The sequence below is a fragment of the uncultured Shewanella sp. genome, assembly GCF_947495455.1.
In the GTDB taxonomy this organism is placed as follows: domain Bacteria; phylum Pseudomonadota; class Gammaproteobacteria; order Enterobacterales; family Shewanellaceae; genus Shewanella.
Genome location: NZ_CANLZC010000012.1, coordinates 1 through 57,671, shown reverse-complemented (window position 1 = coordinate 57,671; position 57,671 = coordinate 1). Strand labels below are relative to the sequence as shown.

Sequence of the window (57,671 nt, the reverse complement as noted above, 5' to 3'; positions counted from 1 at the left end):
GCCATTAGACGGCGGCTAAATGCATGTTTACGCATACGACGCATTCTACGTTGCGGGTAGGCACTGGTCATTAGATTCACAATTCACTCCAAATTTAACCAAGATTTAATTAAGCATGGGAGCCTCACAGTACAGTTGTACTTGATTACGCCCTTCATTTTTTGCGTGATATAAGGCTTTATCGGCTTGATCTAATAAAGCACTTCTATCGATATCTTTGCCAATTATTTGGCTACTAATACCGATACTGATGGTCAATTTTATTAATCGATTGTCCCAAAGTATATTCAGTTGACTGACGCTTTGGCGAAGTTGCTCGGCGACTGTGATGGCGCCTTCTTTATCTGTGTTAGGAAGGATAATAGCAAATTCTTCGCCGCCAAAACGTGATACAAGATCCATTGGCCGTTTTAAATTGATTGTGAGTGCATTAGCGATAAGCCTTAATGCATGATCGCCTGCTAAGTGGCCAAAGCTGTCATTAATGGATTTAAAGTGATCGATATCCAACATGAGGATGGATAAGAAACTTTGTTGTCGACGACTCATTTTGATTTCAGCCAATAAACGTTTATCAAAAGCATTACGGTTTTTTACGCCAGTTAAACTGTCTACTGTGGTTTGCTCTTTGAGTTTGGCATTGGCTTTATTCAGCTCTCTAAGGGCGATTTCAAGTTCAAGGGTTCGCTCTTGTACCATCAACTCAAGCTTCTCATTATGTTTGGCTTCTGCGAGTAATGCTTGTTCTTTAGTTTGTTGAATGAGTTCAGCTTGAGCTAATGCTTTTTGCTGAATATTCAATTTTTCTTGGCGTTCATCGTTATAGCGGATCGCGAGCACTGCTGCCATAAAGATAATTTCAAAACTTAAGCCTAACATAAAGGGGAGTTGAGGCTGAAACGGTAAATCGAGCAGATCTAGATACATTAACCCTGATATAACGCTGCCAATTAATACTGTCGACCAGCCAAGGGTATAGAGTTTTGCCAGTTTATGCCCTTTAATGCCTTGAATAATGGCCATGAACATGAGTAAGGAGCTATTGGCCAATAAGGAGATAATATTAATCACTATGGCTAATTCGTAGGAGAGGAATGGGCCGAGGAGCAATAGAATAACCGCATAAGTGATGCCGTAGCGACACAGCTTGAGCATGCAAGGACTTTGGTGTTTTAGCTGCAGGATCTTCTCAGTAAATAATAAACCAAAAATCATGGATAAAGGCAGTAATATTGGCACCATAAATTGTTGTAAAATAGGCCATTGAGGCCAAATAAATCGAAAAGCAATGCCATACAAAGTGGCGACAAATAAGGTGATTGAAAAAACGTAGCCAGCATAATAGCTGTAACTGAAAGAGCCAGATGTGATGGCAATAAATAAACTAAAAAGACCAATTGACGCTAATGCACCCAATTGAAATCCATGTAACAGGGAGAGGTGATCGGAATATTCGGTAAAATCATCAATAGGCCATAAGGTGAGCGGAATACTGGCTTGACCTTTAGTATCAATTTCTAAGAAAAATTGATGCAGTTCATTGGGCTTCATATTAAATGAATAGACGAAATTATTGTTGATTATGGGCCTTTGAGTAAAAGGAAACTTGTCACCCATAGTTAATCCTGCGACCAAATGGTTTTGATTAAAATGATACAAATTCACCTTATCTAAATGAGGGTTATCTAAAGATAAAATACGGTGTATATTATCTTTTCCTTTATTATAAAGGTTAAATTTTATCCAGATTTTTTGGCTGTCAATGTGCTTAATCATATGAGCGGGTAATGCTCGCCAACTCTGCTCTGGTTGATTTTTGATATGGCCGATATTGCTTGTGGTTTTAATCGTGTAGTTTAACCAAGTGGAGAGTGAAATTGGGCCTGTAGTTTGTTGATCAATACAGATCACAGAATTGGCTTGAACCGCTTTAAAGGGTGTAAAAAAAAAGACCGCCAACAGCAGAAAAAAGCGATGCGTCATACTCGCCCATCCAAATTAAAAAAACGTAGACTGTTCTGGTAAACATGATGAGTAAACTCAACACTATCCTGCCCTCTTAGTGTGGCGATATACTGAGCGATATGAGGCAAATACTCAGGTTTGTTTTGACTGGATTTAGGCTTAGGTCTTAATGTGCGGGGCAGTAAATAGGGGCTGTCTGTTTCGATCAGAATACGATCATTAGGAATATCCACGACGAGTTCAGCAAGCTCTTTTCCGCGTCTTTCATCACACACCCAGCCAGTGATCCCAAGATGTAAATCCAATTTAAGATATGCGTCTAAACTTTTCCTATTTCCTGTAAAGCAATGCAGTAGTGCGCCATTGAGATCGGTGCGATAGGCTTTTAGTATGGCTAAAAAATCATCATGAGCATCCCGTTCATGCATGAGCACGGGAAGCTTAAGACTCGCTGCCAGTGCCAGCTGTGCTTCAAAAGCTTGACGCTGTTTATTCCGTGGCGAAAAATCTCGGTTGTAATCTAAGCCACACTCACCTATGGCCACGACAGGGGAATGTGCACTCAGTGCTGAAAGTTGCTCAAGGCTGCCTATTTGCCATTGTGAGGCTTGATGAGGGTGAACACCTGCCGTGCAAAAAAGTTGTTTAGGGTAGTCTTGGCATAGAGAAATGGCTTTGTGACTTTCTGTTAAATCACTGCCAATGATAATTAGGGGGGAAACATGCTGTTCAATGGCTGTTTGAATAATGTGTTGGCTGTCTTTTTCTAAGCTGCTGCCAATGAGATTGACAGCAATATCTATGTATTTTGGCATTAGTAGAGACGTTTCACTCGAATAGTTGTGTTTTGATCATCGCGCCCAAGGATAAAGGAGCCTAGTGCGCCTGTTTTAATAAATAGGGTTTCATTGACTTTGACTTTAAAGTAACGAGAATCTGTTTGCTTCCAGATTTGGCCATTATTAAAGGTAATTTTTAAGGCACCATAAGGATTTTTTTCAACTTGGGTAACCTGAGCATAAATTTTCTCTATTTGTTCTTCCTTTGGCTTTTCTTTTAGGCCAAAGCTGTCTTCAGCCGTCATAATTTGAGGCGTAGCGTCTTTTGGTGAAAGGTGAGCCGAGGTGACACTTTTTCCGTCTTTTACCGCGCTGGCAAGCTTATCAAAGCAAATGAGGCGGTCAAGCTTATCGAATACGCTCGAACATTGCATTAGTGCATGTTCCATATCGGCGAAGACATTATTGCTGAGTAATAAACTTGTTAATAGTAATGTAATACGCATGAGTAAGGGCCTTTTATTTTATTATTATGTATTAAGATTGCTCGGTTTTTCTTGTTCGTTATTTGTAGACGAACAGAAATAGAAATGTAATTTATTCAGTCAGAATATCATCTGATACTGGAATTGCAATTGTCTTATACTAAAGTAGTCAAACCATTGAACGACAAAGGTCAATGAAGGTGAAGACATGCTTACATTTAAAGTTGATTCAACTATCACGAGTATAAAACGATATTCATCGTGCAGCTTTTAATCTCGACTGCGGTATATTGCGGTAAAAGTATCGCAGTCGAGTGTTTGGGAAAGGCGTATTTAGGTTTCTTTTGTCTCGTTCTGAATATCCTCTGCCTCTTCGTCTTCATCGGTCGATTTAGGCTTATAGAAACGCGCGCCTAACAGGCCTAATTCAAATAAAATAAGCATAGGCACCGCAAGCATAGTCTGTGAAATGACATCAGGAGGGGTTAATAGCATGCCTATAACAAAAGCGCCGACAATAATATAGGGGCGTTTACTTTTTAAGGACTCAGGGGTGGTGATCCCCGCCCAGCAAAGTAGTACGACAGCAATGGGGATTTCAAAGGCTAACCCAAAGGCAAAAAACAGTTTTAAAATGAAGCTTAAATAGCTGCTGATATCCGTTGCGATTTGCACACCTTCGGGAGCAACACTGGTAAAAAAGGCAAAAACCACAGGGAATACGACATAATAGGAGAAAGCAATCCCTAAATAAAATAATAATGTGCTGCTAAAGAGTAATGGCACGACTAAGCGTTTTTCATGCTTGTAGAGCCCTGGTGCGACAAAAGCCCAAATTTGATAGAGCACATAAGGGACGGCAATAAAAAAAGACAGCACTAAGGTTAACTTAAAAGGGGTAAAAAAGGGCGCGGTGACATCGGTTGCAATCATACTACTGGATGCAGGCATGGCTTTCATTAATGGAATGGCGATATAGTGATATATATCATTAGACCAGTAAGCTAAGCAGATAAAAACGAGAAGAATACTGCCGATGGCATGGAGTAATCGTTGACGTAATTCAAGTAAGTGCGAAATGAGAGGTTGTTGTTGATGTGACATGCATTATCCGTCAGAGTGGTCTAACTGGTTACTTTTTTTAATTCTGGAATCTTTATCTGTATTGTTATCTTTAACGGCAGGCTCTTTGTTCGTGGGAGCAGGATCGCCGTCTATTTGATAAGGGCGATGAACGGAGTCGGCCGCTTCTTTCAGTTTGTCAACTGACTCTTGTAATTCTGGCGCAAGTTCTTTTAAACCTTGTTGCTCTGCTTTTTTTAAATCGGCATGCAGTTGTTCAATTTTTAATTCTTGCTCGAGCTCATCTTTGACTGCATTGGCCATTTTTTTCATTGTACGGATCCAAGTAGAAATGGTGCGTACAGCGACAGGTAGCCTTTCGGGGCCAAGTACCACTAGGCCCAAAACGCCAATCAATAGCAACTCCATAAAGCCGATACCATCGAACATAAATCATGACACCTATTGTTTATCTTTTGATTCAGCTTTCTCAGCCGCGGTATTCGCTTTTGCAGCTGTGGTATCCGTTTTATTGACTGTATTGTCGGTGGTGTCTTCTTTAATGGCTTTTTTCTCTTCTTCGCTAGACATGGCGTTTTTAAACCCTTTTACTGCGCCACCGAGATCGCCGCCTAAAGAGCGTAATTTTTTTGTACCAAATAATAGAACGACAATTAATGCAATGATCAGCAATTGCCAAATACTAATGTTACCCATGGAAGGATGCCTCAAAATATAGATATACAGCTATTATACCTGAATACATAAAGATTGCAGCTGCCGTCATAACCGGATTTAACAATCATTTACCATTTTGTGAGCAAGGTGGGCTAAGTGTGCGTATGAAGGCTGTGATACTTGATGGTAAGTACAAAGAAAAATAATATGTTATAGAGCATTTTTGTTAGCTCAATAGTGGAACATGAGCTAACAATATTTCATTATCTATTCATATTAAGCGACGGTCAAATCCTAAAGCTTTCCGCTTTTAGGCCGAGTGAGCCAACCCACCACCCAAGTAATAATGCCACCGCCAATAAAGGTGTGTGTGATCCAAGGGGTAATGCCATTATTAAACAACATGACACCACTTAAGACTAAAACCGCTGCGGTGATCAATAAAAAGTGGCTCTTATGAGCCTTTCTTTGTTGTTGTAGATAACGGTCAAGCAGCTGATTTTGCGAGTTAACAAAATTCCGTCCCACTTTAAGGTTATCATAGATAAGTTCGGGAAGCTCAGGCAGCTTATCGGCCCAATAGGGCAGTTTTTCTTTGGTTTTTTGGTACAAAGCTTTGGGACCGACTTGCTCTGCGACCCAATCTTCTAAAAAGGGTTTTGCCGTTTGCCACAAATCAAGTTGTGGATAGAGTTGACGGCCTAAACCTTCGATATAGAGCAAGGTTTTTTCAAGTAATACTAGCTGAGGCTGCACCACCATATCAAAGCGTCTGGCAATTCTAAAGAGTTCAAGGAGTACATGACCGAAAGAAATTTCATTCAGAGGTTTATTAAACATAGGTTCACACACAACTTTAACCGCTTGTTCAAACGCGCTGATATCGGTATCTGGTGATACCCAACCTGATTCAATATACAATTGGGCAATGCGGCGATAATCTCGATTAAAGAAAGCCAAAAAGTTTTCAGCTAAATAGCGTTTATCTTCGTTAGTGAGCGTGCCCATAATGCCAAAGTCGAGACCAATATATTTTGGATTGCTTGGATCCTCGCGGCTCACAAAGATATTACCTGGGTGCATATCCGCATGAAAAAAATTGTCTCTAAACACTTGAGTAAAAAACAGTTCGACACCCCGTTCAGCCAAGAGTTTGAAGTTGGTGCCTTGTGCTTTTAATCCTGTGATATCAGAAACTGAAACCGCATCGATGCGCTCCATGACAATTAAACGGGTAAAGCAGAGCTCTTCATACATATAAGGGATGTATAAGGCATTGGAATTTAGGAAGTTGTTTCTTAATTTTATGGCATTTAAGGCTTCTAACTTAAGATTTAGCTCACCTTCGATGGTGGTGCGATAATCCTCTATCACCTCGACGGGGCGAAGGCGATTGTTGGGACCAAGCAGAGTGTCCAGTAAGCTCGCCACTCGCTTCATTAAATGTAAATCAGCACTGACTTTATCTTCGACATCGGGACGCAATACTTTTAGAACGACCGCTTTGCCATTGGATTTGAGTGTGGCGGTATGGACTTGTGAAATGGATGCCGATGCCAGCGGTGTGTCATCAAAATCATCAAATAAAGTATCAATGGGCGCATTGAGCTCAGCTTCAATGGCGGCGCGAGCGAGAGCCGTTGAAAAAGGTGGAACCCTATCTTGTAACATAGACAGCTCTTTAGCCCATTCATCGGTTAACAAGTCTCGCCGTGTGGATAGCATTTGTCCAAATTTAATATAAACAGGTCCAAGTTCTTGCATAGCCAGTTTTAAGCGCTCACCGCCCGCACTGGTTTTATGTTGATTTTTAAGCCAAAACAAACACCGCCTGAGTAAGCGAAAATACCAAGGGGTTAACTTGGCGGGTAATAGCTCATCGAGCCCAAAATGCAGTGTGGTTTTAATGACCTGATAAGCGCGGCGAAAACTACTGGTACTCATGGTGTTTGGGTTACCTTGTGGCTGAGACACTCAATTCTTTGGCTAAGTTGATCCAGCTCTTTGACTAAGCTATCGACTTGATCGCTAAACTGTATATATTCTAATTTATGAGGCGCAATTCGGTACTCTTCAGTGGCCAATTGACCGAGATGGGAGCGTGTTTTTTGATATAAATTGAGCAGCGATTGTTGAGTGTGTTTCACATGGCGAGTGAGCACGTGGGTCGGCGCATCCCCTATATAGCGTGACAAAGGTTCGGCTAAATCAAATTTTAAGGCTTGAATAAAGCGACTAAAGGCTTGAAGAATGCTTAAGTTACCTTCCAGACTCAATTTATCCTGTTTGATCAGCTCAGTTAAATTAGCCCCTTCTCTTAGTTGATACAGTGTTGTTAAATCCACATTGACTCGTGTGGCAACATCGCCTTCATAATGGGTCAATACCAGTATTTCATCGGCAAAAATAAAATACAGTGTCCAAGGTAATTGGGTCAACTTAATACCTATGACTTGGTGATGTAGCTCATGGCACTGAGCATAATCTTCAGGAGATTGTGCGATGAGTTGTTTAAAGCTTGTTTCTATTGCGCTGCAAAGCAGTAAGCTGAGTTCACGTTTCATAAATTGACCCAAGTGGCAATGATTAAAACTTATAGCCTTTATGTAAAGCGACGATACCATCTGTCATATTGGTATAGGTCACTTGCTCAAAGCCCGCATTCGTCATCATTTGTTTTAAGGTTTCTTGATCTGGGTGCATGCGAATTGATTCAGCTAAATACTCATAGCTGTCAGCATCTTGGGTAATGACTTTGCCCATTTTAGGTAATACCTTGAAACTATATAGATCATAGATTTTTCGCATGACCTCATGCTGAGGCTTAGAAAACTCAAGAACCAATAACTTTCCGCCGGGTTTTAGTACTCTCAGCATTGAAGCGATGGCTGTTTCTTTATTCGTGACGTTACGCAGCCCAAAAGCAATGGTGATGATATCAAAATGGTTATCGGGAAAAGGCAAGGCTTCGGCATTGGCTTGAACGTAATTGACGTTACCGACAATGCCTTTATCTCTGAGCTTGTCACGACCGACTTTTAGCATTGAATCATTAATGTCGGCGAGGATCACTTGCCCCGTCGGGCCAACTATGCGAGAAAACTTGGCGGTTAAATCACCTGTTCCGCCAGCTAAATCAAGGACTTTCATTCCGCTTCTTGGCGCTGCACTTTCAATGGTGAAGCGTTTCCACATACGATGAATACCAAAAGACATGACATCATTCATAATGTCATATTTGGCAGCAACAGAGTGAAACACACCAGCAACCATATCTTCTTTTTTATCAATGTCGATGGTCTTATAACCAAAATGGGTACTGTTAGAGTTATCTTCTGGCATGTTTTTTTCCTATAAACGGGCAAGTTAAGACAGGTACGTATGAGCTAAATGAATGCTTTAGTACTCGTGATATCAAAAAGTGAATAATTTTTGCCGCGCAAAGCCTTTCAAATTTAGCTGCGCATTACACCATAATATTAGTCAATATTGAATAGATAAGTGACCACTGGAACTCAATTTGTGCCTTGAGTCTCAACTTGAAGCATGATGGGAATGTACCTTAACTTGTCACAAAAAAATCAGCGCTCTATTACAGCGCTTGCTCTAACTCGTTTTTGTGAGGTTTTCTATGGTGATTATCACGAAATGCAGTGAAAAAGTGTTGCTATTTGCATCAAAATTAGGTTAGTTATTAATAGCTGTAATGAAATTGAGTGGGCTGTGAGTGAGCTTTGAGGTATAGTACGCGGCTGAATATGTGCAACGTAGTTAGTTTATTTTAAAGGTTAGCTTAGTTTGAATAAAGAATATCGTGTTGATTTAAAATGCGTTCCGTCATTACTTTCCCTTTATCGCAAGATCTTTTTCGTGCGAAAACCTGGGTGGGATGAACAGCCTCTGCCTCATATCTCGGTAGCGACAAAGCAAGTTAAATTAGCAAAAAGCAAAGTAGCGCGTTACGCTAAAGTCTGCGGCTTTGAGTTCGATGGAAAGACGTTGCCGTTAACCTATTTGTATGTGGTGTCTTTTCGTTTACACGCGAGTATTTTTACCCATGAAGGCATTACCTTTCCTTTATTAGGTATTATTCATTTAAAAAACAGTATCACACAATATCGCGCTCTGAGCATTGATGAAGGTTATGACATTGAATGTGCAGTGGTGAGCAGCAAAGTCACCGATGCGGGTTTAGAGTTTGACTTTTTGTCAAAAGCGAAAGTGGATGGTGAGCTGGTTTGGGAGTCTTTGTCGACGTATTTGTACCGAATAGAAGGGCCTAAGCGCCGAGTTCGACCGCCAAAAGCCAATGATATGAATTGGGCACAACCTGTTAATTGGAGCTTACCAGAAGATATTGGTCGCCGTTATGCTAAAGCCTCTGGCGATTATAATTTGATCCATTTACACCCTTTTTTCTCAAAACGTTTTGGTTTTGAGCGAGGACTGGTTCATGGTATGTGGTCTAAAGGGCGCTGTATAGCGCAAATGATGCCGAAGATTGGCGATCGTGCCTGTAAGGTCGAAGTGGAGTTTAAGCTACCTTTGTTTATGCCCTCGGAAGTCAGTTTTGATGTGGAAAAAAACGATGATAACTTGGTTTTTGAGCTGCGAGATCATAAAGGTCGCCGTCCACATTTATCCGGTGAAATTCATTTCATTGAATAAAAACATTCGCTGGTTAGCATCGAATAAAAAGGAGCCAATATTGCTCCTTTTTTCGTTTTTTTATTCTGCTTTTGGTAAAGGGCTAGCGTTGTCGGTATATATATGCACATCCCGTTGCGGGTAAGGAATACTGATCCCTGCTTTGTCAAAGGCGAGTTTGACTTCGCGAGTCACATCCCAGTACACATCCCAATAATCACCACTGTTTGCCCAAGGTCTCACAATAAAATCAATGGATGAGTCACTTAATGTGTGCAGTTTTATAGTGGGCTCAGGCTCTGCTAAAACTTTTGAGTGGGCCTCAATGATTTGATGAAGTAATGCTTCAGCTTTGGCAATATCATCGCGATAGCCAATACCAAAAGTCATATCCACTCTTCTGTGTGTCTCAACACTGATGTTATGTATGATATCCCCCCAAATTTTATTGTTGGGAATGATGAGTCGCTGATTATCAAAGGTGTTGATCGTCGTTGATACTAAGCTCATATGGCTGACTTTGCCTGACACACCTGCGGTTCGAACCGCATTACCGAGATCAAAAGGTCGATAAATGAGGATCATCATGCCTGAGGCGAAATTAGATAAGGTATCTTGCAGGGCAAAACCTATGATAATGCCAGCAATTCCAAAACCGGCCAGTAAGGGGGCCATTTGGATCCCCAGCTGGGATAAGGCAAACAATAAACCAAAGAGAAAAATCAGCTTACCCGATAAATTAATAAAAAATTCCTGCAATAATTGGCTGAAGTTTAAACTTGAATTACTTACGGTTTTTTTAACTAAGCGACGGATCATTTTTCCTAAGGCATAAAAAAACAATAAGATTAGAATGAACACCACTAATTTAAAGCTGATACTGGGCCCATGCTCCACTAATTGGTTTTTACTGGACAGTATCCATTCCTCCAGTAAATGACTGGCCACATCTAAGTTTAGAATATCTTGGGTGATGTTCCCTGAGACCTCAAATAAGGTTTGTTTCAGCTCGGTGGTATCTTGTTTTAGTTCGTCAAGCAATACAATTAAATCAGCAAGGCGAGTTGAATATTGGTTTAAGGCTTTATTTAACATTAATAGCTTGGCAGTATTTGGAGTGTCATTGGCTGTGCTCTTGTTGTTTGAAGTCTCATTATTCAGTGCAATGGCTAACTTATCTTGGGTATAACGAATAACACTATTGAGCTCATCTGCGCGAAGGGTTAACTGAGTCATTAAATCTTGTTGCTGTTGCTCGACATTCAGGTTTAAGGCTTTCGCCCAGCCAAGGGCTTCCCATTTAAAGCGGTATAATCTGTCTCTTTGCTTATCGATTTGGGCAAGTTCAGCCATCAGGGCTGCATCACTGCTTCCGCCTAAGGCTTGATTAATGCGCGTATGTTCTCGCTTAAAAAAATTATCAATGCGATTAATAAAGCTCACATGCTCTTTGACATAAGGCACGAGGCGAGTGTTATCAAAGGTATCAGTGTTCATGAGTTGTTGAATTTGCTCATGCATTAATATGGAGTACTCTTTAATACGGTATTGAATAATGGCTTTCATTTCGCCTTTGGCATGGGCTAAGCGGCGAATATCTCTGTCAATGACACTTTGAATGTTATCGAGGCTGGCAATAAGGTGTTTAGTATCTACTGAAGGCGTGGATGCATTCTTGGGGGCTGCCGATACAGGAAGGCCAGCAACACTAGCAACACAGAAAGTCATTAGACAAAAGAGGCAAAAATGAGTGAGAAAAAATGCGTGATTTCCTTGCATAAAATGGTTCCTATGTCGATGCCTAAGCATCTTGAAGCATCACTTAGTGAGTAGAGTGGGTACAATCATTTTAGACGTAAATAGTAGAATGAAGTGAAAGCGAGAGTGAAGGCGATAATAGCAGTAACCCTTTAGTGTCATTTTTGCTATACTCATGGGTCATTTTTTATGGCTGAGTTTGATGCAAAAGTGCATTCAATGCCATTCAATCCCTTTCAATCCCTTTCAATCTCTAAATAAAGAGAGATAAAGAGAGATAAAGAGACAAAGAGATAAAGAGAGAGTCGCTGCCGTGTTATGCACCCATTGTCATCAAGCTTTTAATGTCGCTAAAGTTGAAAACCATAGAGGCAAGGGCCTCAAGGCGCAAATTCAGTGCCCGCTTTGTGAAGCATGGCTAGGTCGCAATCCCATATTAACGCGGTTAAAAATCATGGGGTTTTATGTCGGCGCATCAGCGCTGGCCACTTATTACTGGGCACCTGAATATAAGGCCATTGCTATTCCCGTGTCGATTTTATCTATCATCACTCTATTGGTGTCACATCTAATGGATCACTTAAAAGTCATTGAGGCACCCATGGCGCCTGAAGTAAATAACGACGAGCATTTAAGAAAGTATCGTTAAGACCAGATCTTGAGAGATAGATAGTCCATTTCGTTTAAGCGCTTCTCCTTGAAGTGCTTTTTTCATTTTTGATGATCAGTATTGCGCTAATTCAATTGCTTGAGCAAAAACGCTTTGCGGATTGCGGATAAAACTCTTCGTTGATTTTATATAAGCGCCTTTCTTGTAATACCAATTCCATCACTCATTTCCAAAATAGCCAAAATCTAACCCGCTCAAAGTATCTATTCGTTCAAATAAAACCTTAAAATTGTATTTTTTAGGTTTTATTGTTTTCATTTTGTTATGAGGGTGTTGATTTTATTTTGGTTTATATGTAGATTGTGCCGCTCAAAAAATGAATTTAAATGGATATTTGAGTGGGTTGTTATGGCTAAACAATGGATTTGTACTTTTTTTGTACTTTTTTTAAGTGTCAGTGCTCATGCTGAAATCTTTGAGCAAGCCTATGCCCCCATTGGCGTGGGTGACATCACTGTCATGATCCCTATCGATAGGCAGCCCGCCGCTCCTATTACATTGTCAATGATGCAAACCGAATCCAATTATTTATTAGCTTGGGATCCCAGTAGTGGCCAACGTTTTAAGTTAGAGCATTGGGTCGATGGGGAGTGGGTTTTACTTTCTGATAATATTCTAACTCATCAATATCAAACTTCACAGAATAATGGCCCTCAATTTAGAGTCAGTGCCTGTGATCAATACGGTTGCTCTGACTGGCAAACTGTCAATAATACTGTAGATGGTGATGTGATGATAAGCCGTTTTAGCAGCTCCTATCATGCTGTAGAACGTGGCCAAAGGATCAGCCTTGCTTGGAATGTGTCATCAGCCACTGAGCTTAAGATCACGAGCAATCAAGGCCATCGCTTTAAAAGTTACTTAAACAAAGGTCAGCAAAATTTTTATATCAACCAAATAACAGAATTCACTTTAACGGCGACAGGCTTTGAAAATACTTATCAACAAACCCTCACAGTATCGCCAGCCGCTGTTATGCCTGATTTTCAAGCCCAAGCTCAGCCAGACACTTATACTCAACCTTTACTGGCGCTGGTGCTGAATAACAATGAAACTATGTTGCCCATTGAGCGAGCACTCTTATCAATGACCCTAACCGACGGCGATAATTTACATATCGTCCCTCAGCATGACAATAAACTGTCTCGCGTCAGTGACTCTGGCGAGTTGATATGGACCCAAGCGCTTAATGGTATGGTGGCGAATCAGCCCATATTGCAACTGACTGATGCGCATCAAACAGAATATTTATATTTTGGTGTGGCGAGCCTTGATGGCAGTGGGGAAATTTGCCGTATTCATATCGATGGCACTGACATGCAGTGCCTCACCAAAGAGCCCGATAGTCCAAATGCGTTAAATAGTATGGTTGCCGGGCCTGTAATAGTTAATGGGCGTCTCTTTAGTTTTGATATTCAGGGTCACTTATATGAAGTGAGTACAGACTTGAATGTTAATTGGAATAACAGTGGGCAGTCCGATATAAACGGTTACCGTTACCACGCCAAAGTGCCTTTAACAGAAGGGGATACTATACTCACGCCTCCTGTGGCTGATAAAGTAAAAAACAGTCTGATCTTACGCACTCAACTCGATAATGTGATGGCTATAGAGATCCCATCATCTCAATCTAGCATTAGTAATTTACTGCAAAAAGCGACGGCATTTTTTAGCTTGATGAGCACTAATGAGACAGACAAGGCATCCGCTACAAATATCAACACCAATACCAATATCAATACCAATACTAGCAATAAAACCAATAATACATTAGCCATTAAATGGACTAAAGCTCTAGCTCAGGATGAGGCACGCTAATATGAAATATCAGGCATTAATTCAACACATCTTGAGTGCAGGGATTAACACTGCGATGGTATCTATCAATTCGATGATGGTTAAAATAATGGGTCTTATTTGCTTATTATTGTCATCAAATGCTTTTGCTGTGAACAGCTGTAATGATGTAGGTGCTCCCGGCTTAGAGTCTGAATATGCGTTTAATCAAGATGAGACAGTTAATGTACTAGAAGGAAAAGATAAAACTACGAAATTTTGGAATCTTGAGCTTAGTGAATTAGAGTCATCTCATGCAGGAGGGGATATTAAAACAACAATAAAGAATATTGTTGTGACATTATGCAAACCAAATGGAACACTAATAAAAGCGACTTCTATTTCAAAGAGCGCACCAAATAAAGATATATTAAAGTTAGATGGTACATTATTTAATAATACCTTTGGTGAGTATCAAATACTTTACAGTATGATTAAAAAGGTTGAATATAATATTAATGATGGGCCTTATCAAGTAAGGAATACATTTCATTTTTCAAGAAAAAATATTAATTTTTATAAAGATAAGGATCCTGTTGTCACTCTTTCACCCTCATCACTTTCTGTCAAGTTAGGTGACACTGCGACGGTTACTGTCACTGTGGATGATAATGAAGGCAAGCTTGATGGCGACTTAAAAGTCACTGTGCCTAGTGGCTGGAGTGCGAGGCGTCAATCCTGTTCAAGTAATAATACAAAGAAACAAAAATGTATCTTTAAGATCACCCATCCAGAGAAAGTGGCGAGTCTCGGCTCTCATAGCATAAAGGCTATTGCGACCGATAAAATGAACTTAAAGGCAGAGAAGTCTGCCACTATCAAAGTGACTGAGTCCAATGTGGCGCCAACCTTTACTGAGACGAATATAAGCCAATCCATTATTGGTCTTAATCAAAGTGTAACATTAAGCGCCAAAGCAAAAGACAATAATATACAAGAGGATAAGCGAATAGATAGCATCAAATGGTGTTATTCAACGAATGGCTCCACATCCAATTGTAAGGGTATTATTGATGACGCTTCAAATAGCAAAGATCAGTGTAAATTAATCAATAAGGGCAGTACTGCCTCTTGTGAATATACGAAAAAGTTTACTCAATCGGGTGTATATACCTTATGGGCAGAAGTCTCCGATGGTATCGCTACGACGGTTAAGTCTCAGGCGCATTCACTGACCGTCGATGCGCCGCCAGTGGTCACTTTTATTACTCCGGAGAGTTTTCACTTAGGCGGCAAGGTAACTTTTACGGCCACAGCGGTTGATAGCAACCTTAAATACCTGAAGTTGTGTTATGCACCTAAAGGGACTGTTATCAATGAATCGGGCTGCGTTAATAAAATTAAGCACTGTGAACCAAGCTCGTCAGATGAAACCTTATGTGAAGTTAAAGACTTTTTATTAGACAGCGATGTCTTTAAGGCCGAAGAAAAGCTGTTTTATGCTTTAGCATTCGATGGTGTTAATACCAAATATGAAAGTTATAAAGCTAATCTTTTTGGTCATTATACGCTTGAACCGCCTGAGATCACCGCTACCCCGAATATTCCGGGCGTCATGGCCACAGTGTCGGGAAAGTATAACAAACTGAACACGGCTAATATCACCATTAGCAGCATTGCCTTGTATGTTAATGAGGATGAAAAGCAAATCATCACAGATGTGAATAATAGCGAAGAATTTTCATTTGAATACGCCTTACCAGATGTCAGTAAGCCGATTTTTCAATTTAAGCTTATCGATAGTGAGGGATTGGAAGTCTGGTCGCAACCTATTGCTTATCCGGTTGATTTAACTCATCCACCTAGAGTGGCGCCCATTGTCAGTCATAGTGCAGGCAGCACCAATATCGATGGCCGCATAGCACTTTCGGCCACCCCCGTTGCGCATAGTACAGCATATCTCTGGCATGAGTACCGAACCTGTCCCACTCAAGCGCAAACTGGCAGCCACTTAGGCACGACCTCAGTTCCTAGCTACACTGTAATGAAAAGCTATGAGGATAATGGCCAATATTGTTATTGCGCCCAAGCAAAAAATACCAATGGCCCAGGCCCGATTGGTTTTGGTCCTCAATGCGCTCAAGTCACGTTAGCCGTGCCCGATTATGTGCCAGGACTAACCCGCTTTTCGCCCAATTTGTCACTGACTCAAAATAATCCTTATCAATTGCAGTGGATTAATAATAATAAAGGGGCCAGAAGCTTTAAACTAGAGCGCCAAAGTGGTCAAGTCGATACCAGTAAACCTTGGCAAACCTTATATTCTGGCACCAATACTCAGCTGCTTATTTCAAATATCACGGTGCCTAATGTCAGCGTGGAAGGCCTTGAGGCGGGCGATGTCAGTTACCGCGTGACTGCCTGTAATAGTGACAATGTCTGTGAAGCAGGGCAAATCATTACTGTGAATCATCAAGTGCCTTATTTGCATAAGGCTGAGTTTGTTGCAGCCATTAATAATACTTCCCATGGTGAAATTATCTTTGAAGGCTTAGGTCTACAAGGCATAGAGACTGCAAATGTTCAACTGCGTAATACGGGCGAAACCCTTAGTCTACCTGTTTATCAACAAACGGGGGATGGCAAGCATAAGTACCGATTACGGGCCACGTCACGCCTTGTTAAAGGCCTTGAAAATGGTGGATTACGCCTAGAAGTTAACACGCTTATTGGCAATGCTACCATTGAGTTTACCGCGCAAGGCAGTAGCGATAGAGCCAGTATTGACTTAATTCATGCCAGTCCTACCGTTAGCAGTGATGGTGTGGTGTATGTGAGTTCAGGGCAATCGGTACACGCATTAAAAGACGGGCAAAACTTAAATCGTTGGCCGTTTACTTTGCCTGTTGGCACACCTGAAAATGTCAGTATTACTGCCGCCCCCACATTAGACAAAGATGTGAATGCTAATGATGTGGTTTATATCGGCGCCACTAACCGATACCTGTATAAGTTAGATTACTTGACCAATATACTCTGGCAAACACGACTGCGCGGTGAAATCCATGCCAAGGCCACCTTATTTACTGAGGCGAATCCTTATCAAAATAATACGCTGCAGCAGCTACTCTATGTGGGCGTAGTGGCAAACAATACTGTGATTGATGCCAATCATAGCGGCAATGATGTCAGCGGCTTGTATGCCCTCGATGCCGATACAGGTGAAGAGCATTTCATGTATCCACTGCTTGAAGGTGTCAAGCAAGCGCCGCAAATTTTCAGTAATGGTGATTTGCATGTCACCACCCAAGACGATCAATTACACATTATCAATCGTCATCAAATCGGGCCATTTGCACTGCGCTGGCAAGACATTGACAGCTCTCTGCTGCAAATGAATCTATCAAATGTACCCGATTGGCAAATACCACAAGATGCTAACGTGCCGCTGCGAAGCTTTGCAGGTCTTTTCTATGGACTATTAGGCCGTGCGCCCACTCGCGCCGAGCTGACTTTTTTTGCTTATGCTTATGATTCAGGTATCGATACCAACGAAATAACCGCCGCATTTTTAACCTCAAATAAAGGCATTGAGCGTTTTGCACTATCGCAAACGCCAGCGGAATTTGTGGACAGTCTATTTGCCTTTTTATTTCCATCAGAACCGGATAAAGACCAAGCGGGCGATTTGAGCCGCAGTCAGTGGACGGATTTATTATTAACCGGTGTGCCCCGCAGTGAAGTGGCCTATGCATTAGTGCAAAGTCATGAGTATGTAGCTTACAGTGAAAATGTGGTTTCACTAGTCACAAGCGTATTTTACGATCAATGTAACTGCAATCAAAACAGTGATTCCGACGGCGATGGCATTATTGATAGTGTGGAAATTGAATTAGGCTTTAATCCACTCGATCCTGAAGATCTATTATTAGGCAGGCCGCTACTGAGTGCATCTGAGCCTACACTAGGCGACTTTACCTTAGACTGGCAAGCGATTGCACCGACAAGAGCCGGTGAAACGATTTTTTACCGCATCACGCAAAGCGTTAATGGTCAACCAGCCACCTTAGTCTCAAATAATCATGCCAATACGCAATTGGGTTTAGTCAAAGCATCCGGGCGCTATGAATATCAAGTACAAGCTTGTATGCACGCGCAAATTTGTAGCCAATGGTCAAATGAAGTGGCTGTTGAAGTGGGCGATAGCATTGTCGAAGCGTCTATTCAGCCCTTGGCCGCCCCTGAGTCTGTGGCGGAGTTTTTAGTGCCGACGCAAGATGAAATTAATAGGTCGGCAGAATTGGGTTTAACCTCAGGGGCGTTTAGAGTCAACGAGTCAGGTGCTGCCACTTATAGTCTGCCTTTGAGTTTGCCAACGGGTATAGCCGGAGTGAAACCGTCATTAGGTTTAGCCTATAACAGTCAAGGCCGTGAAGGCATTGCGGGCATGGGCTGGGATCTACAAGGTGTGTCGGCGATCAGCCGTTGTGGTAGTACCCGCTTGCTTGATGGCGTTGTCAGGCCCGTTGAGTTTGATGAGCAAGACAATTTTTGTCTCGACGGTCAACGTTTATTACTTAAATCTGGTGAGCAAGGCCAGCCGGGTTCCACTTATGTGACAGAGATAGACAGTCAGAGAGTGATCACTTACCAAAGTGATGATTCCTTTGAGGTGGAAGCAAAAGATAATAGCTTGTCTGTATACGGTGCCAGTTCAAACAGTAAAGTGGCACTAACCTTAGCGGCAAAAAACAATCAAATTTTGACCCACTCTTGGTTGATTGCCTATTCCCAAGATAATTTACGTCAAAGCAGTAATCAAATTGATTATACCTATGACGAGCAAGGGAAAAATGAAAAGGTGCTCTCTCAAATAAGCTACAGCGGCAATCGTGTTGAGCTCGATTACACCGAATGGGGCGCAATCAGAAGCAGTGCCTACATTAAAGGAGAGCGCTTAGAACAAAAAGCGCAGTTATCCAAAGTGAAGGTGTACTCTCATGAGAATACCCTTATTCGAAGTTATCAATTGAGCTTTAATAACAATGATATCGGTCAAAGACAATTAACCAGTATCACAGAATGCGGTCTAGCGAATGTTTGTAAGCAGCCGGTGGAATTTAATTACCGTGATGTGTTTACCCAAGACGAATTTGACACATCTTGGCGAAATGCTGTACCTACATCTGAGGGGGATCATTTACGCTTAGCGTTAGTGCTGGATGCGAACAACGATGGGATCACTGAGCTTGTCACTTTAACTCACGTAACATCCACTCAGGCCAAACTGTGTTTGGGCAGCACAGAGGATCCTGAGATCTCGTGCCGCACATTTGACATTTATGATGATGTAAAAACCAGTGCCCGCTTGGTGCCCACAGATCCTGATGGCGACGGCCTGATAAACTTTTTAGTCAATACCGATAACGATAAACCCGATGGCATTTGGCGCCAGTTTAATACCTTAGCCAATGGCACGCTCGCAGCCCAGTCTTTGCCTCCATTGCAAGGGGATACGAGCATGGGCGTCAACATTAAACCCATGGACTTTAATGGGGACGGCTATAACGATCTTATCGAAACTAATGATAAAGACGACATAACTGGCGCAGAAATATTTGTGCGAGTATGGGACAAGGCGCAGCAGGCTTATTTAGCCCCTATGGGGATTGCCCTTGAAAATCAGTCTGGTTTTTCGCCGCATATCGAGTCGGGCTGGCAAAGCAGTGATGTGAACCAAGACGGTTTGGCGGATATTTTGGTGTGGGGCAAAGAAAACAAGAACTTGTATTTCTTTACCACCAATACTGACATCATGGTATCGACAGATCCAGTTTGTAAAAGGTATTCAGGGCGTTATGGTAGTGAGGAGCTGGATTGTGGCTACCAACATTACACCGCCAAAGCCTATGACAAGATTAGTATCAAAGGTAAGCATGCTCTTCCAATGGATGTTAATGGCGATGGTTTGACCGACATTGTGGTGTACAACAAAGACACTAAGCGTTGGCAATACCACTTAAATACTGGAAAAGAGTTTGTTAAAGGCGATGACTTTGAAAATAATGCCAATTTATCCTCATCCATTGCGCCTATGGTGGTTGATATTGACGGTGATGGGCAAATAGAGCTGATATTTCATGATGAATCTGACAAAAAATGGTATCGCTATGAGTGGAGTCATAATGAGTCGATTTTAGAGATGCTGACATTACGCCTTGTTAGTGGAGGCTTTAAGCGTATTGCACAGCCTCTCAGTGATTGGACCTTCTCGCCACCTGAGGAGACATCGGGCAAAGTGGAGTACGGTTTCTTTACCGATGCCGACAACGATGGTTTGCTGGATTTTCTGTATATGCACAGCAAGAATAAGGGGCAGGCGAACCAATCCTTAAAACTCTACCACGGTGGTAGCCGCGTCAAGCATTCGGGTCTTTTGTCATCTGTGGTAACAGGGACGGGCATAGAGACGCATATCGAATATGCTTCTATGGCAGAGCCTGCACTTTATTCTAAAGCCAGTGGTTTACCCGAGGGAATGTCAACCCAAGATGACGCCTTTAGAGTGATGAATATTGCAGGGGCTGGGACGTTAGTGAAATCCGTCACCACAGATGCACCCACTCAAACTGACAATGGTACGGTAAAGGTTGATTACAGCTATCATGGCGCACGCGCCCAATTTGGCCGCGGTAATCTAGGCTTTGCATCCATTGAAACTGAAATGGAAAAAGACGGCATCAGCTTTACCACTGAAACGCAATATGCTCAAGTTTTCCCCTTTATGGGCATGCCGTTAAAAACCACTAAAAAATCGGCGGGTACTGTGATCTCAATGGCGGAGAATCGCTATGTCAGTCAAACCCAAGCTTTAGAGCAAGGTTATACTCAATATCAGGTATACCAGCAAGAAAGCCGAGACTGCCAAGCCAATGTGGATACCATAACGGGCTTGAGTGTGAATGTGAGTAGTTATAATTGCCAGCAAATGCTCACAATACAAGATGAGTATGCCAATGTGCTCAGCAGTAAAACAGGACACTATGAAGCCAGTGATGCAGATTTATTTGTCGAAATGGATGAAAACTTAAGCCATGCAGGTGACATAGGCAGTCGTCATACCGCCATTAATGACACGCTTAAGTCAAACAGTTTGTCACGTCTTGAAAACAGCAATATTTATGGCAGCAGTGATTTTGAACAGCGTTTTGGTCGTTTAAGTGTGGCGAACGTCACCCATAGCCGAGGTGATAAAAGCGCCCTTCGCACCAGTCGCTTTGAGTATGATGATAACGGCATGCTTAAGCGAGAAGTGATTGAGCCCGAGGGTAACTGCAGCACTAAACTCATCACAGATTACCTTTACGATGCTTATGGTAATGCCACTCAAAAAACGGTGCATAACGATGCCATGTGTGAAAAGGCGCTGTCTCGTACCAGCAGCACAACATTCGATAATGAGGGTCGTTATATTACTGAAACCCATCAAAATGGCATTCTTGAGTTTAAAGTACTTACACGAAATGCACTTGGGCAAGCAACAAAGGCAAGTAATGTCGATGGTGTAGAATCACTTGCGGTTTTCGATGCTTTTGGTGCCGAGGTCGCCAGTTACAGTCCGTCTGGCGCTCAGCAAACTAAGCTCAATAAAGCCTGTGATGAAGCCGTGGGTTATTGCTATAGCATGGTGGAAACCGCTATTAATGGTACTGTGCTTAAAAAGCAATATATGGATCAAACAGGCAGAGGCTATAAAGAATCTAGCCTCAATGTACTAGGTAGCTGGCACAGCAAAGAGCAAACCCATGATAAATATGGTCGAGTAATCTCGGTTACTGAACCCGGCTTAGAGGCGGTTACTAGTACTTATGATGCACTGGATAGAGTGGTCTCTAGCGTGGATGATAATACGGGCATCACCACTAGCCAAAGTACCTATGGCCGCGTGCAAACCAATACCTTATCCGGTGACATTCCAGGGGGCGTGCAAACCAAAACTACCACTTATAATGCCCTTGGTGAAGAGTATCAAGTGACCGACGAGCAAGGTAATACTCTAACTTATACCTATGATGTCTTTGGCGCCCTGGAAACCGTGCATTCCGATGTCGATGACATTATTTTAAGCCGTATTACCTACGATAACTTAGGCCGCAAGGTGTCGATGCAAGATGAAAATAGGGGTCATTGGACTTATGAGTACAACGCCTTAGGTCAGCTAACACAGCAAACCGATGCTCGCGGCGTCGTGACCGACATTTATTACGATAATCTTGGCCGTAAAGTGGAGCAAAAAATCACAGGTACTCGGAATGTGGCCTCAGAGCAGATGTTTTGGATCTATGGTACAGGCAACAATAAACACAGGTTACTCAGTGAGCGCACCGGCAGTTGGCAACGGCATTTTTATTATGATCATTTAGGCCGCAGTGTCGCCAGTTTGACTAACTTAGATGGCACCAATGATTGCGCCGCTAATGTCAGTTTTAATACCGCAAGCAATGATCTGCGTATCACAGGCGATGCCCTTTTTGATCCCATTGCCAGTCGCTGTGTCATTCAACATACCCAGTTCGATGAATTTGGCCGAGTATTCCAACAATTTGATGATTATCGCCGTAAAAATGATGGCAGCTTTGTTGAAGCTCGTGGTTTGCGTAAAATTTATCAACACAACCAAGTGTTAAAGCAGCAAGAAGCCCGTGAGGGTAGTGCAGGGCGCATCTATCATGAAATTGTCAATATTAATGAAAAGGGTTCATTGACCGAATACCTTAAAGGTCATCGAACCATGACATTAAGCTATGATGATGCCAAGCGTTTAAATGGCATTAGCAGTGGTAATCATATTCAAACTGACAGCTACAGCTTTGACAGTCTTAATAATTTAACCTCAAGGCTGCTGGCGGCATCGAGTAAGCAAGATTTTCAGTACGATGAGCTTAACCGCATTACCCATGTCAATGGTGTGGAGCAGTATCGCTATAATAACAATGGCAATTTGATCGAAAAAGACGGCTGGGAGTTAGGTTATAACAGTCCTAACAGTAATCATCCCTTGCATGCCGTGTTTAGTCGCTCAAAAGCAGGTGAGGCTACGGAAACCTTTGGTTACGATGCTAACGGTAATCAAATCTGGGGTAAAAAAGACGGCAGTGCATGGCGTGAATTCACTTACAGTGGTCGTAATAAAGCCACCCACATTCGTGTGGGCGATAAGAACACTTATTTTAGCTATGATGCTAACAATAAGCGTTTTAAGCGGGTCGACAGTACAGGCACTATTTTTTATGTGGGTAACTTAGAGCTCACCATTAAAGCCGCTGATCCCAATGCCAGCAGCATGAATGCAAGTAATATAAGTGCTAGCGAACCGCAAACTTACATTAAGCGCTACTTAGGCGATGCCATGCAAACCTATTACAGCAATGGCAATGCAATGCTGCGCTGGTTGTATAAAGATCATCTAGGATCCATCATTGCCATCACCAATGACAGCGGCGAGTTAGTCAAGCGCTTCAGTTATGACGTCTTTGGTCAGCAAACTGAAATTGTCCCTACTGAGAGTGAGCGCATCGCCCATTATGAGCGCAGCGCATTATCCTCCCTATTACTGGCAGAAATATCCGCCAATACGCGGGGCTATACTGGCCACGAGCCCGTGGATATCGATGGCGACAAGCGCATCATTCACATGAATGGCCGCATGTATGACGCCGCGCTCGGGCGTATGCTGCAAGCCGATCCTGTGGTGCAGTCTCCCGGTAATTTGCAAAACTATAATGCTTATAGTTATGTACTCAATAACCCGCTCAATGCCACCGATCCTAGTGGGTACTTTTTTAAGAAGTTGCTCAAAGGCGTGATGAAAATCACAGGTATGTGGGCGGTGCATGAATTTATGAACAGTATCCCGTATCTTAATATGGTGGTCAGCACAGTATTAAATTTTGTGCCTGGCTGTCAGGTGTGGTGCGCGGCCCTTCATAATGGCATGAGTACCTTTGTGGCCACAGGCAGCTTAACAGCGGGATTTAAAGTGGGGGCGATCAGTGCCGCCGCAGGCTATGCCTTGCAAGGGATTGGTGAGCAATTTGGCACTGCATCGGATTTGAATATTGCTGATATTGTTGATGCTGGAAATGCTGCCGCTGAACAAGCGATGATCGATTCTATGGTCAGTTTTGGTGGTAACATGTTAACCTCAGGGCAAGTGGTGGCGCAAATCGGCGCTCATGCTATGGTCGGCGGCATTTCTGCCGAGCTCATGGGAGGTAAGTTTGGCCATGGTTTCATCTCAGCAGGGGTCACCAAAGGCGCGGGCGGTGCCTTTTTACCCGGCGGTGCCAACTTAAAAACCCGTGAAATTGTCCGTGGCACTATCATTTCAGCCGCCATTGGCGGTACCGCCTCCGCGCTCAGTGGAGGGAAGTTTTCCAATGGTGCAAGAATGGCTGCCATGCAGTATTTGTTGAATCAGACTGGGGAAAGTGTGCGAAAGGGAGATGGATTCTTTAAAGGATTGTGGAAAAAGGCAACTAGCTGGCATTTTGAAGGACGCGATGCACGTAACGGTAACTTACCCAATTATGAACAAGCGACAGGTCAAGGCTCAGAGTGGACTTTGCTGTCCACGGATCAATCTATTTTTCACGATAACGGTGTAGGTAAACCGGAATTGAAGTTTATTCACCCTGATGGTCGTGAAGCAGTTTTCAACGGTGATACGCTAAGCCTAGTGACTGATCCCAAATATGTTGGTACGTATAATTATGTTAATCCTGCACCTGTCCCTGATAAGTGGTATGACGTAGGTGGATGGGGTGTATATGCAGGCAAAGGTTTTGGGCACATGGTTTTAGATGTTGCTCCATATGGGGTGGGTGGTAACGTAAGAGGAGCAAATTAGTGTATATCCGTGTAAAAATAGTATTTGGATTAGTTTTGTTTGTACTGACTGTTTTTGGGTTGTCAGCTTGTAAGACAGCAAAAATTATTAAGTACGAACATGAGCAGTCAGCAGAGTTTTATAAGAACTTTGACTTTAGAGCCAGTGCTCTAAATAATTTCAAAGTGGATGATGTTTTACTTGTCGTTGATATAAATAAGGTGACCCACACCAGCTATGTGGTCTGGCTAGGTTTATATTCTGATAAAGCTGGAAAATCTATAAATATTAAGCGCGCCGTGGTCGTTGGCGATGGTTGGGAAAAGAATCAAAGCTTTAATCGCGAATTGGTTTTGGATACTCGTATTCCAGAGCATGAATTGTTTGAATTTGATAAAGGTTTGAAGCTTTTTGAAGAGGGCGAAGATGACTTGAAGTCAATTGTAAACACTGACGGAGAGTTGTCTTTAACTATTTATTATGATGTTGGTAGAGGTATAGAAAGTACAACTTTTATTCTCAAGCAAAAAGTTGAAAAGCAGACAATCTTTTCAACTTAAGAAAAATCATAAAGATTAATTAAGAAAGATTAATTAAATAAACGGTAAACCCCCGGCTCTGCCGAGGTGACTCGCATAGGTTTCACCTATACAGCGGTATAGGTACGCGCAAGTCTCGACCAAAAAAGAGCTATATGGACAGGTATTGTAAAAGTTAAGTCGCGTTTGTGGTGCAGCCATCTCACCACTAATAAAATCTGCAAAACTACAATGCTTATAGTTATGTACTCAATAACCCGCTCAATGCCACCGATCCTAGTGGGTACTTTTTTAAGAAGTTGCTCAAAGGCGTGATGAAAATCACAGGCATGTGGGCGGTGCATGAATTTATGAACAGTATCCCGTATCTTAATATGGTGGTCAGCACAGTATTAAATTTTGTGCCGGGTTGTCAGGTGTGGTGCGCTGCCTTACATAATGGTATGAGTACCTTTGTGGCTACAGGCAGCTTAACGGCAGGTATTAAGGTAGGGGTGATCAGTGCCGCCGCAGGCTATGCCTTGCAAGGGATTGGTGAGCAATTTAGCACGGCATCGGATTTGAATATTGCTGCCATTGCCGATGCAGGAAATGCAGCCGCTGAACAGGCGATGATCGATTCTATGGTCAGTTTTGGTGGTAACTTGTTAACCTCAGGGCAAGTGGTGGCGCAAATCGGCGCTCATGCTATGGTCGGCGGCATTTCTGCAGAGCTCATGGGAGGTAAGTTTGGTCACGGCTTCATCTCAGCAGGGGTCACCAAAGGCGCGGGCGGTGCCTTTTTACCCGGCGGTGCCAACTTAAAAACCCGTGAAATTGTCCGTGGCACCATCATTTCAGCCGCCATTGGCGGTACCGCCTCCGCGCTCAGTGGAGGGAAGTTTGTTAACGGTGCGAGAATGGCAGCTATGCAGTATTTGTTGAATCAGACTGGGGAGAGTGCGAAGAGGAACGCACAAAGAAAAAGAATTATGGTGAAACTTTTACAAAAAAATAGACAAGGTGCGGTTTATGAGGCTGGAAAATATTTAGGAATAACAGAAGAGCATATGATTGAACATGAGTTCAAGTATGTAAATAAAACATTCTATGGGGATACTTCTCAAACGGGTAAAGTAAGGATTGGTGCTGATGCTTTTAAATCAATAGAAGCATTGATCTCAACAGTTGGACATGAAAATATACATACTATTCAATATCAAGAAGGGAAATTAGGTTATCCTGGCACCAGTTTATACTACCAAAATCAAATTGAAGCTCATCAATGGGAAATCAATAATGTTGATTTAACAGGTTTTACAAGGGGCATTCAAGAAAATTTGAATTTTATTGAATATTATAATGATCAATTAAATAAGTGAGTAATATTCACTTTGCCTTATGTAGGGGCTGTTTATGAAGAAATATTATTTTTTTATACTATTTTTGTTGTTTGTACCATTACAAGCAGTATCAAAAATTGAATTTAAATTAGAACAATTAGAAAATAAAGATAAGTTAGGTGTGTCAATTTATAATTACTCAAAATCTAAAATCAATTTAGATTATATTATGTGCGTTGAACCTCATTCAGGGATCAGTTTTTTGATTGAAGATATGAAAGGGAAAATTTTTAGGCAATCAACAACGTTAAATTCAGGATGTAGCCTAAGTAATAAAATTGTCGTAGATCGTTATGGAATATCTGGAAAAATTATAGATAAAGATCTTGTTGATATTATATATTCTCCACCACATAAAAAATTATATGTTACAGCATTGTTGTGTAAGAATTACTTTACTATGGAAAAGTGTATGTTTAGCAACAAAATACTAGTTGACTTTTAGTAGAGTTATATGGACAGGCATTGTTAACAAATTAATTAAGACATATGGACGCTCCCGTTGAGTCAAGCTTGTTTTAGAAGTTATATGGACAGCCATCATTAATGGGCGGTACTCTTTATATACAGACAATAGGGGTCATGGCTTTACTTCTTATATAAAAAGAGTGCAGGGGTTACCAAAGGTGCTGGTGGCGCCTTTCTACCCGGTGGTGCAAACTTAAAAACCCGTGAAATTGTCGGTGGCACCATCATTTCAGCCGCTATTGGCGGTACCGCCTCCGCTCTCAGTGGAGGTACTCTTTATAACAGACAATAGGGCCAATGGTGCTCAAATGGCGGCCATGCAGTATTTGTTGAATCAGACTGGGGAGAGTGCGAAGCAGCTCTTCAAGAAAAATATATCTGATGCTGTTGAGATAGTTGATGAATTAATAGAAAGTGGAAAAGTTAAGCCGCCCACAGATAAATTATATGAAGTACTTTCAGTTGATTATGTTGAAGAGCTTTTTCATGAGGGAGAAGCAGCACACGGCATGCATATTCCCGTACCGACAAGAGGTTGGGGCCCTTTGAAAGCTAAGATTGAAATTTCAGCTTTAGGTGCCGCAACATTAGAGGAAGCAATTGTCACTTATGGACATGAACTTGGGCATTTTGATGACAGTAGAAGTGAATATGGCGCTGATGATTATGGCAAGAGAATATTGGAAATGTATAAAGGGGGAAATAATTAATGACTATAAGTAATAGAGAATCTTTTTTCATTATATTTTTATTGACAATATGCAGTAGCTTTAATGTATTTGCGGATAGTCGAAAATTTTTATATAGAGGTTCATTTACCAAAGAAACTTATTTGATAGATCAAACGACTCCAACTGAAGGTTTTGTGACTTTTGGCGGTGATCGAAGAGCTTTGACGAAGTTTTGTGGTACTGAGTCAAAATACTTTTGTTTTGATTCTTTTGGAATAGCTTTTTATGTGCCAAAAAATTTAAATGAAAGTTCAACATCATGGACAGTTGATAATTTAACATTTTCAGTTTCAGGTAAAAATGTTTCTTTTGAATTATTAGGGCAAACATACACAGATTTATATATTATTTCAGGACCAATTAATTTATTTCCTATTCCATATAATTATATTGAAATGAAATTTATTTATTCACAGGCATATGGATTATTAGGTTTTAGCTACTTTGATGATACCCGTGTTTTTTGGTCAGAAAAAGCGTATGGCTTTGGAAAAAAAATATGTGACGTGGACAGGCATTGTTAAAGAGTTAAGTCGTCCTGTGGTGCAGTCATCTCACCACTAATAAAATCTGCAAAACTACAATGCTTATAGCTATGTACTGAATAATCCGCTTAATGCCACCGATCCCAGTGGGTACTTTTTTAAGAAGTTACTCAAAGGCGTGATGAAAGTCACAGGTATGTGGGCGGTGCATGAATTTATGAACAGTATCCCGTATCTTAATATGGTGGTCAGCACAGCATTAAATTTTGTACCATTTTGCCAAGTCTGGTGTGCTGCTTTGTATAATGGTCATGCAAATTTTGTGGCCACAGGCAGTTTATCTTCAGGCTTAAAGGTGGGGGTGATCAGTGCCGCCGCGGGTTACGCATTACAAGGTGTGGGTAATTATTTTGATACTGTGGGTACGATTAATCAAAGTGTTGTCGATGCCGGAATTTGGGCTAAAGATGGGTTTATTGAATTTGGTGGAAGTGGTGGCGCAAATCGGTGCTCATGCTATGGTGGGGGGATTTCAGCGGAACTGATGGGTGGTACTCTTTATATACAGACAATAGGGGCCATGGGTTTACTTCTTATATAAAAAGAGTGCAGGGGTCACCAAAGGGGCGGGCGGGGCCTTTTTACCTGGTGGTGCTAATTTAAAAACCCATGAAATCGTCGGTGGCACTATTATTTCAGCTGCCATTGGCGGTACCGCCTCCGCTCTAAGTGGAGGTACTCTTTATAACAGACAATAGGGCCAATGGTGCAAGAATGGCTGCGATGCAGTATTTGTTGAATCAGGCTGGGGAAAGTGTGCGAAAAAAGAGTACTGAATGGCGTAAAACAGGTAAATTTAAACTGAAAAAAATATATGAAGTCAATATAGAGTATGAAGAAGCAAATTTAGTTTTAGGAGCTGGGAAGGGAGCAATTGCTTCTCAAATGAGCAAGGCAGGTTTAAATGTTTTAAGTGTTTTTGTATCTAAAATACCGAATTTAGTTTTATTTGAAAATCATGATGTATATCAATATGAACAAGAATGGAGGCTTCATGAAGTAGAGTATACAGATCTTGGTGATGGAGGACGTTATTACTGGAGTGAAGTTATGACGCATAGTACTATGTGGACAGATGTTGAAAATGTATCTTTACATGAAACAAAACAAACTGGTGTGTAGGCGGTTGGACATGTCCAAGCTTTCAAAATTAAATATTTTATTTTATTCAGTAATCGTTATTTGCTTTTTTCTTTCAGCAGTGAATAGTGGACGCATTGAGTATTTAATATGTAAATTTAATCAGTGCGAGCCGAATTATGGTGAAGAAATAGATAGACAAAATAAAGAAAATCACATTGCCACTTCTGAATTTATAGATAAGGATTCTCAAGGTCGGGAATATATTACTCCTGAAAATATGGTGAAAATAAAGAAAGCTGAAAAGATTAATCGTGATATTATGATTAATGACATAAAGGCGAAGGCTATCGATAGGGGTGGTATATCTTTATCTAATAAATTCATGATGTTAATGTCACTGTTTGTTGTTTTTTATATTCTTTTGGGTGAAGAAAAAACAAGTGGTTTTAAGATGAAAGTAATTTCACTGGTTGTGCTTTTATTCGTGAATTTGTTTTTTGTTCAGTTGTCTCTTGTGAGTGTAATATTTACTTTGGCTATATTATTTATATATGTTAAAAAATATATACTTTGGTTTTTACCAAATGGGAGGTAGTTTTGTTTGAAAAACAACCAAAAAAATAATATGAAAATAAGGATGATGGTCGTTATATGGACAGGCATTGTTAATTGTTAGTAGCCGCACAAATTGGCGCCCATGCTATTGGTGGGGAGAATTTCGGCCGAGTTAATGGGTGGCACTCTTTATATACACAATATTAACCAAGACACCCACAATTAAATCCTCCTCGCTAATCCATAAGCCCCTATAGATAGGGGCTTTGTTGAGATTAACTCAGGATGATTAATAGGATTAATTAAGAAACCCAAGATTATTTGCTTAGAAAGTATCGTTATGGTGTTACGTGGACAGGCATTGGCATTGTTAAATTGTTAAGTCGTGCAGTGGTGCAGCCATCTCACCACTAATAAAATCTGCAAAACTACAATGCTTATAGCTATGTACTGAATAATCCGCTCAATGCCACCGATCCTAGTGGTTACTTTTTTAAGAAGTTGCTCAAAGGCGTGATGAAAATCACAGGTATGTGGGCGGTGCATGAATTTATGAACAGTATCCCGTATCTTAATATGGTGGTCAGCACAGTATTAAATTTTGTGCCTGGCTGTCAGGTGTGGTGCGCGGCCCTTCATAATGGCATGAGTACCTTTGTGGCCACAGGCAGCTTAACAGCGGGATTTAAAGTGGGGGCGATCAGTGCCGCAGCAGGCTATGCCTTGCAAGGGATTGGTGAGCAATTTGGCACTGCATCGGATTTGAATATTGCTGATATTGTTGATGCTGGAAATGCTGCCGCTGAACAAGCGATGATCGATTCTATGGTCAGTTTTGGTGGTAACATGTTAACCTCAGGGCAAGTGGTGGCGCAAATTGGCGCCCATGCTATGGTCGGCGGGATCAGTGCTGAGTTACAAGGCGGTAAGTTTGGCCATGGTTTCATCTCAGCAGGGGTCACCAAAGGCGCGGGCGGTGCATTTTTACCCGGTGGTGCTAACTTAAAAAATCGTGAAATTGTCCGTGGTACCATCATTTCAGCTGCCATTGGCGGTACCGCCTCCGCGCTCAGTGGCGGTAAGTTTGCTAACGGGGCTCAAATGGCTGCCATGCAGTATTTGATGAATCAGGCTGGGGAAAGTGTGAAGCGGCAGCTTGCATGTAAAGGAAGGTGTCATGGTATTTCTGGATTAGAAAAGAGGCATTTATTAAATGAAGAGCAGACAGCAGCTTTAATCAATGGAGCTCTATCTGGTACTGGTGCAACAATAGCTGGAATTGGATGTGTAAGTAGTGGGGCGACATGCGGGCTTACAGTTGTTCTTAGTGCTGATGCTATGAGACAACTAACAAAAGCTGCTACAGGTAATGATCCTCTTATAACACTTGCTTCCGATTTAGGGGCAACTGATTTACAAGCGGCTAATATAGCTTTGGGGACGGATTTTGTTACTGCGACTATGTCGATCAACGCTGCATATAAGGGCTTGTTGATGCAATCTATTCAGCCTTATACTGCAGGAACACTTGGAATTACTTCACTTGATATCTTTTCTACAGTTAATACAGTACAGCAGTTAAATAAGGCGGTTGAAAGTCAATGAGGAATAATAATCTGATATTTTTATTTATTGCGTTAGTTTGGTTCTGTTGGGGGTTTTTGGCTTTATTCTTAAAGTCTCAAGAAATTGATGAGACAGAAATCTCCATTAAAAAGGGAATCGCTGTTGGAGCTCAATGTGTTGAGTCTCGTTCAATAAAAGGAGTTAAATTCAGAGTGATTTATTCTGACCATAAGGTAGTAGATGATTATATTTCTCTGCCGTTAAACTTCCCTTGTAATAAGACTTTTATTAATAAATTTAATAATAATCCAGTGAAGATAGCATATTATAAGAACCACTATTTAGGTTTTAGTATAGATGGTTTGGAAATTCGTACTGTAGAAGAGAGTATCGAGAAAGTAAATAATAAAGGAGGCGTGCTATTTTTTACTTTATTTATGGCTTTTATTATCAGTTTTTCTTTATTCATGTATAGCCGTAAGTCATAGATGAATTACAAGTTAACGTTATATCACTATGCGTTATATGGACAGGTATTGTAAAAGTTAAGTCGCGCTTGTGGTGCAGCCATCTCACCACTAATAAATCTGCAAAATTATAATGCTTATTCATACGTATTGAATAACCCGCTCAATGCCACCGATCCTAGTGGGTACTTTTTTAAGAAGTTGCTCAAAGGCGTGATGAAAATCACAGGTATGTGGGCGGTGCATGAATTTATGAACAGTATCCCGTATCTTAATACGGTTATTAGCACTGCATTGAATTTTGTACCATTTTGCCAAGTCTGGTGTGCTGCTTTGTATAATGGTCATGCAAATTTTGTGGCCACAGGCAGTTTATCTTCAGGCTTAAAGGTGGGGGTGATCAGTGCCGCCGCGGGTTACGCATTACAAGGTGTGGGTAATTATTTTGATACTGTGGGTACGATTAATCAAAGTGTTGTCGATGCCGGAATTTGGGCTAAAGATGGGTTTATTGAATTTGGTGGAAGTGGTGGCGCAAATCGGTGCTCATGCTATGGTGGGGGGATTTCAGCGGAACTGATGGGTGGTACTCTTTATATACAGACAATAGGGGCCATGGGTTTACTTCTTATATAAAAAGAGTGCAGGTGTCACCAAAGGGGCGGGCGGGGCCTTTTTACCTGGTGGTGCTAATTTAAAAACCCATGAAATCGTCGGTGGCACTATTATTTCAGCTGCCATTGGCGGTACCGCCTCCGCTCTAAGTGGAGGTACTCTTTATAACAGACAATAGGGCCAATGGTGCGAGAATGGCTGCCATGCAGTATTTGTTGAATCAGGCTGGGGAAAGTGTGCGAAAAAAGAGTACTGAATGGCGTAAAACAGGTAAATTTAAACTGAAAAAAATATATGAAGTCAATATAGAGTATGAAGAAGCAAATTTAGTTTTAGGAGCTGGGAAGGGAGCAATTGCTTCTCAAATGAGCAAGGCAGGTTTAAATGTTTTAAGTGTTTTTGTATCTAAAATACCGAATTTAGTTTTATTTGAAAATCATGATGTATATCAATATGAACAAGAATGGAGGCTTCATGAAGTAGAGTATACAGATCTTGGTGATGGAGGACGTTATTACAATGAAGTTATATGGACAGGCATGACAAATTATGGACAAATTATATGGACAGGCATTGTTAAATTGTTAAGTCGTGCAGTGGTGCAGCCATCTCACCACTAATAAATCTGCAAAATTATAATGCCTATAGTTATGTGCTGAATAACCCGCTCAATGCCACCGATCCCAGTGGGTATTTTATTGAAGCATTGGCAATTTCTTGGATAAGTACGAAACTACCCCATCCAACGATGGATTATATGGCCGATAAACCTGATCTAGCTATGGCAGTGCAAATAATAGGAACGATAGTGACAACTTATTATTGTGGTCCTTGCTCAATAGGCTTTAATGCATGGTTTAGTAAAAATTTAACCTATGCCCAAACGGGCAGTATGAATGCTGCGTATCGTTCAGCAGCCATCAGTGCTGCAACCAGTGCGGCAACTTATGGTGCAGGGCAAATAGGTAATATTTATGTGAGTACTTTTGTTAAGGCAATGGTGGGCGGCATTTCGGCCGAGTTACAAGGAGGTAAGTTTGGTAACGGCTTTATTGCAGCAGGGATTGGGGCGGCCTTTGGTGGCGGAGTCGGGGTTGACGATCCTTATATGAAAGCGATTTCTGCAGCTGTGGTTGGCGGTACGGTTTCTGCCATAAATGGAGGGAAATTTGCCAATGGTGCGGCAACGGCTGCGTTTATCTCTATTGTGACTTCGGCGATGAAAGGGGAGTTTGGGAGTGGAGGTGGAGAGGCTCATGCAACTGCAGCGCAAAAAGACTCGAAGGTATTAAAATACTCAGCAATAAGAGGTGAGTCATCAAGTTTATTCGATGGTAAGGTCCAAGTATCAAAATGGGGAGCAGGAGGTATTGTTTCTGCTGAAGAACTAGCACAAGTCGAATCAAGCTTTACCGATATTTTTGCCCAAGAAGGAGGGCAATTAATAGAGAGTCAACTGTCTGCAGAGAGTCCTTTAGAGGTATTGTTAAACGATATAGGTGATAATGCGGCTTACCTTAATACTAACCTCATGGCAGTGGATTTAGCATCGGAGATGAGTATGTTTGATATGAATGCTCCGTCTGCTCCTATTTCAGTGAGTAATACTCGAATTTTAGCTCATGAAGCTACCCATGCTGTATTAGGTTTTGAAGATGCGGGTAATCAAACGGTGAACTTTGTGGATGACATAATGAAAGGTATTAATAACACTGCAAGGGGGGATTATGATAATATATGGTTGTCTCCAACAAGGTAGTGGCAGAAAATGAAAACGTTGAAATACATTGTATTGTTGAGTGTTTGTTTGTTTGAAGGGCTGCAATTTGTGCAACCTGCTTTTGCACAAATTACACCAAATTCTGACGGTGATTATTATCTGTCCGACGAGGGGGTGTTCAAGAGAAAATCAGCCATTGAGATACGTTATAGTATATTGTCAGGTCCAAGTGTAATGATTAACTTAGCAGATAGTGTGATGTCATTCGGAGGTGGGTTGTATAAAATAAACAACTGCCCTGCTGATTTCCCTAAGCATTGTATTAAGTATGGGGAACATTATATTTTTGTCACTGATAATTTAGTTAATGGTGATTTAGATAAGCCGCTGGTTTATGAGGTGGGCAAAAACAGCATTATATCTTTGCCTATATTGCAAGAATATTCTATTTTAGATCAGAATTTAGAAGGGTATTCTGTCCGTCTTAAAAATACAGTTACAGGATACACGAGCGATTATATGTTTTATTCTAGAAAGAGAGGCGTATTGTTTTTTCGTGCCGATGAAGGAGCTTTGGCTATTGCGTCATCTTATTGTGGCTTATTTGCGCCAGAAAGCTGTAAAAATCCAGTGAAGAAATAGCATTGGGAGTTATAGTGATTAATCAATTTTTAAAATTTATTATTGTTTATTTGTTATTGCTTCCTAATCGTGTGTTAGCGAGTGATACGGCTTATTTTCGATTAGATAATGGTGTGACTTTTGAGTATATCAATTCATTAGAAATGAGAGAGGAGTATTCTAGAATTATCGTTAATTTCACTCCTGTATATGAAGAGGGAGTTTGTACTCGAAAGTTGATAACGATTTTTATAAAAGATGGAATATATGAAGATTTCTTATCTGAAGAAGCAATACACCTTTCATCATTAAAAGAGAATCATTGTTCCTCAGAAGAGGCCTTTTACCCAATAGAAGGTAAGTATGATGGAAAAGTAACAATAAAATCATTTAATCAACTTAATGTAACGATAGATAATATTTGTAGTGGGAAAGGTATTGATAAATACAAACACATAGATTTAGAGGCTTTTTGTTATAGTGAATTACAGAGTATTTCAGTAAAGACTAAATATACAAAAAACCATATTGTTTTTGTATTTTCCAATAGTCTTGAACGAAAATCTTTTGGTGTATATTACTATACTGACGGTCAAGTAGAAATATATTCAGCTATGGAATAAAGTTATATAGGGATTAATTAAGGATTAACTAAAGGATTAACTAAGACATATATGGACGCTTCACGTTGAGTCAAGCTTGTTTTTGACTTTTGAAAGTCACAGACACCTAGCCAAGGTCTGAATAGGCCTTGGTTATTAAAATTAACTCCTTTTGACTTACTCGCTACTTATTTAATCTGGGCCATTAGTCTCGATGTTGGCTAAGTGATATCAGTTGCTAATGTTTTCAAAAGAGTTGAGGGCGTTAAATGAACCTATAGCAAGAAAAGCGAACAGTGAGGACAAATGTAGTGGACGTTTTTGGGAAGGGCGATTTAAATCTCAAGCATTATTGGATGAGGCTGCGGTATTGGCTTGTATGGCTTATGTGGATTTGAATCCAATTCGCGCCAAAATGACGAAGACGCCTGAAGATTCGGATTTTACCAGTATTCGAATGCGCATAAAGGCTGCGTTAAAAGGGGAACAACCAGCCAACTTATTAGCGTTTGTGGGTAATGAAAAGCTTGATATGCCAAAAGGGTTAGCATTTCATTTGGATGATTATTTGCAGTTGGTCGATGAAACGGGACGGCTAATTCTTAATAATAGTCTTAACGATAAACGAGGAGCAATAAGTGATGCGGCTATGCCTATTCTCAATCGATTGAATATTCCATCTGATAACTGGCTTAAATTGACCACTGAATTTACGCGTTTATTTAAAGGACCTGTTGGTCGCTTGCAAGAGCTGGATGCTTATTGTGCGCATTTAGAGCGAAAGCGACGACAAGGTGCAGGAAATTGTCATCGTTGGCTTGATAGTGCTTAATGGGGTTTGATTGAGTATTTCGTTTTAGCCATTAACCTCACGACTCTTTTATTATACTGAATACTTTCTAAAAATTAGTTCAGTCACTTATCTTGCATGTCATTCGCATAAATCAATTTATTTTATATGGTTACCGACAGTTTTGATGTTAAATTAATCTTTGGGTGAGCGATACAGAACCCAGAGCCGATTTTTGACCTGTAGATTTCGGAGTGTTGTGTAATAAAATAATTATGGATGTCTTGATTGATTTTCTTGATTGATTTTATGTTATGGATGTCTTGATTGATTTTGATTGATTTTTTTTAATTGTCGTTGTACAGGTTAGCCAAGATCTTTCGTTATGGCTTACGATTGCCGCTGTAGCATCTATAATTGCGGAGGATTACAATCGAATTTCCATATCGGAGCAGCTACCAAATTGGAGTCATGAGGGATCGGACAATGAAAGCGCTTAATTTTACTTGTAGCCGTATTTTCGCTCTTAGCCTGGTGCTTCTGTGCGCAAGCGTAACGGCGGGCACCAAGCCCCTCTGGCAAACATTGCCGCCAACACCCAAATTACCCAACCCAACTGCAAGCGGGTATGCCAAAGTGAACGGCGCAGAAATCTGGTATGCGGAATTTGGCAAGGGCAAACCAGTAATACTGCTTCACGGCGGGCTCGCCAATGCCAACTATTTTGGCGACCTTGTGCCTGTGCTGGATAAAAAATACCGCGTCATCGTGATGGATACACGAGGCCACGGACGCAGTTCAAATGATGGCCAACAACTGACCTACAAGCTGTTAAGCAGCGATGTTGTCGGCCTGATGGATCATCTGAAAATTTTCAAAGCGGCAGTTATCGGCTGGAGTGACGGCGCAATCGTCGGTCTCGATATGGCCATGCAATACCCCAAGCGCCTGACACGCGTCTTTGCGTTCGCGGCCAATTCGAACCCAAGCGGCGTAAAAGACACCTCAAAAAGCCCTGTTTTTCAAACGTTTTCTGCAAGAACCAAGAAGGAATATCAGGCACTGTCTCCAACGCCAAACGGCTATGTAAAATTCTCCAAAAACGTCACCACAATGTGGGCAACACACCCAGATTTTACCAAACAGGAATTGGCAAAAATTCACACACCAGTATGGATCGTCGACGGCGATCATGACGAAGCGATAAAACGATCAGATACCGAGTTTCTGGCCAACAGTATTCCAGGAGCTCGACTGGTGATTCAGAAGAATGTCAGCCACTTTTCTTTCTTACAGAATCCCAAGCAATTCGATTACGATGTACTTGCGTTTCTGAAGGCCGAATCGCCAGAAAATGATTAACTAAGACATATATGGATCACAAAATTATGATAAGAGTTCTAATGATATAAGGTGGCTTAATTCACAACCAAAAGGCACCAATATTTATTTGGGGGTAATGGAAGGTAAAAATATCGGAGTTGCAAGGTGTAGTTATGGAGTCAGTAATTGTGGGATTTTTGATGATAATCCTATTGGTATAAGGCTATAACAATGAAAAAAATTATTACAATTTTATTACTGTTAATCAGTTTCAATGTTTGGAGTGATGAATATCAGTCTGCATTAGATTTATGTTATAACCAATATAAAGCATCTAATGATACAGTTTTACCTGTTGAATCTGCTAATGTCTTTGTTTTTGAAAAGCAAATTATTTATATTTTACAGAAAGGAGTTAGAATATTTGGTAAAGAAACCAAAAAAAATAAACTGATTGTAATTTATAAATGTGTCAGTACAACAACATCACCAGAAAAGTTTTTTTTCCAAAAAGATATGGTAAAAAATAATGTTACAGCAGAAAGTCCTATAGAGGATAAAATTAGAAATAATTCTAATAGTTATGATTTTAAATATGTCAGGAATTATATCATGAAGAAAGAAAAGTTTTATTTCAATAAACAAGTTAAAGATCGTGAAAAAGAATATTATAAAAATAATCCTCAATTTTATCTTCATCCAAGTCTTAACTAACTGTAACATGTAGAGTTATATGGACATAGAGTTATATGGGCAGGCAATTATTAATTGTTAGTAGCCGCACAGATTGGCGCCCATGCTATGGTGGGGAGAATTCCGGCTGAGTTAATGGATGGTACTCTTTTATATACAAACATAGCAATGAGTCATTATAACGAAGAATAAGACAAGGAAGAAAAGCATGACCCAAGCCTATATAGTTGATGCATTAAGAAGCCCCACTGGCAGGCGAAAAGGCAGCCTATCCCACGTGCATGCCGCCGATTTAGGGGCGCATGTGTTAAAAACTTTGGTTGATCGCAATGGCATTCCTGATGATGACTATGATGATGTGATTTTTGGTTGCCTAGATAATATTGGCTCGCAAACGGCCAATATTGCGCGTACAGCTTGGTTGAGCGCAGGATTGAGTCAAAGCGTGCCAGGTGTCACCATTGATAGGCAATGCGGCTCGTCACAACAGGCTGTGCATTTTGCCGCGCAAGCTGTGATGTCGGGCACTATGGATGTGATAGCGGTGGGGGGCGTGCAGACCATGACGCCCATTCCTATTGGTTCGGCGATGACAGTGGCAGAATCTATGGGGTTTAGCGATCCTTTTACAGGATCGACAGGCTGGGTCAGCCGCTATGGCGAGGTGATGCCAACTCAATACCAAGCGGCGCAAATGATTGCCGATAAATGGGGTTTTAGTCGTGAGGATTTAGAGCGTTATTCACTTGAGTCACACCGCAGAGCATTAACCGCGATTGCCAAAGGCCGATTCGATAGGGAAGTGGTGCCTCTTGAAGGCTTATTGATGGATGAAACTGCGCGGGAGTCATCACTTGAGAAAATGGCGCAGCTGGGTAGTCTCTTTGGTTGTGACAAATTGACTGCCGCCGTGGCGTCGCAAATTAGCGATGCCGCATCGGCCATGTTAATTGTGTCAAAGGTGGCGCTGGAGCGTTATCACTTGACGCCTCGTGCGCGTATTCATCACATGAGTGTGTGTGGTGACGATCCTATTTGGATGCTGACCGCACCCATTGAGGCCACAAAGCGAGCGTTAAAAAAAGCGAACATGACCTTAAATGATATTGACTTAGTGGAAATTAATGAAGCCTTTGCGTCTGTGGCTATGGCTTGGCTGCAAGAAACGGGCTTTGATTATAGCAAAACCAATGTTAATGGTGGCGCCATTGCGCTGGGGCATCCTCTGGGGGCCACAGGTACCAAATTGATGACGACATTATTACATGAGCTGGAAAGAACCGGGGGGCGGTTTGGATTGCAAACCATGTGCGAAGGTGGCGGATTAGCCAACGTGACCATTATCGAAAGACTATAGTGGCCTTGTTTCCCGCTATTGCATTTTGGTTGGTTTTTGTTAATTAATGTCATGATTCAGTAAAGACTTAACTTGACATAGATTAAGGGATCCTTACACTAATGCTAGAATTTTAGCGGTGAATATCATGTTAATCGATATTTAAAGCTAAGTGGTGAAAAAACAACAATTGAAAAACATGATAATCAATATAATCACCACCTTTTATGAAAGAAGCTTCCTTTTTACATGAGTAACATGATCAACATGAGTGGAATAATCCAATGATGAGTCAACGCAGCAGACGCGCCTTAGCCTTGTGGCTGAGTGTAGTCTTGATGTGCTTGTCATTTGCCGCTCAAGCCCACCATGTTAGTCATCTTGATGACGGTGCAAAAAAACATTGCACCTTATGTTTTCATTTACATCATTATAATAAGTATCTTCCACAAGTTGATATCACTGTACTGCAAGTTAAGCAGAGCTATATTGCAGTCACGTTTTCTTGTGAGAGCTATTCTCATCCTGTTTCGCGCTATTTTAATAGCCGCGCCCCACCTCTTACCTATCAAGGTATTGCATAGTTCTGAGCATGCGGATCTTGGCTTATTAGCGGCAAGTCATTGGGTAATTTTTGTACTCTTACTATTCAAGAGTGTAAGTTAAGAGTACAAGTTAAAAGCCCGAGTCATATCTGCCCCTAGTTGGCCGATGAGGTTTTTTGGGTCCGCTTTATGACGCTCATAACACCTTTATTAGCTTAGGTGATGTTTTTCATCCATTTTTAAGCACTTTTATGTATGCCTTATTTTATTATTGGCGCTTTTTGGCTTTCACTGTATGTATCTTTTAGTGAAGTCATTTGTTGAGCGCAAGAGACAAAATAGCATTTAAAATAATAATGTAAGAGGAATTTACAGTGTTCAATAAACATATGACCTTTACTGGGCTGCTTTGCGGCTTATTTTCTGCAACAACATGGGCAGAAACACCGACTCTCACCAACCCAGCCATTAGTGTAGTATTGGATGGCTATTACCAAAATACTGACCGTCCATTGTCAGAAGCCACTGAAGGTTTTGGAATGGGGCATAATGAGTTGGCACTCAGTGCCAATATTGATGATATGTTCTATGGCAAACTCACCACTGTCTTGGAAGTCAATGACGGTGAAACGGAAATTGGTCTTGAAGAAGCCTTTATTCAAACCTTAGCCATGCCTGCAGGTTTTGCTATTCGTGGGGGCCGCTTCTTATCCGATATTGGTTATTTAAATAATCAGCATGTGCATACTGACTCTTTTGTGGATAGACCCGCCGTTTACCGCGCTTTTCTAGGCAGCCATTATTATGATGATGGCGCACGCTTAACCTATCTTGCGCCTACCGATGTGTATTGGACCTTAGGGGCTGAGATTTTTCAAGGTGATAGCATGCGCGCTGCAGATGATCACAATGAGCGTGAATATGACAATCTAGGTGTGTACACGGTTTACACTAAAGTGGGCGGTGATATTGGTATCGAAAGTTCGTGGCAAGCGGGCTTGAGTTATTTGCATAACAAAAATGGCCGTTTAACCGCAGAAGAGCATGATCACGACCATGATCACAGCGATAGTGAAGATGAGCATAGCCATGATGCTGCCTATACGGGGCAAAATATGTACGTTGCCGATTTTGTGTATAAATGGGCACCTAAAGGGAATTACAAATATCAGAATTTAGCGGTGAGTGGTGAATGGATCCGTTTAACGGATTTTGCCCCCGAAGAAGGGGTATATACTTATCCTAGTTCAAGGGATTATCAGCAAGGTTGGTATTTAAGTGGCGTGTATCAGTTAGCGCCGCAGTGGAGTGTGGGTCTGAGATATGGCGAAGTGGAGACCATGGAGCTTCATGAAGAGGCTTTTGAAAAACAAAAGCTAAAAGAAACCGATGTCAGTGTGTCTTGGCATCACAGTCATTTCTCTACGGTTCGTCTGCAATATACCTTGCAAAAAGGCACTAACTTTGGCGATATAGAAAATGATAACGTTTTTACTCTTCAATATGTTATGACATTAGGAGCTCATGGTGCGCATCAATTCTAATTTTATGAAAATAGCCGCTTTAGGCTTGAGTATGGCGTTCTCGTCACTGAGTTATGCGCAATTAAATATTTTTGCCTGTGAGCCAGAGTACGCATCACTTGCCAAGGAGCTTGCGCCAAAGGCGAAGGTGTATACTGCGACGACAGCGATGCAAGATCCTCATCAAGTGCAAGCAAGGCCCAGCTTAATTGCTAAAATGCGCCAAGCGGATCTGGCGGTTTGTGCGGGCGCCGATCTTGAAATCGGTTGGTTGCCTATGCTGCAAATGAAATCGGCCAATGCCAAGGTACGTTCAAGGGATCAAGGTCTGTTTTTTGCAGCGGATCAAATTGATACCTTAGATAAACTTGAGAGTGTGGATTTAAGTCAAGGGGATGTTCATGCCAAAGGTAACCCTCATATTCATTTTTCTCCAGAAAGGGTATTAAAAATCGCTCGAGCATTGACGGACAAGTTGATTCAATTAGATAGTGATAACCGCGCACAATACCAAGCCAATTTAGCTAGCTTTTCAAAGCGCTGGAGTGAGACTATGGTGAAGTGGCAAGCCATGGCGGCGCCGTTGAAAGGGCAAAAAGTGATTGCTTACCATTCAAGCTTTCGTTATTTGTTTGATTGGATTGGCATTGAGCAAGTCGGGGATCTTGAACCTAAGCCAGGTTTACCCCCAAGCAGCGCACATTTAGCCCAGCTACTGAAAAGCGCAGCGGATCAAAAAGTCATGGCTATTCTCATTGCCTCTTATCAAGATGATCGAGGAGCGTTATGGTTAGGTGAGCGAGCTAATTTACCTGTGATCACTTTGCCTATGTCTGTGGGTGGCAATGATGCAAGCCAAGACTTGTTTAGTCTGTATACTAGCACATTAACTTTATTGCTAAATGTGGAAAAAACACAGCAGCAATAAAGGCTTTATATATTATAAATGAATACGTAAAAGAGCATCAAATTGATGCTCTTTTTTATCACGTAAGGGGAATGATTTTGAGTATTGATATAGAGCTAGTATCGATTTTAATTCCGGCCCTACTGGCAGGGCTTTTAGTCTTGTCAACACATGTAGTATTAGGCCAACAAGTGCTTAAAAGAGGGATTATTTTTATTGATTTGGCCATTGCGCAAGTGGCTGCGTTGGGTACGGTTATTGGGCATTTACATCATGACTTAGCCGAATTGCCATTTTCTAATGTTTGGATGCCTGCTATTTTTGCCATTGCAGGCGCGGGGATTATTGCTTGGCTATCAAAGCGAATGCAGGATGAACTTGAGGCCTTTATCGGTTGTTTCTATGTGTTAGCGGCCGTAGCGGCTATGTTAATTCTCGCGAATGATCCCCATGGTGCAGAATTACTTAAGCAATTATTGTCTGGGCAAATTCTTTGGGTTAACTTATCGCAATTAGTGCTGCCAGCGATAGTATATACATGCGTTTTATTGCTCATTTTATTAAGACCGAGTCTATTAGAGGGACGAGCTTTTTATCTGATTTTTGCCATAGTGATCACTTTGTCTGTTGAGCTGGTGGGTGTGTATCTTGTTTTCAGTAGTTTAATTTTACCTGCACTGGCGATTAACCGTTATTATGGTCGTTTCAGTTTAGCGTTAGCTTATTTAGTCGGCATTTTTGGCTATTGCGGCGGCCTTCTATTATCTGCAGGCTTAGACTTGCCTAGCGGTGCCGTGATTGTGGCTTGTTTAGCTCTGAGTGCGCTTGTTATGAGAATTACGTTAAAGCTGTGTGATAAAAAAGATCATTTATGAAGCAATAAGTAGCATCATAAAGTTAGCTAGAAACTTATTATTTACATTTATTCAGCATACAAGTGTAAACAATATATTGAGTCGTGTATTCTGGCTCGTTATACTGTGCCACACTTAAGTTGTGGGAGAATGCGGTGCTTTTAATTTTTAGATGTATTATTTTAGCCATTATGTTGTGTTTGGCATTTATTATTGGCTGTTTAGTTTGTTTAGTGAGGCCGCGACATCGTAATAATGTACATATGTTAGCCAAAATGTTTTCCTTGGCGGCCCCTGTATTAGGCATTAAAGTGATTGTGCGTAATCAAACAAAAAAGAATGACAATCCTTGCATCTTTTTAGCGAACCATCAAAATAGCTTTGATATTTTTACTCACACAGCGGCTGTTCCAAAAGGGACGGTGAGTTTAGGGAAAAAAAGTATCGCTTGGATACCTTTGGTTGGACAAATCTATTGGTTAACAGGTAACATTTTACTGGATCGTCGAAATCGCAGTAAAGCCTTTGATACTATGGCAAAAACGGCTCAGAATATTAAAAGTAAATGCTTGTCGCTATGGGTTTTTCCAGAAGGCACTCGCTCAAAAGGTCGAGGGTTATTGCCCTTTAAAATGGGCGCTTTTTATACGGCGATTGCTGCCGAGGTGCCTATGGTTCCTGTATTAGCATCTAATCAATGTCATATAAAATTGAATCGTTGGAACAATGGGGTAGTGATCATAGAAGTGATGGAGCCTATCACAACTCAGGGTATTGATAAGTCGCAGGTTAAAGATTTTTCTGCCAAAATTCATGCTCAAATGACACAAAAATTAGCCCAACTAAATCAAGAAGCGCAAGCCTTGATGGGTAAAAGAGTATCAAATAATATTTAATGATTTGGAGTCCTTCATGTCGATTGCACAGCAATTAGAGTTACAGAAAAAAGAAAATAGAGAGATCGTTGATGCTATGCTGGCAGATGGCTCCGATCCCGATGCCGAGTACACTATCGAACATCATTTCTCTTCTACCAATTTTGATAAATTAGAAAAAGCAGCTGTTGAAGCCTTTAAACTGGGTTTTGAAGTGAATGATGCGGAGGAAATGGAGCTGGAAGATGGTTCTGTTATTTATTGCTTCGATGCCATGAGTACCCATTTATTGGAAGTGGCATTGCTCGATGATGCTTGTGAAAAATTGCTTCATGTTGCGGCGAAACAAAAAGTCGATTATGACGGTTGGGGCACTTACTTCATCGGTGATGAAGAGTTTGAAGAGGAAGCGTCTTCTGAGCATGACGGCCACTCTCTGCATTAATGCCTATCCGTATTGTATTCGCGTTAAAAATCAATTTTTAATGGTTTTTAGCGCGCTCTTTGTTATTCCTGTTCATTTTTGTACTCAATACTGCAATTTCTTCCTCGTCTTTTCGCTTCATACAGTGCCATATCGGCATTTTCAAGCCACTGTTCACTGGTTTGACTATGGCTATCGATTCCACATAGTCCGAGACTGGCGGTAATTTTGATCACGGTATCACTGAAAACAAAGGGGGTTGCTTCTATGGTTTGCCTTAAGCGTTCGGCTAGATTGATCGCTTGTTGAACGGGAGTCTCAGGCAGCACTATGGCAAATTCCTCTCCGCCGTAACGGCCCGCAAAATCTGTTTTTCGCAGAGATTGGCGAATAATGTGTGAAATGGTTTGGATCACTTTATCACCCGCATAATGGCCATAATTATCATTAATATTTTTAAAGTAATCGATATCCAACATCAATAAGGAAGTGGGGTGCCCATAACGAAGGTGCCGATCAAATTCCTTTTGCATACAAATTTGCCAGTGACGTCGATTGAAGAGTTGAGATAAATCATCGATTTGACTCAAGCGCGCTAAGTTATCGTTGGCTGTTTTTAATTGTTGACGATTTAGGGCGACGTCGGTGACATCGTAAACCAGCATACTGATATGAGTAATATTCCCATCTTTTGATGTGAGGGGCAGTAAGGTGACATTTTGGTACATAAAATCTGCGCGACAGGTAATAGGGCGATAATTTTTAAACTGAAAGACAAAAGGGCGTTGTTCCCAGCTGATAAAGGAGCGGTTTTTTAGAAGGAAAACCGATTGCATTTTTTGCTGTAGCCAATTCTTAGGTAAGTCCTTAAATTGCTCAAAAATATTTTTATTATGCAATTTATCGAAAAGGATCCCACTGTGATTTTCCATAAAGCCATTCCATAGCTGAATGTTAAAGTCCTTATCCAGTACCACTAGCCCCACCTCTATGGTTTGTACCATATCGGCTAACCAATGCCACTGCTCATTGATGTTTGGTATTGAATTCATGTTCATGGGGTCCTATTGACAAAGTGCTGTAATTTTTTTTTTAATGTGGGTATAGAATCCTCGGTTAATACCAATAATAAATCACATTGAATATGATGGCCTTCAATACGGTAGTTGATTTCCATGGTTAAGTTTTTAGTCCATTTCCCCGAGTTTTCATGTATTAAATCGTTGGCGCTGCAATGTTTGCCTAGAATAACCGGATGACTTTGATTAAATGTTTCGTCGAGTTGTTCAGATAAGCCGTTGAGAAAGGCACCAATGAGCACGTTGCCAATATCCATCATGATCTCAATTTCATTATGGTGATCATGGGGGAGAGGTAAATTCATTAGGTTCGCCATGTCGTTAAAAGAAGAGTCATGAAAGAGTAGCAAGGCTTCTCCAGCAATATTGGCGCCGATAAAGCCTTGGCACAAGGCTGATATATTTTCTTGAGTATCAGTGGACTTGAGTGCCATGATGAGCTCATTGACTTCTAACGTATTGACGTTGGGAATGGGGAGTATGACCACGGCATCTAATAAATGTGATAATAACGCCGCTGCTTTTCCCATTGCGACATTGGCCAGCTCTTTGGTTGCATCGAGCAGATCGACGTGGGGAGAGGGGATTGTTGTGATAGGTGAGCGACATGCACGAAAAAGGTTGTGTTCATCTAATAGATATTTAAGGGATTCTGGGTTGACGGGCTTTTGAATAAAATCCAGTGCACCGAGTGATTTAGCTCTCATTAAGGTGCTAATTTGAATATCGGCGGACACGATAATGATTTGACAGTCTAGCTTTTCGGTTTGCACTAAGTCCAGAACATCAAAGCCACTCATGATAGGCATATTTAAATCTAAAAAAACCAATTTGCCTTTTCCTTGACGTATGGCTTCTATGGCTTCTAAACCGTTAACTGCATAGGTGACGTCAATATTCCATTGCGTGGGAAAGCTGCGTACTATTTGTTTTCGGGCTAATGCAAAATCATCACAGATAAGTACTGGGAATGGCATTAATCAAAATCCTTAGATTGACGTGAAAAAAATCACGTTTTCAAAGTACAGTGTACTTTGCTTAAAAAAGAGCACTCTGAGGTACCGATATTCTGAATGATGATGCTAGCATATTTGGGGGGATGTTGGTCAAAGGATATTTTTTTGTTTTTATAGCGTTAATTAATGAGTGGGTGAACATGAAAGGGAATTATGTAGAAATCAAAAAACAGCAGGGCATCGCTTATGTGTGTTTGAATCGTCCTGATAAATATAATGCGCTGAGCTTTGATGCATTTCTGGAAATCGATAAAACAATTAAACAATTGAAGAAAGATCGTGATCTGAAAGCGGTGATTTTATTTGGTGCAGGGAATAATTTTTGCTCAGGCCTAGATGTGAAAAGTGTGATGAAATCGCCCATGCAAGCGCTGCGAATATTGTTTAAAATTTTGCCGGGTAATGCTAACCTCGCTCAGCGCATATCCTTAGGATGGCGCCAGTTACCTGTGCCTGTGATTGCGGCGATTGAAGGTTGTTGTTTTGGTGGAGGCATGCAAATAGCCTTGGGAGCGGATTTTAGGTTAGTGTCAAGCACGGCTCAATTTTCGGTTATGGAAGCCAAATGGGGCTTGTTACCGGATATGGCAGGACTGGTCACATTGAGGGAAATTATGCCAAAAGATCAAGCCTTATTGCTATCGATGACAGCTGCAGTGCTCAGTGCAGAGGAGGCGCTACAAAAAGGACTCGTGACTCAAATCGTGAGCAATCCAATGGAAAGTGCTGAGCAGTTAGCACAGCAATTGATGCAAACCTCCCCCGATGCCAATGCAGCAATTAAGTTCAGTATTAATCGCAGTTGGACTGCCAGTGTTAGGCGTTTGCTAAGGCGAGAAACCTTAAGCCAAATAAAGTTATTAATGGGAAAGAATCGAGTGATAGCGGCATTGAGACAAGGTAAACAACCCAATATGCCCTATGAAAAAAGACAGTCACGTTGGTATTAAAGGTTTTTGAGTTGTTTGCTCATTTTGGTATTTCGATATTTAAGCCGACTAGATCAGTAAAAAATACGGGCACAGCGGTCAATTTTATCGTCTTGATGTCATAGAAAAGCCGAGTCTTCTGTATTGAAGGCTCGGCTTTTTATGATGACAGTCAGTGTTACTTAGGCGTGACTCACTACAATTAAGCGAATGGAATCGAGTTGTAATTGTCCTGCATCTAAGTAGCGATTAAGCTCATTCATTTGCTCTTTAATATGCTCAATTTCTTCATCTCGAATATTAGGGTTAACGGCTTTTAAAGCCTCAAGTCTTGCTTGCTCACTGGACAATTGCTCTGTCATCTTCGCGCGAGCTGTATCAATTAATAAGGCCAACTCCTTATCGGCAAAGGTTTCTGCTTTACCCAATAATGGATGCAATGCAGTTTGATAGGCGTTAACAAGTTTACTGCCAATATGACGGTTGACGGCACTTAATTGCTTATCAAAGCTTTCGTAGGTGACTTTATCGGATAAATTATTACCCGCTTGATCCAGTAAAATTCGCACTGGAGTTGGCGGGAAATAACGATAAAGCTGACTCGATTTAGGCGCAGATGCATCGGCCATATAAATGAGTTCTAAAAACAGAGTGCCAGCTGGCAAGGCTTTGTTTTTTAGTACGGCAACACTGGTGGTGCCTGTCTCAGATGAGGTGATGAGATCTAAACCCGTTTGTACAATGGGGTGTTCTTGTGTAATGAGGGCAATATCATCGCGAGATAGCGCAATATCCCGGTCAAAAGTGACGGTAATACCATCTTCTGGTAATCCGGGATAGGTTGGAAACATCATGTGTTCGCTTGGGCGAAGTACGATGGCATTTTCGCCGCTGTCTTCTTGTTCAACACCAATAATATCCCAAAGACGGATCACAGAGCCAATGAGGTGAGTGTCTTGATCGCGGCTGGCCAGTTTTTCGACTAACTGTGCTGACTTTTCTCCACCATGAGAATTAATTTCAAGAAGCTTATCTCGACCTTGTTCCATGGCTAATTTTAGCGTTTGGTAACGTTCTTGAGTGTCTTTCAGTAAGCTGCTGAAGTTGTCTTCATCATTGAGTAATAGACTATCAAGTAAACTGGCTGAAAACTCCTTGTATAAAATATGGCCGCTTGGGCAGGTTTGCTCAAAGGCATTTAGGCCCTTGTGATACCAATTCATTAAGCCTTCTTGCGCAGTATCTTCAAGGTAAGGTAAGTGAATTTCAACATCATTCTTTTGACCTATTCTGTCTAAACGGCCGATACGTTGTTCAAGCAGATCGGGATTCAGTGGTAAATCAAATAAAATCAATTGACTGGCAAATTGGAAGTTACGTCCTTCAGAGCCAATTTCAGAGCAAATCAGGGCTTGGGCACCGCCAGTTTCTTGAGCGAAATAAGCGCCCGCTTTGTCACGTTCAATGATAGACATGCCTTCATGAAATACCGTGGCCTGAATGCCTTCTCGAGTTCGCAATGCCTCTTCAAGGCTGAGTGCGGTATCGGCTTGGCTGGCGATGATCAATACTTTTTTACTGCGATTGTTTTTCAAAAATTCGATTAGCCAGTCGACGCGAGGGTCGAATTTCCACCAGCTAGCACTGCCACTGTCAAAGTCTTGATAGATTTTTTCAGGGCTGAGTATTTGTTTCACTTTGGCGGCGGTGTCCAAATGTTTGTTCATCATGGCGCTCACACGCGCTGCAGTGGCATATTGCTCTGGCATAGATTGTGGATGAGCGTTAAAGCGTCGCTTAGGGAAGCCTTTTACTGAGGCGCGGCTATTACGGTAAAGCACTCGGCCAGTTCCGTGTCTGTCGAGTAATTCTTGTAAAAGTGATTGTCTGGCCTGATAGCGTACATCAGTATTGTCATTCTGAATAAGCTTAATGTTTTCACTGATGTCTTTTTCTGATATCAATGAAACCAGTTTATCAAGGATATCAGCATCGATAGTGTCATTACTGGCTAGGGCATCGGCAACGATTGCCACTTCTTTATAGCTGGTTTCTTCTTTTAGGAAGGTGTCATAATCGTAAAAACGGTCTGGATCGAGTAAACGCAAGCGAGCGAAATGGCTCTGGTGACCTAATTGATCCGGCGTGGCGGTGAGTAATAATACGCCAGGTATTTCTTCACTTAAGGCTTCAACAATACGATAAGCACGACTCGGTGCTTCTTCTGACCATTCAAGGTGGTGGGCTTCATCAACAACCAGTAAATCCCAGTCGGCATCAACCGCTTGTTCGAGACGACGTTTTTTACGCAGTAACTCTAAAGAACAAATCACGAGCTGTTCGGTATAAAAAGGATTGTCATGATCGGCATAGGCTTCAACGCAGCGATCTTCATCAAAGATGGAGAAACGCAGGTTAAATCGTCTTAGCATTTCAACTAACCACTGGTGGCGTAGTGTATCAGGCACGATAACTAATACGCGTTCGGCGCGGCCTGTCAGTAATTGTTGATGGATAATGAGGCCAGCTTCAATGGTTTTGCCTAACCCAACTTCATCGGCTAATAGCACGCGAGGGGCGAATCGCTGTCCGACTTCATGGGCAATCCATTGCTGGTGGGGGATGAGTCCAACACGAGGGCCTTGCAAGCCCAATAAATCTGATGTGGCGAGTTTATGGCGTAACAATTGGCATTGATAGCGAACACCAAATCGATCTAAACGGTCTATTTGACCAGCAAAAAGGCGATCTTGGGGTTTATTAAAGCGAATGTTGTGATTGAGCAGTGTTTCCCGCAGGCTGACTTCTTCACCGGTTTCTTCATGAATGCCGTGATAAATGATAAGGCCATCTTTGTCTTCCACTTCAGTGACTTTCAAGCTCCATTCTTCATGGCTTTCAACCTTGTCACCAGGGTTATAAATTACACGAGTGAGTGGGGCTTCAGCGCGTGAAAACAATCTATTCTCACCCGTTGCAGGAAAAAGTAGGGTGACCATACGGCCTTCCATTCCAACAACAGTACCTAAACCAAGTTCAGATTCAGTATCACTTATCCAGCGCTGACCTAAGGAAAACAGCATTTATATTTCTCATTTACAGGGGAACACAAGGGCGCGTATGGTATACCTAAACGCCGTAAAACTGCAAGATTTACCCACGTCATTATCTTCATTCAAATTGGACTTTTTTAAGACAGATTAGTGATAAAAAAGTGACTCAATAATGCACTAGTTTAGCCAAAATGGCGCCTATTTCAATAGCCCTTAGTTGAAAGGGACATGGCTTGATACAGGAAAAGTTTGCTGGCACTATGAGGAAACGCTAAAGTGAATTGTCAAAGCGCAAATCAAGCTTCTAAGCTTAGTTATACCCGTGATACTGGAAGAAGTATATTAATTGGCCATCCACTGTTAACAATATAGGAGAGCATTGAATTATCTTAGGTGAAAGATAAGCATTATACCCGTGATACTTGAAGATGCATGTTTCAGAGCTTGTAAAAGTGCCTAATTCAAGGCGTATTATTGCCGAAATGCTTATTGCCTTTTAAGGTGATACAACGCAGAAGTAGGTGCTTTTACAGACTCCCAAGGGGCTGGTTTAAAAGCCTTTTATACTGCGTTATTGAACATCAGCTTAGAATGACTAGGCACGCTGTTCAAAGCCTTGCCTAAAAGGCTTTTAATTCCAGCTGAATCCTGCATCTTCAAGTATCACGGGTATAAATAATACACAAATGGAGGCGTCATGAATAAAGACGACAGAAAGTTGTTTGTATTAGATACCAATGTGTTACTGCATGAACCCTTAGCCATATATTCATTCAAGGAACATGATGTCATCATTCCGATGACAGTGTTAGAAGAGCTCGATCAAATTAAAGATAGAAAACGGGATATTAGCCGCGATGCGCGAGTGGCAATTCGAGCCTTAGAAGATATTTTAGGCGGAGAAATTACCCCCGAAGAAATCGTCGATGGTGTGCCTCTGCCAAGGCGAGAAGATCATGCTGATGTGTCAGGCCGCCTCGCTATTTTTCCCGATCATCAACTTGATTTCACTAATAGCTCTTTACCCGATATTAACAATGACAATCGCATTATTAATACTGCATTACATTTACAAAAAAAGCATGCCCCCCGTAGTTTAGTCTTAGTGACAAAAGACATTAATATGCGCCTTAAAGCCAAAGGTGCCGGTATTTTAATGGTGGAAGATTATCGCCGAGATCAATTGATTGACGATGTGCGTTTTCTCACTAAAGGTTTTCATCAATTTGAGGGCAATTTTTGGGATTATACCGATAATGTTAGCACGGAGAGTTATGGACGGCACACAGTGCATAAGGTGCCATTAGCCGATTTTGGTGATGAACCTTTTTATAGTAATCAATACATGCTCGATGAGAAATCTAATTTTTGTGGTCGTATCGTGGATAAAACAGATAAAGAGCTTAAGTTTCTCGATTTAGGCAAAGACAGGCTGTTACATCTTGAAGCATGGGGGATTAAGCCTAAAAATATTTATCAAGGCATGGCGATGCAAGCCTTAATGGATCCTGATATTGATTTAGTGATTTTAACTGGACCTGCAGGCTGCGGAAAAACATTGCTCGCCATGGCAGCGGCACTTGAGTTGGTCGTAGAACGTGGCCTTTATGACAAAGTGATTGTCACGCGTAATACGCCTGAAATTGCCGAATCTATTGGTTTTTTACCCGGTACTGAAGAAGAGAAAATGGCGCCTTGGTTAGGTGCGATTACTGATACCTTAGAGGTGCTACATAAAAATGATGTTAATCCAACGGGTAGTATGAATTACATTATGGAAAAGGCCAATATTCAATTTAAGTCAATTAACTTTATGCGAGGCCGTTCAATTCAGCACTCTGTGGTGATTTTGGATGAATGTCAAAATTTAACCGCTTCTCAACTGAAAACCATGCTGACGCGCATGGGAGAGGGCACAAAATTGATTTGCAGTGGTAATCTTGCACAAATCGATACCAATTATCTTACTGCTGTGACATCGGGATTAACTTACATTGTAGAGCGTTTTAAAGACTTTGATGGTAGTGCCAATATATACTTAAATGGCGTTGTGCGTTCACGTTTGGCTGAATTTGCTGAAGAAAATTTATAGGCCTTACTTTCATACCATTTTAAGTGGCTTAGGCCTTTGATCCCTAAGTCACTTAATGGAATATTATCTGTGTTTTACTTGATCGGTTTTAAAGTCGTTTATTCGCACATATTTAATAAATATTAATCGTTTGATTCCGATGCTTTGATATACTGATAGTCAGCTAAGCCTTTTTAAGCTTAGTTTAAGTAACAATAAACATTCAATTGTAAATAGTTGGTTTTAATGTGGTTATTTTATTGTTTAATTTTGGTGTACCTGGACTTTATGTCGTCTAGATGTGGGCAATACACTTGTTTCTTTGCAAGATGTGAAATCGGCCTACTATGGTATGATTATCAGCGAAAAGTGTGTTTTGCCAAGGGTTGTGAATGAAACCAACTGAACTAGGTCTTCAATTAAAATCTCCGATTCAAAAGAATTATAACCGAGCCGTTTTTTATACCTATATCGGTGTTATTATCATGGCGTTAGTGACGGCATGGTTTTTTTTCGATCGTGAAAAAAAGCATTTAATTGAACAAAGAGAAGAGCAAGTTGAACGTCATGTTCTGCAAATTGATCTTTTACTTGAATCCAGCATTAGGGCGGTTAAAAGCTTACGTAATGTGGCCGTAGATCATTTACGTTTTGATGAACTCGTCAGAAAAGACAGTTTACCTCAATACCAGAAATTCAAAGAAACGGGCCAATATTTCACACTTGAGCCGAGTTATGCTCATAGTGGTGAACCTTTCACTAACATGGGCCGTATTACTGGCGTAGGCTCTTTGAATGGCCGCAGTGAGAAATTCTACCAAGAATTAGAAATGCTATTTGAGCTGTCTTTATCTTTTCCAGTAGCTACAGAAGCTGCGCCTTCAATGAATCCTCAGCGTAGCGTATTTTGGAGTGAGGCTTATGTGGATCCCACCAATAAAGGTTTGCTAACGACCTTAGGTGTGCCCATCTATTTAAAAGATGAATTTATTGGTTCCATTAATTTAGACATGACATTGGCGTCATTGGCAAAACAAATACGTTTGTATTTTAAAATGCCCGGTACGGTGATTTTGTTGGATCAGGGTAATAATATTCTTTCTAACAGTGATGTCGATTCAGCTCATATCAATCGCGTATACCATATTAGTCAGAAAATACCGTCAGAGCTTCATTCTATACCTGAGTCTGTGTTGTTTGATGCCCACGAAGGTATTATTCGTAATGGCTATTATATTCATTCAGTTGCATTGCATAACGCCCCTTGGCGCTTGCTGTATTTACAACCCGTTGATGATTTATTCAAAGATTCTTGGGAAAAGTTGAAGTTATCCTTTTTATTAGTGGTATTGGCCTTGTCTGTTTTAGTCACTATCGTTCACTGGCAAACTCGGCGCTCTTTTGTGAATCCGGCTACGAGTTTATTAACTCATTTAGAGATGTGTTCTCAAGAACCCATTAAGGTGCCCGAGCGGGTATCAGATGGTTGGGAACCTTGGTATCAACTTGTTAGCCGTATTTTTGAAGAAAACAAACAATATACTCGGCATCTTGCGGAGCAAAATAGGCGACTGGACAAGTTGGTGGCTCAGCGTACTAAAAGATTAAAAGAAACGACTGAGCGCCGCGAGCGAGAATTTGCCTTGTTACGTTCCCTTATCGACTCTATACCTGAAGCGATTGTTTTTAAAGATAAAGAAGGTCGATATTTAGGTTGTAATAAATCGGCAGAGCGCATGTTAGGTTTCACGGAGAGCGAAATAATAGGGCGCTTTTCAGATAAAGTGGCCAGTGACGATCAAGCGGGTCGAATTTTGGCTGAAGATTTACGTGTCATGGAAGAGAAATCCACCTTAAGGTATCAAGAAAAGGTGGAGTTGGCGGGTAAATCGATTTTACTCGATACCCTTAAGTTACCCTTTTATAATCGTCGTGGTGAGTTATTGGGTTTGATTTCGGTGTGGCGAGATGTGACTCGTGAATATGAATCTGCAGAGCAGTTGCGGTTATCGGAGGAGCGTTATCACCTTGCGATGGATGCCGTGGAAGATGGGTTATGGGATTGGTATCTCGATTCTGAGCAAATCATTTGCAACCCTGCCTATTATACTATGCTGGGTTATGAAACCAATGAATTTCCAGCGTTAGTGTCAACCATCAGTGAACTTATTCATCCTGATGATCGCATGCGCGTTGAGCAATCCATGGAACAATACTTGGCTGTGCCTTCTGGTACTTATGATGTTGAATTTAGGATGCGTGGTAAAAGTGGCGAGTATCATTGGCTGCAATCTCGAGGGCGTGTGGTTGAGTTTATGAGCAATGGTCAAGCTAAACGTATGGTCGGAACCCATAAAGATATTACTAAACATAAAAGTAATGAAGTGGCCATGTTAGAAGCTAAACAAGATGCTGAGATGGCGAATCTGTATAAGAGTGAGTTTTTGGCTAATATGAGTCATGAAATTCGAACGCCGATGAATGCCATCATTGGTATGTTGCAGTTAGCCAAACGCACTTCGTTAACGCCACAGCAAATTGATTATTTGGATAAGGCTGATTTTTCTGCGCATTCTTTGTTGAGAATTATTAATGATATTCTTGATTTCTCTAAAATTGAGGCGGGTAAACTTGAGCTAGAGAAAGTGGCATTTCCTTTGGATAAAGTGCTTGAGCATGCCCTAGATCTCAATGCATTACGTACACAAGAAAAAGGTGTTGAATTACTCTTATATGCACCTGTTACTGCGGGATTAATGTTAGAAGGCGATCCATTAAGACTGGGACAAGTCCTCATTAATTTACTGTCAAATGCGGTCAAATTTACCCAAGTAGGTGAAATTGAATTGGGTTGTGAAGATGTTGGTGAGCGAGACGATTACATTAGCTTGAAATTTTGGGTACGTGATACTGGCATAGGGATCAATGAAGAAAAACAGGCCAGCCTATTTGATGCATTTGCACAAGCGGATGGCTCAACCACTCGCCAGTATGGGGGAACAGGGCTTGGTTTGTCTATCAGTAAGCATCTTGTTTCTATGATGGGCGGCATTTTACAAGTGGAAAGTGAGCCCGGTGTTGGGTCGACATTTAGTTTTACTGTGAGTTTTGAAGTGGCAGACGAAATCGTTGCGCCGCCATTAGTCTTCCCTTCTTGGTTGGGTCACTTAAAGACATTAGTGGTTGATGATAATCCGACTGCTCTGCAAATCTATTCCAGCGTGACTCGCGGTTTTCATTTTGATGTGGATACCGCATTAAGCGGAAAAGAAGCCTTAGAGATACTGGCCACTAAAGAGATCGATTTATTGTTACTTGACTGGATGATGCCAAAGATGGATGGGCCAGAAGTGATCAAACGTATTGATGAAATGGTGGCCGATGGTCGTTTAGCCAAAAGACCTGTGATTATTATGATGACGGCTTATTCTGCAGAGCCTATGCAAAAAGACTTAAGTGATATTAAGGTCTCGGCGTTATTACAAAAACCTTTTAAGGCATCGTCGTTATTTGATGAGATTATCGACGCTTTTTCTAAAAATAATGATTCTCAGCAACGACCAACAACGACAGAAGATGTGGTTGATGCTGAAGAAATAACGGAAGAAGAGGTGGAAAAGGAAGTCGAAATTGCGGGCAATGTGCTCTTAGTTGAGGATAACTTTATTAATCAGCAGGTCGCAACTGAGCTGTTAAAGAGTGCGGGCTATCAGGTGGAAGTTGCAGAAAATGGTCAAGTGGCCATTGATATGATAGAAAAAGCAAGCTTTGATGCTGTTTTAATGGATATTCAAATGCCTGTGATGGATGGTTTGACAGCGACAAAGAAGCTGCGTGAGCAGTATGATAGCGAGACATTACCTATTATTGCGATGACTGCACATGCAATGTCTGGTGATAGAGAAAAAAGCTTGAATGCGGGTATGAATGCTCACATCACTAAACCTATAGTGTTAGATGAATTATTTGACACGCTAAGCTATTGGATAAATAAAACTTAAGAATAAAATAAACCTTATTGGTAGCCACCTTATCGACCATAGGGTGGCTTTTTTATGTAAGGAATAACGAGTATTAAAAACACTCTTTTTGCGATATTTTTAAACATATTGAGGTTTAGTGTTCACTAAATGGGGTGCTTGTATTATCATTGTGTTACGGTAATGTAACTTAATGGTTGCTTTGTATGAGTGTTTTAAAGTTAGTGTTTATCTTTGGTGCGATTGCTTTTTCTGCTATCAGTACTGCTAATGAAGCGGCTCCATATTCTATGAGTCAGCATGATTTTTCTAAAACCTCTGAAGTGTCTGCTCATTATGACTTTGCGCTTAATCCGCCTGAAAGCGGCGCAATAACAGATATGGGCAATCAAGATTTTCCTAAAAGCCAACATGATTTATCTCAAACTTATGCTACGTCCAGTGTATACGATTTTGAAAACAATCCTGAAGCGAAAGCACAATTAGTGGATGATAAAATCACACCTTTCAAACAAAGTCAGCATGATAAGTCTATGTCGGATTTTTAACCTTTATATTGATTTAGCGATAGGCAGCGTATTGAAGTGAAAGGTAGTTATACCAATTCTATTATATAGATGATCAATTCAGAGCTTCTCAGGCTTTTCAATTCAAGGCGCATTTATGCTGTA

General features: G+C 41.2%; 46 protein-coding genes and 1 pseudogene (1 of these 47 running past the window's edge). 33 read left to right on the top strand and 14 right to left on the bottom strand.

Translation table 11 applies throughout. The annotated features are described in order from the left end of the window. The 10 genes from hemB to ubiE form a co-directional block, all read right to left on the bottom strand. Window positions 1–80: the beginning of a porphobilinogen synthase gene (gene hemB, locus Q0791_RS05640; protein WP_299003661.1), read on the bottom strand. Its footprint begins 934 nt before the window's first position; 80 of the gene's 1,014 nt are visible here — the first part of the coding sequence; its start codon is at window positions 78–80; its stop codon lies beyond the left edge, outside the window. A gap of 25 nt (window positions 81–105) precedes the next feature. Further along, window positions 106–1,983 (bottom strand): diguanylate cyclase, encoded by a 1,878-nt coding sequence (locus Q0791_RS05635; protein WP_299003659.1) that lies wholly within the window; start codon window positions 1,981–1,983, stop codon window positions 106–108. Continuing rightward, a complete protein-coding gene (locus Q0791_RS05630; RefSeq protein WP_299003657.1) occupies window positions 1,980–2,780 on the bottom strand; it encodes a TatD family hydrolase in 801 nt (266 codons plus the stop codon). The genes Q0791_RS05635 and Q0791_RS05630 overlap by 4 nt, the downstream gene beginning before the upstream one ends. Continuing rightward, window positions 2,780–3,250, bottom strand: coding sequence for a hypothetical protein (locus tag Q0791_RS05625; protein WP_299003655.1), 471 nt, complete (start codon window positions 3,248–3,250; stop codon window positions 2,780–2,782). The genes Q0791_RS05630 and Q0791_RS05625 overlap by 1 nt, the downstream gene beginning before the upstream one ends. A gap of 312 nt (window positions 3,251–3,562) precedes the next feature. Next, window positions 3,563–4,333, bottom strand: a complete 771-nt coding sequence (gene tatC, locus Q0791_RS05620) for a twin-arginine translocase subunit TatC (protein ID WP_299003653.1) — start codon at window positions 4,331–4,333, stop codon at window positions 3,563–3,565. 3 nt (window positions 4,334–4,336) lie between these two features. Further along, the gene (gene tatB / locus Q0791_RS05615) at window positions 4,337–4,741 is read right to left on the bottom strand and encodes a Sec-independent protein translocase protein TatB (protein ID WP_299003652.1); all 405 of its coding nucleotides are present in this window, start codon (window positions 4,739–4,741) and stop codon (window positions 4,337–4,339) included. Window positions 4,742–4,753: 12 nt separating this feature from the next. After that, window positions 4,754–5,008 (bottom strand): Sec-independent protein translocase subunit TatA, encoded by a 255-nt coding sequence (gene tatA, locus Q0791_RS05610; protein ID WP_299003651.1) that lies wholly within the window; start codon window positions 5,006–5,008, stop codon window positions 4,754–4,756. Between the two features lie 255 nt (window positions 5,009–5,263). Continuing rightward, window positions 5,264–6,913: a ubiquinone biosynthesis regulatory protein kinase UbiB gene (ubiB, locus tag Q0791_RS05605; protein WP_299003650.1), complete on the bottom strand. Its 1,650-nt coding sequence runs from the start codon at window positions 6,911–6,913 to the stop codon at window positions 5,264–5,266. Then, window positions 6,910–7,533 carry an SCP2 sterol-binding domain-containing protein gene (locus Q0791_RS05600; RefSeq protein WP_299003649.1) on the bottom strand — a complete coding sequence of 208 codons (624 nt, stop codon included), beginning with the start codon at window positions 7,531–7,533 and terminating at the stop codon, window positions 6,910–6,912. Before Q0791_RS05600 ends, ubiB begins: the two co-directional genes overlap by 4 nt. A gap of 22 nt (window positions 7,534–7,555) precedes the next feature. Beyond that, window positions 7,556–8,311: a bifunctional demethylmenaquinone methyltransferase/2-methoxy-6-polyprenyl-1,4-benzoquinol methylase UbiE gene (gene ubiE / locus Q0791_RS05595; RefSeq protein WP_299003647.1), complete on the bottom strand. Its 756-nt coding sequence runs from the start codon at window positions 8,309–8,311 to the stop codon at window positions 7,556–7,558. Between the two features lie 456 nt (window positions 8,312–8,767). Between ubiE and Q0791_RS05590 the strand changes: the two genes are divergently transcribed. After that, window positions 8,768–9,637 carry a MaoC/PaaZ C-terminal domain-containing protein gene (locus Q0791_RS05590; RefSeq protein WP_299003645.1) on the top strand — a complete coding sequence of 290 codons (870 nt, stop codon included), beginning with the start codon at window positions 8,768–8,770 and terminating at the stop codon, window positions 9,635–9,637. A 60-nt stretch (window positions 9,638–9,697) separates the two neighbouring features. Here the strand turns inward: Q0791_RS05590 and Q0791_RS05585 are convergent, their stop codons facing one another. After that, window positions 9,698–11,395: a mechanosensitive ion channel family protein gene (locus Q0791_RS05585; protein ID WP_299003643.1), complete on the bottom strand. Its 1,698-nt coding sequence runs from the start codon at window positions 11,393–11,395 to the stop codon at window positions 9,698–9,700. 292 nt (window positions 11,396–11,687) lie between these two features. Here Q0791_RS05585 and Q0791_RS05580 point away from each other — a divergent pair, with 292 nt between their 5' ends. From Q0791_RS05580 to rraB, 28 genes and pseudogenes are all read left to right on the top strand, one after another. Further along, a complete protein-coding gene (locus Q0791_RS05580) occupies window positions 11,688–12,023 on the top strand; it encodes a hypothetical protein (protein ID WP_299003641.1) in 336 nt (111 codons plus the stop codon). A gap of 369 nt (window positions 12,024–12,392) precedes the next feature. Next, window positions 12,393–13,862 (top strand): hypothetical protein, encoded by a 1,470-nt coding sequence (locus Q0791_RS05575; protein ID WP_299003639.1) that lies wholly within the window; start codon window positions 12,393–12,395, stop codon window positions 13,860–13,862. 1 nt (window position 13,863) lies between these two features. Further along, window positions 13,864–24,729 carry an FG-GAP-like repeat-containing protein gene (locus tag Q0791_RS05570; RefSeq protein WP_299003637.1) on the top strand — a complete coding sequence of 3,622 codons (10,866 nt, stop codon included), beginning with the start codon at window positions 13,864–13,866 and terminating at the stop codon, window positions 24,727–24,729. Further along, window positions 24,729–25,268, top strand: coding sequence for a hypothetical protein (locus Q0791_RS05565; protein ID WP_299003635.1), 540 nt, complete (start codon window positions 24,729–24,731; stop codon window positions 25,266–25,268). The genes Q0791_RS05570 and Q0791_RS05565 overlap by 1 nt, the downstream gene beginning before the upstream one ends. A 290-nt stretch (window positions 25,269–25,558) precedes the next feature. Continuing rightward, complete coding sequence (locus Q0791_RS05560) at window positions 25,559–26,608, top strand: hypothetical protein (protein ID WP_299003633.1); 1,050 nt, start codon at window positions 25,559–25,561, stop codon at window positions 26,606–26,608. 34 nt (window positions 26,609–26,642) lie between these two features. Further along, window positions 26,643–27,074 carry a hypothetical protein gene (locus Q0791_RS05555; protein WP_299003631.1) on the top strand — a complete coding sequence of 144 codons (432 nt, stop codon included), beginning with the start codon at window positions 26,643–26,645 and terminating at the stop codon, window positions 27,072–27,074. A gap of 331 nt (window positions 27,075–27,405) precedes the next feature. Next, window positions 27,406–27,807, top strand: a complete 402-nt coding sequence (locus tag Q0791_RS05550) for a hypothetical protein (protein WP_299003629.1) — start codon at window positions 27,406–27,408, stop codon at window positions 27,805–27,807. Then, on the top strand, window positions 27,807–28,352 hold the full coding sequence (locus Q0791_RS05545; RefSeq protein ID WP_299003627.1) for a hypothetical protein: 546 nt from the start codon (window positions 27,807–27,809) through the stop codon (window positions 28,350–28,352). The genes Q0791_RS05550 and Q0791_RS05545 overlap by 1 nt, the downstream gene beginning before the upstream one ends. A 142-nt stretch (window positions 28,353–28,494) precedes the next feature. Continuing rightward, window positions 28,495–28,914, top strand: coding sequence for a hypothetical protein (locus Q0791_RS05540; RefSeq protein ID WP_299003625.1), 420 nt, complete (start codon window positions 28,495–28,497; stop codon window positions 28,912–28,914). Window positions 28,915–29,087: 173 nt separating this feature from the next. Next, entirely contained in the window at window positions 29,088–29,495 is a 408-nt protein-coding gene (locus Q0791_RS05535; RefSeq protein WP_299003623.1) for a hypothetical protein, read from the top strand. 10 nt (window positions 29,496–29,505) lie between these two features. Then, complete coding sequence (locus tag Q0791_RS05530; protein ID WP_299003621.1) at window positions 29,506–30,051, top strand: hypothetical protein; 546 nt, start codon at window positions 29,506–29,508, stop codon at window positions 30,049–30,051. Window positions 30,052–30,527: 476 nt separating this feature from the next. Next, on the top strand, window positions 30,528–31,616 hold the full coding sequence (locus Q0791_RS05525; RefSeq protein WP_299003620.1) for a hypothetical protein: 1,089 nt from the start codon (window positions 30,528–30,530) through the stop codon (window positions 31,614–31,616). After that, complete coding sequence (locus Q0791_RS05520; RefSeq protein WP_299003618.1) at window positions 31,613–32,065, top strand: hypothetical protein; 453 nt, start codon at window positions 31,613–31,615, stop codon at window positions 32,063–32,065. The genes Q0791_RS05525 and Q0791_RS05520 overlap by 4 nt, the downstream gene beginning before the upstream one ends. A gap of 129 nt (window positions 32,066–32,194) precedes the next feature. After that, a complete protein-coding gene (locus Q0791_RS05515) occupies window positions 32,195–32,680 on the top strand; it encodes a hypothetical protein (RefSeq protein ID WP_299003616.1) in 486 nt (161 codons plus the stop codon). 173 nt (window positions 32,681–32,853) lie between these two features. Continuing rightward, window positions 32,854–33,279: a hypothetical protein gene (locus Q0791_RS05510; protein ID WP_299003614.1), complete on the top strand. Its 426-nt coding sequence runs from the start codon at window positions 32,854–32,856 to the stop codon at window positions 33,277–33,279. A gap of 32 nt (window positions 33,280–33,311) precedes the next feature. Then, window positions 33,312–34,418: a hypothetical protein gene (locus Q0791_RS05505; RefSeq protein WP_299003612.1), complete on the top strand. Its 1,107-nt coding sequence runs from the start codon at window positions 33,312–33,314 to the stop codon at window positions 34,416–34,418. A gap of 9 nt (window positions 34,419–34,427) precedes the next feature. Continuing rightward, the gene (locus Q0791_RS05500; protein WP_299003610.1) at window positions 34,428–35,021 is read left to right on the top strand and encodes a hypothetical protein; all 594 of its coding nucleotides are present in this window, start codon (window positions 34,428–34,430) and stop codon (window positions 35,019–35,021) included. Between the two features lie 14 nt (window positions 35,022–35,035). Further along, window positions 35,036–35,623 carry a hypothetical protein gene (locus Q0791_RS05495; protein ID WP_299003608.1) on the top strand — a complete coding sequence of 196 codons (588 nt, stop codon included), beginning with the start codon at window positions 35,036–35,038 and terminating at the stop codon, window positions 35,621–35,623. Window positions 35,624–35,858: 235 nt separating this feature from the next. Beyond that, window positions 35,859–36,434: pseudogene (locus Q0791_RS05490) on the top strand (transposase); the annotation flags it as partial. A 444-nt stretch (window positions 36,435–36,878) separates the two neighbouring features. Continuing rightward, window positions 36,879–37,754: an alpha/beta hydrolase gene (locus Q0791_RS05485; RefSeq protein ID WP_299003606.1), complete on the top strand. Its 876-nt coding sequence runs from the start codon at window positions 36,879–36,881 to the stop codon at window positions 37,752–37,754. Between the two features lie 192 nt (window positions 37,755–37,946). Then, window positions 37,947–38,429 (top strand): hypothetical protein, encoded by a 483-nt coding sequence (locus Q0791_RS05480; RefSeq protein ID WP_299003604.1) that lies wholly within the window; start codon window positions 37,947–37,949, stop codon window positions 38,427–38,429. 187 nt (window positions 38,430–38,616) lie between these two features. Next, a complete protein-coding gene (locus tag Q0791_RS05475; protein WP_299003602.1) occupies window positions 38,617–39,765 on the top strand; it encodes an acetyl-CoA C-acetyltransferase in 1,149 nt (382 codons plus the stop codon). 263 nt (window positions 39,766–40,028) lie between these two features. Then, the gene (locus Q0791_RS05470; protein ID WP_299003600.1) at window positions 40,029–40,328 is read left to right on the top strand and encodes a hypothetical protein; all 300 of its coding nucleotides are present in this window, start codon (window positions 40,029–40,031) and stop codon (window positions 40,326–40,328) included. A gap of 350 nt (window positions 40,329–40,678) precedes the next feature. Beyond that, entirely contained in the window at window positions 40,679–41,833 is a 1,155-nt protein-coding gene (locus Q0791_RS05465) for a hypothetical protein (RefSeq protein WP_299003691.1), read from the top strand. Beyond that, the gene (locus Q0791_RS05460) at window positions 41,817–42,740 is read left to right on the top strand and encodes a zinc ABC transporter substrate-binding protein (protein WP_299003690.1); all 924 of its coding nucleotides are present in this window, start codon (window positions 41,817–41,819) and stop codon (window positions 42,738–42,740) included. The genes Q0791_RS05465 and Q0791_RS05460 overlap by 17 nt, the downstream gene beginning before the upstream one ends. A 71-nt stretch (window positions 42,741–42,811) precedes the next feature. Then, complete coding sequence (locus tag Q0791_RS05455) at window positions 42,812–43,594, top strand: metal ABC transporter permease (RefSeq protein WP_299003598.1); 783 nt, start codon at window positions 42,812–42,814, stop codon at window positions 43,592–43,594. 134 nt (window positions 43,595–43,728) lie between these two features. After that, the gene (locus Q0791_RS05450; RefSeq protein ID WP_299003596.1) at window positions 43,729–44,469 is read left to right on the top strand and encodes a 1-acylglycerol-3-phosphate O-acyltransferase; all 741 of its coding nucleotides are present in this window, start codon (window positions 43,729–43,731) and stop codon (window positions 44,467–44,469) included. Window positions 44,470–44,485: 16 nt separating this feature from the next. Continuing rightward, window positions 44,486–44,893 (top strand): ribonuclease E inhibitor RraB, encoded by a 408-nt coding sequence (gene rraB, locus Q0791_RS05445; protein WP_299003594.1) that lies wholly within the window; start codon window positions 44,486–44,488, stop codon window positions 44,891–44,893. A gap of 62 nt (window positions 44,894–44,955) precedes the next feature. Here rraB and Q0791_RS05440 read toward each other — a convergent pair whose 3' ends face one another. Further along, window positions 44,956–45,924 (bottom strand): diguanylate cyclase, encoded by a 969-nt coding sequence (locus Q0791_RS05440; RefSeq protein ID WP_299003592.1) that lies wholly within the window; start codon window positions 45,922–45,924, stop codon window positions 44,956–44,958. A 2-nt stretch (window positions 45,925–45,926) separates the two neighbouring features. Next, window positions 45,927–46,928: a response regulator gene (locus tag Q0791_RS05435; protein ID WP_299003590.1), complete on the bottom strand. Its 1,002-nt coding sequence runs from the start codon at window positions 46,926–46,928 to the stop codon at window positions 45,927–45,929. Window positions 46,929–47,107: 179 nt separating this feature from the next. Here Q0791_RS05435 and Q0791_RS05430 point away from each other — a divergent pair, with 179 nt between their 5' ends. Continuing rightward, window positions 47,108–47,917, top strand: coding sequence for a crotonase/enoyl-CoA hydratase family protein (locus Q0791_RS05430; RefSeq protein WP_299003588.1), 810 nt, complete (start codon window positions 47,108–47,110; stop codon window positions 47,915–47,917). A gap of 161 nt (window positions 47,918–48,078) precedes the next feature. Here Q0791_RS05430 and rapA read toward each other — a convergent pair whose 3' ends face one another. Then, on the bottom strand, window positions 48,079–50,979 hold the full coding sequence (gene rapA / locus Q0791_RS05425; protein ID WP_299003586.1) for an RNA polymerase-associated protein RapA: 2,901 nt from the start codon (window positions 50,977–50,979) through the stop codon (window positions 48,079–48,081). 667 nt (window positions 50,980–51,646) lie between these two features. Here rapA and Q0791_RS05420 point away from each other — a divergent pair. The 3 genes from Q0791_RS05420 to Q0791_RS05410 all read left to right on the top strand — a co-directional run bounded on the left by Q0791_RS05420 (window position 51,647) and on the right by Q0791_RS05410 (window position 57,548). After that, window positions 51,647–53,041, top strand: a complete 1,395-nt coding sequence (locus Q0791_RS05420; RefSeq protein ID WP_299003584.1) for a PhoH family protein — start codon at window positions 51,647–51,649, stop codon at window positions 53,039–53,041. A 371-nt stretch (window positions 53,042–53,412) separates the two neighbouring features. After that, a complete protein-coding gene (locus tag Q0791_RS05415) occupies window positions 53,413–57,021 on the top strand; it encodes a response regulator (protein ID WP_299003583.1) in 3,609 nt (1,202 codons plus the stop codon). A gap of 185 nt (window positions 57,022–57,206) precedes the next feature. Then, window positions 57,207–57,548 (top strand): hypothetical protein, encoded by a 342-nt coding sequence (locus tag Q0791_RS05410; RefSeq protein ID WP_299003581.1) that lies wholly within the window; start codon window positions 57,207–57,209, stop codon window positions 57,546–57,548. Window positions 57,549–57,671 lie beyond the last annotated feature (123 nt).

What these genes read in the sequence shown, in the direction of transcription:
- Q0791_RS05635 (WP_299003659.1), bottom strand. Translation starts at nt 1,983, where the DNA reads ATGACGCATCGCTTTTTTCTGCTGTTGGCGGTCTTTTTTTTTACACCC.
- Q0791_RS05630 (WP_299003657.1), bottom strand. Translation starts at nt 2,780, where the DNA reads ATGCCAAAATACATAGATATTGCTGTCAATCTCATTGGCAGCAGCTTA.
- Q0791_RS05625 (WP_299003655.1), bottom strand. Translation starts at nt 3,250, where the DNA reads ATGCGTATTACATTACTATTAACAAGTTTATTACTCAGCAATAATGTC.
- tatC (WP_299003653.1), bottom strand. Translation starts at nt 4,333, where the DNA reads ATGTCACATCAACAACAACCTCTCATTTCGCACTTACTTGAATTACGT.
- tatB (WP_299003652.1), bottom strand. Translation starts at nt 4,741, where the DNA reads ATGTTCGATGGTATCGGCTTTATGGAGTTGCTATTGATTGGCGTTTTG.
- tatA (WP_299003651.1), bottom strand. Translation starts at nt 5,008, where the DNA reads ATGGGTAACATTAGTATTTGGCAATTGCTGATCATTGCATTAATTGTC.
- ubiB (WP_299003650.1), bottom strand. Translation starts at nt 6,913, where the DNA reads ATGAGTACCAGTAGTTTTCGCCGCGCTTATCAGGTCATTAAAACCACA.
- Q0791_RS05600 (WP_299003649.1), bottom strand. Translation starts at nt 7,533, where the DNA reads ATGAAACGTGAACTCAGCTTACTGCTTTGCAGCGCAATAGAAACAAGC.
- ubiE (WP_299003647.1), bottom strand. Translation starts at nt 8,311, where the DNA reads ATGCCAGAAGATAACTCTAACAGTACCCATTTTGGTTATAAGACCATC.
- Q0791_RS05585 (WP_299003643.1), bottom strand. Translation starts at nt 11,395, where the DNA reads ATGCAAGGAAATCACGCATTTTTTCTCACTCATTTTTGCCTCTTTTGT.
- Q0791_RS05575 (WP_299003639.1), top strand. Translation starts at nt 12,393, where the DNA reads ATGGCTAAACAATGGATTTGTACTTTTTTTGTACTTTTTTTAAGTGTC.
- Q0791_RS05570 (WP_299003637.1), top strand. Translation starts at nt 13,864, where the DNA reads ATGAAATATCAGGCATTAATTCAACACATCTTGAGTGCAGGGATTAAC.
- Q0791_RS05555 (WP_299003631.1), top strand. Translation starts at nt 26,643, where the DNA reads ATGAAGAAATATTATTTTTTTATACTATTTTTGTTGTTTGTACCATTA.
- Q0791_RS05550 (WP_299003629.1), top strand. Translation starts at nt 27,406, where the DNA reads ATGGCGGCCATGCAGTATTTGTTGAATCAGACTGGGGAGAGTGCGAAG.
- Q0791_RS05545 (WP_299003627.1), top strand. Translation starts at nt 27,807, where the DNA reads ATGACTATAAGTAATAGAGAATCTTTTTTCATTATATTTTTATTGACA.
- Q0791_RS05540 (WP_299003625.1), top strand. Translation starts at nt 28,495, where the DNA reads ATGAAAGTCACAGGTATGTGGGCGGTGCATGAATTTATGAACAGTATC.
- Q0791_RS05535 (WP_299003623.1), top strand. Translation starts at nt 29,088, where the DNA reads ATGGCTGCGATGCAGTATTTGTTGAATCAGGCTGGGGAAAGTGTGCGA.
- Q0791_RS05530 (WP_299003621.1), top strand. Translation starts at nt 29,506, where the DNA reads ATGTCCAAGCTTTCAAAATTAAATATTTTATTTTATTCAGTAATCGTT.
- Q0791_RS05525 (WP_299003620.1), top strand. Translation starts at nt 30,528, where the DNA reads ATGAAAATCACAGGTATGTGGGCGGTGCATGAATTTATGAACAGTATC.
- Q0791_RS05520 (WP_299003618.1), top strand. Translation starts at nt 31,613, where the DNA reads ATGAGGAATAATAATCTGATATTTTTATTTATTGCGTTAGTTTGGTTC.
- Q0791_RS05510 (WP_299003614.1), top strand. Translation starts at nt 32,854, where the DNA reads ATGGCTGCCATGCAGTATTTGTTGAATCAGGCTGGGGAAAGTGTGCGA.
- Q0791_RS05500 (WP_299003610.1), top strand. Translation starts at nt 34,428, where the DNA reads ATGAAAACGTTGAAATACATTGTATTGTTGAGTGTTTGTTTGTTTGAA.
- Q0791_RS05485 (WP_299003606.1), top strand. Translation starts at nt 36,879, where the DNA reads ATGAAAGCGCTTAATTTTACTTGTAGCCGTATTTTCGCTCTTAGCCTG.
- Q0791_RS05480 (WP_299003604.1), top strand. Translation starts at nt 37,947, where the DNA reads ATGAAAAAAATTATTACAATTTTATTACTGTTAATCAGTTTCAATGTT.
- Q0791_RS05475 (WP_299003602.1), top strand. Translation starts at nt 38,617, where the DNA reads ATGACCCAAGCCTATATAGTTGATGCATTAAGAAGCCCCACTGGCAGG.
- Q0791_RS05470 (WP_299003600.1), top strand. Translation starts at nt 40,029, where the DNA reads ATGATGAGTCAACGCAGCAGACGCGCCTTAGCCTTGTGGCTGAGTGTA.
- Q0791_RS05465 (WP_299003691.1), top strand. Translation starts at nt 40,679, where the DNA reads ATGACCTTTACTGGGCTGCTTTGCGGCTTATTTTCTGCAACAACATGG.
- Q0791_RS05455 (WP_299003598.1), top strand. Translation starts at nt 42,812, where the DNA reads ATGATTTTGAGTATTGATATAGAGCTAGTATCGATTTTAATTCCGGCC.
- rraB (WP_299003594.1), top strand. Translation starts at nt 44,486, where the DNA reads ATGTCGATTGCACAGCAATTAGAGTTACAGAAAAAAGAAAATAGAGAG.
- Q0791_RS05440 (WP_299003592.1), bottom strand. Translation starts at nt 45,924, where the DNA reads ATGAATTCAATACCAAACATCAATGAGCAGTGGCATTGGTTAGCCGAT.
- Q0791_RS05435 (WP_299003590.1), bottom strand. Translation starts at nt 46,928, where the DNA reads ATGCCATTCCCAGTACTTATCTGTGATGATTTTGCATTAGCCCGAAAA.
- Q0791_RS05430 (WP_299003588.1), top strand. Translation starts at nt 47,108, where the DNA reads ATGAAAGGGAATTATGTAGAAATCAAAAAACAGCAGGGCATCGCTTAT.
- rapA (WP_299003586.1), bottom strand. Translation starts at nt 50,979, where the DNA reads ATGCTGTTTTCCTTAGGTCAGCGCTGGATAAGTGATACTGAATCTGAA.
- Q0791_RS05420 (WP_299003584.1), top strand. Translation starts at nt 51,647, where the DNA reads ATGAATAAAGACGACAGAAAGTTGTTTGTATTAGATACCAATGTGTTA.
- Q0791_RS05415 (WP_299003583.1), top strand. Translation starts at nt 53,413, where the DNA reads ATGAAACCAACTGAACTAGGTCTTCAATTAAAATCTCCGATTCAAAAG.
- Q0791_RS05410 (WP_299003581.1), top strand. Translation starts at nt 57,207, where the DNA reads ATGAGTGTTTTAAAGTTAGTGTTTATCTTTGGTGCGATTGCTTTTTCT.